We start from the raw sequence: 57,671 nt of genomic DNA, 5'->3' as shown, positions 1-57,671 counted from the left end.
ATAAACGCCATTGTAATGCAATTTTTGTCCCTTGCGTAAAAGTTCTCTGGGAATTGGTCGAAATGACATTGTCGGAAGTAATTCAGCACTTTATACTGCGTTCAAATGGAAGCAAGTGTAAGCAATTGATGCTTTAGGGAAGCTGGTGAAAGTCCGGCACTGCCCCCGCAACGGTAACAATGTAAAGCATATTTTTTAAGTTGAGATCGACTTACACCACTGCAGTGATGTGGGAAGGTGAATATGTCCATAAATGATTTATGGCGCTGAAGTCCGGAGACCTGCTTGTTTCATCTATCTACCCGATCATTCACGTGGGGTGAATGTATGGAGCATGTTATGTCTAAGTCTTTTCAACCTACCCGTCTGGTGGGGGCTATCGCTATTGCGATGGGGTGTTCACCTGTTATTTTTGCTGAAGATACAACTACCACAACTCAGCTTGATCCAATTGTAGTGACTGCTTCAAAAAGCGCAGAAAAAGCCAGTGAAGTTCCGGCGCGTATTTCTGTGATTGATGAAAAAACCATTGAGCAGAATCCCGCATTCAATTTATCTGATCTCATCCAAAAAGATGCTTCTGTTTATATCAAACAAAATGGCGGTCTTGGACAAGGTACAAACCTCTCTATTCGAGGCACTAACCCAAATCATGTTTTATTACTTAAAGATGGTGCTCGCTTAAATACACCAAATACACTATCTCCTATCTATCCTGAGTTCTTGGATACAACTGATGTTGAGCGCATTGAAGTTCTAAAAGGTCCATCATCTGTACAATACGGTAGTGATGCTATCGGTGGTGTAATTCAAATGATTACGGCTACCCCTCAAAAGAACTCTGCATTTATTACAGGTATTTATGGTGAAAATAAAACCTATAAAGCAATTGTAGGGGCAGATTTAGTCAGTGATGAAGGGTTCTATGCTCAAATTCGCGGACAACGTTTGGAAAGCGATGGTACTCGTATATTTGATAGTCAACCAGAGAATATGAAAGCAGCTTATGACCAAAAAGGTTATAGTGCAAAATTAGGTTACAACAATAAAAATGACTTAAATGCCAGCGTTGAAATCAGCCAAAATAAGGGTAATAACAACTACTCAGAAAATAGTGGTGTGAATAATGCTGCAAGAAGAGAGTTTGATAATCAATTAATCACAACAAAAGTTGAATATAAAGCGACATCTGATGTCACTATTAATGCACGTTATTCTAATTTCAAAGATAACGAAGAGTACCGTGAATCCTCACCTTACCACGCAGATACTAAACGTAATGAAGGGGATCTAAATATCAAATGGCAATTTACACCAACACAAAACATCTTAGCTGGTACAAGTATTGATAAAACTGAATATAAAGATGCTTCCATATTAAATGGAAAACAAGATATTGATTCCGCTGGTTATTATCTTCAACACCAATATAAAACTGATAAGATTAGTACACAGTTAGGCGTTCGCTTAGAGGACAATGAAAAGTTCGGAACACATACTGTTGGTCAAGGTGCTATCCGTTACTTCCTACTTCCGACAACTAGTATTTATGCCAATATTGGAACAGCCTTTAGAGCACCATCCTTATCAGAACTCTATTATTTTTATGAAAATCCAGCATGGAATTACTATTCATACGGTAATCAAAATTTAAAACCAGAAGAAAGTTTCTCTTATGAAATTGGTGCAGATCATCAATTTAATAGTCATTTATCTGGTTCGATTTCGGCTTATCAAACTAAAGTTAAAAACTTAATCACAACCAATACTGTATTTAATCCTGTAACGTTTGCTACCGTTGCTAATTATGAAAATATAAATAAAGCAGAATTTACAGGTGGTGAATTCGGTTTAAAATGGAAACAGCAAGATCTGTTCTTATCGACTGAATATGCCTATGTAAAAACAGAGAATAAAGAATCTGGTTTAGAAATTGCGTATCGTCCTAAACAAACCCTTACTTTAACTACTGGTTTAGAAAATACCGTTTACGGTATTAGCGCTTCGCTTATTGCCCGTTCTAGTTCTAATGCTCAGAATAGTGCTAATCCGCAAAAAGTCCCTGGCTATGCTACTGTCGATCTAAATGCTTACTGGAATATCAATCCAAACGTAAAATTATTTACCAATATTCAAAATGTAGGCGATGTAGATTACAAAACGGTTTACAACTTTGGAAATTGGTATGTAGATGGAGGTCGCCAAGCTTCTGTTGGCGTAACTTTCCGTTATTAATTTTCACTCTAGATTATAAAAATATTTTCTTAACTCCAGTTTCGGGGTAATGTTTTGACCGACATTATCCCCTTTTTTATGTTCAGGATATCCATCATGGGACACCGTTTAAGTAAAATCTATACACGCACAGGCGACTCAGGTACAACAGGTTTAGGCGATGGCTCTCGTGTTGCCAAAGATGATTTACGAATTGCGGCGCTTGGTGATGTCGATGAACTCAATGCCATTATTGGTGTACTACGCGCACAAATCACAGCCAGCCAAGTGACTAATAAAGCAGATTGGGACAAGAGTCTAAGCCTAATTCAACATTGGCTTTTCGATTTAGGTGGCGAAGTTTGTATTCCAAACTACAATTTACTTCAGCCCGTTTGTATTGAGTTTCTGGAAAAAGAAATTGACCGTATGAATGAAGATTTGCCTATGCTGAAAGAGTTTATTCTGCCATCTGGCTCTTTATCTTGCAGTTACGCTCATCAAGCGCGTGCTGTTTGTCGTCGTGCAGAACGATCTCTGCTGTCGGTACAAACTCGTGATCAAAATATTCAAGCCACAGCGCTCCAACTTTTAAACCGTCTATCTGACTGGTTATTTGTCGCATCTCGTGCTTTACAACGTGCCGAAGGTGGACAAGAAGTCCTTTGGCAAAAAAATATTAATGAGATTATTTAAAAATAGACTAATTTAAGTATGGTCTCTGCTTTTTAAGAGACCATAACCAACAATAACTGAATAGAAGAAAATTATGCGCATTATTGGTCATCGTGGTGCACGCCGAGAAGCTCCTGAAAATACATTAGGTGGTTTTCAGCACATAAAAAACTTAGGTATTCGTGGTGTCGAATTTGATATTCGTCAGCTTCAAGACCAAGAGCTGATCGTTATTCATGACGATAATTTTTTACGTACAGCTGGAGTCGATCAAATTGTTGAGCAATCGACTTTAGCTCAAGCTTTAACATTTGATAATCGTCAAAACTGGCCCAATTGGCCAAATCCAGAGCCAACACCAACTCTTACAGGTGTTTTAAAATTGCTTGATAACTTCGAGCATATTGAAGTTGAAGTTAAAGCAGTAAGAGATATGGCATTTGCAGAAAAGTTAGTTCAAAAGCTTGAAACTGAATTACAGGGTTATGAAAAAGTCGTGACTATCACAAGTTTCGATCTTCAAATTTTAACTGCTTTACGTGACATCGATTCACAATTTAAACGCGGCTTGTTAGTTGAAATTCCAGTGGGAGCCGCAGCAATTGAACTCGCTCATCAATATGGTTGCGGTCATATTGGTTGGCATGACCAACTTGCTACAGATGAAATGATTCAACTGTCTCATCAAGCAGGTTTAAACATTAGTGTATGGACAGTAAATGATGTAGAAAGAGTGAAAAGGCTCCGTGATTTAGATATTCAAGGTTTAATTACGGATATTCCTACAACAATGCTCGAAGCTCTTTAAATAGAAAAAAGGTGGTATTAACCACCTTTTATTTTTTCTCTGCCTGAATTAGACGTTGTCCGTTCTGATCAAGTAAATACAAAGTATTACCTACCAACTGGAAGCGTTGAATACGTTGTAAAGAGTCAACTAGTTCTGCTTCTTGAGCCAAAGCGCCATCACAACTCGAATGACCGGCATTAACTTCCATATCTAGTTTCTTTTGATTGAAGTCGAAAGTATATCGGCCAAAAATACGGTTACATCCCGTATGACCAGACACAGTTTTGACTGCTGAGTTCAATGAAAGAGTCGGCCATTGGTTAAAGAATTTTGCCTTATGCCCGTTGATCTGAGTAATTTGCCAGTCAATGTCTTGAACACCTTCTGGGCTCACTTTCTTCTTGACTACTTGGGTTTGTACATGGTGTGTGGGTTTTACATGGCCTTTTTGAATATTTTGTTGCGGCGTGCTTTGACATGCTGCCAATACAAGGCTGATTGTGATGAAAAGACATTTCAATGGCAATTTCTTTGCAATATCAATGCTATCCATTTTTCTCAATCGCTGTATTTTCATTACACAACTTCTCCTATCTGAAATGTTGCCAAGCATGGTTTAATTCTGTTACGGTTCTTTCAGTACATCTGTACAATAATATTAGTGATTCTCACTAAGCACATGCTAATATAATGTTCAAAATAGCAATAAATCTTGATGATTGGTTTTGCTATGTCGTTTTGTCTTTTTACCTTGTTTAACAAGGTTTCTAGGAGCGCTGCCGGATATGACTTCCGCCCCACTCAAGGCCCCAATTAACTGGACCGCTAGCATTACCTTAATTGGTTTACCAATTCTTGCTGCAATCATAATCCCGATTTATGCGTATTATTATGATTTTAGTGTAAGCGCATGGGTAAGCTTATTTTTTCTTTTAGCTTTAAGTAGCATGGGGATTACTGCTGGTTACCATCGTCTTTGGGCACACCGTGCTTATGAAGCGTCATTACCACTTAAAATTCTTTTAATGATTGCAGGCACATTTGCTGTACAAAACAGTATTCTGTTTTGGGCATCTGGTCACCGTACTCACCATCGTCATGTTGACCATGTGGATGAAGATCCATACTCAATTGAACGTGGTTTTTGGTATGCCCATATGGGTTGGATGATCCGCGATCATTCTCCATCTAAACCTGACTTTAAAAATGCACCTGATTTGCTCAATGACAAACTAGTGATGTTCCAACATAAATACTACGGTCTAATGGTTGTAGCAGTTCATGTCGGTATTTTAGGTTTAGTTGGCTGGGCAACTGGCGACTTATGGGGAGTTGTACTTCTCGGTGGTTTATTGCGTTTAATCATTAGCCATCAAGTAACATTCTTCATTAACTCACTTTGCCATATGTTTGGTAAACGCCCTTATACCGATGAAAACTCAGCACGCGATAACTTCTGGTTAGCGATTGCAACATGGGGCGAGGGTTATCATAACTATCACCATATTTTCCAATACGATTATCGTAATGGTGTGAAGTGGTGGCAATATGACCCAACTAAATGGTTAATCTGGACATGTTCTAAAGTTGGTTTAGCAAAGAACTTACGCCGTATTCCAAGCTTTAATATTAAAAAAGCAGAATTGGCAATGAAGTTTAAATATGCTGAACAAGACCTTGCTATTTATGGCCATGATGTAAATGCTGACATGAGCCAAATGAAGCAACGCATTGCTCAAGAATATGAAGCATTTACCCACACTTTAAATGACTGGGCGAAACTCAAAGAACAAGAGTTACAAGCGAAGAAAGCAGCTATGGCTGAAAAGATTCATAAAATGGATCATAAGTTAAAGGTTGATTTCCAATTGCTTGAACATCGTTTGAGTCATCACCGTGAGTGTTTAGAAACTTTAATGCGCAACATTAAAAAGAACACTAACATCGTACCAGACTAATACGACTCTAGTTCGAAATAGCGCCTGTAAAAGCCATGCTTTGCAGGCGCTATTTTTTTGGCTGGTTTTTAACTATGGTATAGTGAAGTTCGCCTCAAATATTTAGTCCAGTCTATGCACTTTAATCCGCTTTATTCATCACTCAATCCTAAGCTTTTTCATATACAGCAGCCCACTCCTCTTCGTGGTGCGAAAGCTGGACACTTCAATTTAGCTTTAGCCGAAGAACTACAATGGACGGATGAAGAAAAAGAGGCATGGGTAGAAATTTGCAGTGGTCAACGGACTTTCTCAGAGTTTCCACCTTTAGCAATGGTTTATGCAGGCCATCAATTTGGGCAATGGGCAGGTCAGCTAGGCGACGGACGTGGTTTACTCATTGGACAAATTCTGAATAAAAATGGCCAAACCATCGATTTACATTTAAAGGGTGCTGGCCCTACCCCCTATTCACGTATGGGAGATGGTCGAGCAGTTTTACGCTCTGTTATTCGTGAATATTTAGCAGGTCATGCCTTAAATGCTCTAGGGGTCGCTTCAAGTCACGCAGTAGGTTTTACAAGCTCTGCTCAAGGTGTACAGCGTGAAAAACTAGAACCGGGCGCAATGCTGCTCAGAACATCTGAATGTCATATTCGTTTAGGACACTTTGAATGGATCAATCAATATGCACCAGAGTTATTAGCTGAGTTCACTCAAAAATGTATTGAATGGCACTATCCAGAATGCCAACAAGAGGAACAACCTATTTTAGCTTTTGCTAAAGCTGTGATTAGAAATACAGCCATCATGATTGCCAAATGGCAATTGGTCGGTTTTGCTCACGGCGTAATGAATACCGATAACTTAAATATTACAGGTTCTACACTCGATTTTGGTCCATATGGTTTTATGGAACGTTTCCGCCCGAACTGGATTAATAACCATTCCGATTATCAAGGTCGTTACACCTACCAAAACCAGCCAAGTATTGCACACTGGAATTTATGGACTTGGTTAAATAATCTAGTTCCACTTGCTGAACCTGAACAAAAAGAGCAATTCAAAGAAGAGTTAGCTGCTTGCTTAGAAGAATTTGAACCGACTTTTATTGAGCATTACACCACTGGTTTATGCAAAAAAATGGGACTTCCTCATTTCCATAAAGATAGCCTTGATTGTTGTTTTGCTTTTTTAAGAATCTTACAAACCGAGCAGCTAGATTACACTCAAAGTTTTATTCGACTGCAAAATAAAGAGTATAAGGCTCTACGTGATGACTGCCTCGATATTCGACAGTTCGACGAGTTCCTTAGCCAATATGAAAATATTCGTGAACATCAAGATACAGATGAACTTGATGCAAATATGCAAGAAGCAAATCCAGTTTATATTTTACGTAATCATATGGCGCAACGTGCTATTGAAGCAGCGGAGCGAGATGATTTTAGTGAGGTAGACCGTTTGTTTAAGCTACTCAATCATCCTTATACAAGACAGCCAGATTTGGAAAAACCAGAAGATTTAGGCCCTTTACCAAGTGATGTGCCTGATGTAGCGGTAAGTTGTTCGTCTTAATATTAAAAAACTAAAACTCTCTTAAGTCACTTAAGAGAGTTTCTTAAACATCAAAGAATAATATATGAAAATTAGACCTATCATTATTTGTACACTTCTATTCATTCCACTTGGAATTGCTTTTTATAAGTATGAAAAATATTTACCTACTTTTGTCTCTTCTCATAAAGAACTCACAAGTAATGAGATATCTAACCTTATAAAGACAAAACCTATAACCTCAATTGAAGTGTTTAAAAATCAACGCATCCTTCTACTTAAAAGTGATCAGGAAGTAATTCGTCGTTACCGTATTCGTTTAGGCTTCAACCCTGAAGGGCATAAAAATTTTGAAAATGACGGTAAAACACCTGAAGGTGTTTATTCTATAGACTGGCGCAATCCCAAAAGTGTTTTCTATAAATCATTGCATATTTCCTATCCAAATACACAAGATGTTGCCTATGCTAAACAGCATAATCAGCCGGCAGGCGGGAATATCATGATCCATGGATCTGCCCCAAAGTCCTTTTTATGGATACCTTTTAGTTCAAGTTATATGCCACACAAAGATTGGACTTTAGGATGTATCGCAGTTAGAAATGTAGATATAGATGAAATTTGGCAATTAGTCCCTAATCATACCAAGATTATAATTTATCCATAATCTTTGAAAACTATCCACATTTTCTGTGGATAACATTGTGGTTATCCACAGAATAACTTTTCTGAACAGTTTACTCTTCTGGATACTCGAAGCGGTAACCAACGCCATAAACAGCTTGAATCCATTCATGACGGTTACCAGTTTCAGCTGCTTCACTAATTTTTCGGCGCAAGTTTTTGATATGGCTATCAATAACTCGGTCAGCAACATCAAAGCTGTCTGGATTGATATGGTCTAATAATTGCGCACGTGAATAAACTTGTCCGACATGTTCTAAAAATAGCTCAAGTAGGCGAAATTCTGTCGGCGTTAAACTTAACGACTTTTGTTGATACCAAATTCTTTGCTGAGCTTTATCAATACGGAAGGAGTCATTTTGCTCTGGCTCGGCCTTACGCTCTAAACGACGTAAAACGGCCTGTACACGTGCAACTAACTCTTTTGGACTAAATGGCTTACAAACGTAATCATCAGCACCCATATTGAGACCTAAAACTCGATCAATTTCTTCAGTACGTGCAGTCACCATAATAATCGGTAAGTCTGACTGTTCACGGACCTTACGACAAATTGTTAAACCATCCATTCTTGGAACCATTAAGTCCAGAATCATTAAATTAGGTTTACGTTGTTGAAAGCTTGTATAAGCATCTTGACCATCATGAAACATGCTTACTTCGAAACCAGCAGCTTCAAGATAATCACGTACCAGATGCGCTAACTCAACTTCATCCTCAACCAACATTACATGCTTCATCGGCCATTTTTCCTTTTATTTAACTCTGCTTTTTAAAGGTAAGTACACAACGTAAACCACCCAACGGAGAGTGTTCAAAACTTAGTGTACCACCAAGCGCTTGCGCAATTTTACAAGATAAAGCCAAGCCTAATCCTGTTCCACCTGTACTACGCGTACGCGAATCATCTACTCGATAAAAACGCTCACCTAAACGTAATAGTTGCTCATCACTTAAACCAAACGGGCTATCATCAACATACAAAGTCCACTCTTGAGTAGTTTGACTTGTATGAATATGAATTTTGCCACCTGTTTCTGTGTAACGAATACTATTACTAATTAAATTAACAATAATTTGTTTAAAGCGATCACGATCTAACAGTAAAGATACCCCTTCACCTTCAACCTTAATTTCCAGATTTGCTTGCTCAAGTTTAGGTCTAAAGTTTTCAACTTCTTGTAATACAACATCCCACGGATTCACTGAACCTAAGTAACATTTAAGTTGCTGAGCATCAGCCTGTGCTAGATCTGCTAGGTCTTGAGTAAGTTTCTTTAAGCTTGAAACTTGTCTCATCATGGCATCGAGATGTTCAGGAGTTGCCTTTCGAATACCATCTTGCATTGCTTCGATTTGCGCTTGCAATACGGCCAACGGTGTTTTCAACTCGTGAGATGTATCTGCGACCCATTGACGGCGTGATTCTTCATGTTGATGTAAAATCTCGGCTAAATGGTTCAATTGAGTTGATAAATCACCAAGTTCATCATTTCGTTTAATCACTACTTGATGTTGGTAATTACCTTTGGTTAACTCCTTTGTTGCATTTAATAAACGTTGAATTGGCTTTTTAAAATAAGTTGCCATTAAAAGTGCTGCAACTAAGCTCGATAGTAAAGTTAAAGCATAAATTAAAAGTAAATAACGCTTTTGATTACTAAAGAAATTAATACTTAAAGCATCTTCTTTATCTAGAACTGGTTTTAGTCCTAAGTACCCTACCACCTGATCATTCACCATAATAGGACGGTAAGACATTTGATCTGACGATGGAGGTTCACCAACTACAAATTGATGTTTGGCATCATATAAAGATAAACGAGAACTTAAGCCTAGACGGTCAGGTAAGGCAATAAAGCGCTTTTTGCCATTTTGTGTCTCAATATCTTTAAGACTTCCTTTTTTTGAATTACCTTTTTTATCATCACGCGGACGGAATTGGTTTGCGCTTAATGGAAATTTTAAGCCTTCAAATGGTTGATATTCTGAAGGTAAATTCTTTTCAAGTGTACGTAGCTCTTCATCACTAAAAATAGAATTTTTATTTGCTGTCGCTCCATCTGGAGAAACATTAATGAGCGTGTGTTCATCGAACGAATGCTGCTGAATCGCAATATCATATTGACGTCTTAACCACCACTGCGAGAGACGGTCATAATCGTCTGGCGCTGCCGTTCCTTCAATTTGTAAGATTTGCGCCTGAATTGCATTTCCCCAATCATGATAAACGCTATACACATTTCCAAGATTGGTCATGAGCCGATCTAGCTTTTGCATTTCAACATCGGCCACATATTTGGCAAAGTTCTTTTGCATCGTCCAGTGCAGAACACTCAAACTTGCGGTTGCAATTAACAATGTAGTCAGCAAGACTGTTAAAAATAGCCGCAATGCAATTGGAACACGTAGTACGTTCAAAAGTACTCTCTCATTTTTACCCTATATTTTTCATTGTAACTAACAACCAAAAGAAAAACTCTCCATTGTTTCTTCATCTTTATTATCTAATCTTTAAGGTATGTGGAAACAAACATTAAAAGGGCTTTAGATATGAAAATGACTGCTAAAATTGCATTATTCAGTGCAGCAATTGTAACTATGGGTAGTTTGGCTGCGTGTCAATCAATGAATCAACCTCCTAAACCAGAACATGACATGATGCAAGATGGTCCACGAGATGGTCATCACCGTATGAAGCACCGTGAATTTACTCCTGAACAAAAAGCAGCGTGGGAGCAGCACCGCGCAGAGCGTCAAGCTCGTTTTGAACAAATTCAAAAAGCATGTGAAGGCAAAGCAAATGGTCAAGCTGTAAATGTTCAAGTTGGAGATAGAACACTTGAAGGTACGTGTAACTTACGTTTTGAACCAAAGCGCCCTCAACCACCAGTTAATGCTCCAGCCCCTGCACCAGTTCAAGCAAAATAACGCATAATCGAACAAAGCAAAAGGCGCCTCTAGGCGCCTTTTTTTATGTACATAACTACTTACGATTTTGACTATTTGTATCATCTAAACTTCACTAAAAGTATTTACACTCAAAGCACTTACATAGTTCAAGTATTTTTTTCTTGACTTTGCAGTCACAAAGTAAAGGCCCCGAGGTGCTTGTACAGTTATGCAAGTTGTTGCACGATGTAATGGTTCAAGGTGCCTCTTATGGCACATTATCGTAGATTAGGATTATAACTCTGGTTTCACCAGTATTGAGGAACCCGATATGCCACAATACAAAGCGCCCTTACGTGATATGCAATTCGTTTTGCATGAATTATTAAATGCAGAAGAGCACTATGCAAAATTACCTGATTTCCAAGGTAACGTAAGCCGTGAATTGGTTGATCAATATTTAGAAGCTGCGGCAGACTTCTGTGAAAATGAACTTTCTCCTTTAAACCAAGTTGGCGACCGTGAAGGTTGTACTTGGAATGATGGTGTTGTTACTACACCAACAGGCTTTAAAGAAGCTTATCAAAAATACATCGAACTTGGCTTCCCGTCTTTATCAGCAGAAGAACAATACGGCGGTCAAGGCCTACCTAACTCTTTAGGTATCGCAATTTCAGAAATGGTTGGTAGCTCTAACTGGGCATGGGGTATGTACCCTGGCTTATCTCACGGAGCAGTACGTACATTAGAACATCATGGTTCTGATGAACAAAAAAATACTTACTTGCCTAACCTTGTTTCTGGTATTTGGACAGGTACGATGTGCTTAACTGAATCTCATGCAGGTTCAGACTTAGGCATTATCCGTACTAAAGCAGAACCAAATGCAGATGGTAGCTATGCAATTTCTGGCGAGAAAATCTTTATCTCTGCTGGTGAACATGACATGGCTGACAACATCATCCATATTGTTCTTGCTCGACTTCCAGGTGCACCAAAAGGTACTAAAGGTATTTCTTTATTCATCGTTCCTAAATTCCATGTAAATGCAGATGGAACTGTGGGCGAGCGTAACGCTGTGCGTTGTGGTTCTATCGAACACAAAATGGGTATCCATGGTAACGCGACTTGTGTGATTAACTTTGACCAAGCTAAAGGTTACTTGATTGGACCTGAAAACCGTGGGCTGAACTGTATGTTCACTTTCATGAACACAGCACGTATTGGTACTGCAGTTCAAGGTTTAGCAGCGTCTGAGTCATCTTTCCAAGGTGCTTTAACTTACGCGAAAGATCGTTTAGCAATGCGTTCACTTTCTGGTCCTAAAGCTCCAGAAAAAGAAGCAGATCCAATTATTGTTCACCCTGCTGTTCGTAACATGCTTTTAACTCAAAAAGCATTTGCTGAAGGCGGTCGTGCACTTGTTTACTTACTCGCTCAATATGCAGATATCGTTGAAAAAGGCGAAACTGAAGAAGAGCGTAAGTTTGCTGACAACATCTTGTCTTTATTAACTCCAATTGCAAAAGCTTTCTTAACTGAAACAGGTTCTGAGTCTGCTAAGCATGGTGTTCAAGTCTTCGGTGGTCATGGCTTTATTTCTGAGCATGGCATGGAGCAAATTGTACGTGATACACGTATTGCTTGCTTGTATGAAGGTACAACTGAAATTCAAGCACTAGACTTGTTAGGCCGTAAAGTTTTACAAACTCAAGGTGCAATGCTTCGTGATTTCACCAAGATTGTTCATAAGTTTGTAGAAGCAAATAAAGACAATGCTGCCATGAAAGAATTTGTTGAGCCACTTGCTGCGCTTAACAAAGAATGGGGCGATCTCACTATGCAAATCGGTATGCGTGCAATGCAAAATCCGGATGAAGTGGGTGCTGCTGCTGTAGATTACCTATACTTCGCTGGTTACGTGACTTTAGGTTATCTATGGGCTCGTATGGCGCTTGTAGCACAAGAGAAATTGGCAGAAGGTACAACTGACGTTGATTTCTACAACGCGAAAGTTACCACTGCTCGCTTCTACTTCAAGAAAATCTTGCCACGCGTACGTTCTCATGTAGACGTGATTGCTGGTGGTCTAGACCCATTGATGTCATTAGATGCTGAACATTTCGCTTTCTAACCATAGTTAGTTGCGATATGCAATGTTAAAAACTAAAAAAGGACTGCTCAGTTTTGACGGTCCTTTTTTTATAAAATCAGTGATAAATTTAGACTTTAAATTCAATATCCATTTCGTTTTACAGGATATCTAGCACAGGTCGATGTGCATAAAAAAGGTGAACGATTATGCCAATTTACAATGCTCCTTTAGCTGATATGAAATTCATCTTAAATGATGTATTTAAAGCAGAACAATTTTGGCAGTCTAATGAGAAACTCGCTCATGTAGATGCTGCAACTGCTGAAGCAATTTTAGAAGAAATGGCTAAATTTGCTCAGAACGTGACTCATCCATTAAACCGTACTGGTGATGAAGAAGGCGCTCGCTACGAAAACGGCGAAGTCTTTACTCCTGCTGGCTTTAAAGATGCATTTCGTCAATATGCAGAAGGTGGTTGGATTGGCTTAGGCGCAGATGAAGAATGGGGCGGTCAAGGCATGCCAAAAATGCTGACCGTTCTTGCCGATGAAATGTTATTTGCGACAAACCCATCTTTCATGCTCTACCCGCTTCTTTCAGTGGGTGCAGGTATGGCTTTAAGCAGCTATGCATCTCAAGAACAAAAAGAAACTTATTTACCTAAGATTTATTCAGGCGAATGGTCAGGTACCATGTGCTTGACTGAACCACATGCAGGTACTGACTTAGGTATTATTAAAACTAAAGCAGAACGTAACGAAGACGGGACTTATAACATTACCGGTACTAAAATCTTCATTACAGGCGGTGACAACGATTTAGCAGAAAATATCATTCACTTGGTACTTGCTAAAACTCCTGATGCTCCTGCGGGTTCACGTGGTATCTCACTATTTATTGTACCGAAATACCTAGTAAATGAAGATGGCTCGTTAGGCGACCGTAACCATGTTGGCCCAGGTTCTATTGAACATAAAATGGGGATCAAAGCATCTGCTACTTGTGTAATGAACTTTGATGGCGCAAAAGGTTACCTCGTTGGTAAAGAAAACGAAGGGCTTGCTGCAATGTTCGTGATGATGAACTACGAACGTTTATCAATGGGTATTCAAGGCTTAGGCGCTTCTGAGTTTGCTTATCAAAATGCTGCTCAATATGCGACTGACCGTTTACAAGGTCGTAGTGCTGCAGGCGTTCAATCACCAAATAAACCTGCTGACAGCATTTTAGTACATGGTGATGTACGTCGTATGCTACTTAACGTACGTGCCAACAACGAAGCTTCTCGTGCATTTGCTGTTTATGTAGGTCAACAACTCGATATCACTAAGTTCTCAACTGATGCAGAAGCGGTGAAAAAAGCCAATAATCGCGTTGCGCTTTTAACACCAATTGCAAAAGCTTACCTCACAGATACAGCATTTCAAGCAACTTTAGATGCTCAGATGGTATTTGGTGGTCACGGTTATATTCGTGAATGGGGTATGGAACAATGTATTCGTGATCTTCGTATTGCTCAAATCTACGAAGGTACCAACGGCGTTCAATCTCAAGATTTAATTGGTCGTAAAACTATTAAATGTGGCGGCGCATTCATTGCTGAATACATCACTGAGATTCGTGACTTTGCAAATGATCTAGACACAGATTTGAATTTCATTAAAGATGCAACATTAGATGCTGCAACTGAAATTGAAGCGATTACTCAGTTTATTATTGAGCAAGCTGCTGAAAACGTAGACTTCCCAAATGCTGCTGCTGTTGATTATTTACATGCAGTGGGCTTACTCAGCTTCGCTTATATGTTTGCAAAAATTTCTGCTGCAGCTAAAGATAAGTCTGGTGATTTCTACCAAAACAAACTTGCTTTAGCTCAATACTTTGTTGAACGTATCTTGCCAGATATTGATGCACGTATTGCTAAAATTAAAGCGGGTGCTGACTTAATTATGGGCTTTAGTGAAGACTACTTTACCAACCAAGCATAATTAAATTTTTCATAAAAAACGCCTGATTACTCAGGCGTTTTTTATTTTGTATTTACTATTTCTATTGGCATAAAATTTGTTTATTTTCTAGGCATACTCATATCAAAAAAGATTTTACTATGCCTGATCCTAAAAAGTTTGAAAGAACACTCGACCGATTTGGACACTATGCTGTTGAAGCTTTTCATTATTTGGCTTTATTCATTATCGGCTGTATGGTGGCATGGTCAGCGGCACATACCGTTTTTGAAATTTTAACTATTAAAAAATATGCATCAATTGATGATATTTTACTATTATTTATCTACCTAGAACTTGGCGCAATGGTTGGGATTTACTTTAAAACCAATCACATGCCTGTACGCTTTCTTATTTATGTTGCAATTACAGCCTTAACCCGACTACTCATTTCCGACATTCAACATGATCATAAAGCGGATATCGATCAAGTCATTATTACTGGTTCAATTTTAATTTTAGCGATTTCCATTTTAGTCGTTCGTTTTGCTTCATGGAATTATCCATCGGTCATGAAAGAAAAGCATTCAAAGACCCCAGTCTCACTCAAAACTCCTCAGCCACAAGATGATGAGTTAGCATAAAAAAAGGCCTCTATATTGAGGCCTTTTTAATATTCTATATTTTACACTTAACGCACACGATAAACTTGGTGATGTGAATCAACTAATAAATATTGATTCGGCGTTTTCACCCAGTGATACCCACGTGGTGGCTCATATAAACGATGTGCGTGCCAGTCTGAAACAAAGTAACGGTGATCACGGTATTCTACAGGAATACGCTCCCCTCGCTTGACTACGACATATTCACCACCACGGTTTGCTTTGACCCAACCCGGTCCTCTATGTTCATCGCGATGGTCGTAACGCTGATCATAATGTCGATTATCGTTGCCGTGATAATTATCCCAGCGATTATTTGAATCCGCCATCGCAGTAGCAGATATACCCAACATTAAAGTTGAAAGTACAAGAACGATTGGCTTTTTCATGGTGCATCCCTTTTGTCTTGATATAGAGCTAGATTAAAAGAGAGTCAAGGAGAAACCATGAATAAAACAGGCTTGATTGATATTGTTTGTAATGACTATAAAGAAAATATGAAGAATCTGTATCTATGCTACCATTAGCATTTTCCAAGCTAGGTCAATTGCTGTGTCTGAAATCAGTTTTGAACGTCTTCATCAATTTTTCTGCAAAGTTCCAAGTGTACAAGAAGCCCGTATTATGGCTCATGGAGCAGATGGCGAACACGCTTGGTGGTTTAAGTTCAGTATTGATGTAGAACACCCACTTGCATGGCAAACCGTACAAGAACTCGGCCATGTTTTAAATTATCTCTCGACGAATGAACGTCTACCAACATTATTCTTTCCTGTTTCACCACCACCTTATATGAATGGTGAAGCCAAAGATTTTTTATCGTGGATTATTCAGTGTAATCACCCTGAGTTTAATCCTGACGTGGTTTGTGATTGGCTTGAGGCACGTTTACCAAATCCGGTTGATGATGAGTCACAGTGGAAAATTAAGACTGATTTGAGTGAAATAGAAAAGTTAGATGATAAGGCTTTGGATCAATTGATTCCGCCAGCGCCTTAAATCGGACTTATGGCACAGCCTTTACTTACAGTGATGTTCAAATATCTTTTGTATAGGCTAATGCCTCACTTTTGAAAGGTCAAAAGTGACAAAAACCTTTGTTTCACTGATGTTGTTTCCCTGCAACACAGTGGAACGGCAACATCCATGTCGCCAATCATCTTGCCAATTTTGTACAAAATCACGGCAACGAATAAATTCCAAGTTTAGAACCAAACTAAGCAAGACTCCGTGGTGAACATATCACCTCAACATTTATATAAAAAAATAGAATTAGAAAGTCGATAACCCTGACCATTCCATAAAACGATAAATCCAATACTTCACTTTAGACTCGTCGGCATACTTCGCGTAATCCACACTCATTTGTTTCCCTTGCAAGTTTGACCATGAAGTATTGAAGTAACCCTGAGCATCTTTAAAGACTTGATCTTGAACTTTGCCTATAACCAGCATATCCGTTTCAAGGTTGTAATTTTTTAAATTACGAGCAGTGAAATTGGCAGATCCTACGATCAACTCAGCGTGTTGGGCATTATATTTCAAGATCATTTTGCTATGGTTCTGCTCACCGTGCGTATCACACCAACGGATTGGAATACCTACAGCATGTAGTTCTGAAGCAACCTGACGGTTTGGAATACCATTCTTTTGTCTTCCAAATGCATCTTTATTTGGATCAAGTAAAACACGAACAATCACACCTCGTGCTTGTGCATTTTTTAGAGCTTGAATAATCTTACGTTCAGACAAATAAAACATACTTAAATCAATATGCTCTTTCGGTTTAGCCGAGTTAATTAATTTCAGCACAGATTCATAGATTGCACCTTCCGTTAACACTTGAACTTGAGGTTTGGTTATATCTTTTTCAAAGTCACCTAAAATCAGTGAGGGTGAACTACTTCCAGACATTTGTGCAACAGCAGCCTCTGTCTGGAGAACATCAGAAGCCGTGGCTCCTGTTACAACCAACCCCACATTAGAGTGTCTAGAACTACCATCGTGTGGATTTGCTGACGTAACCAATGATTTCCAGCCAGCATCGGTATCAACAACTAATGTTTTACGGTGATTGGCTTTAAAATTAAATAAGTTGAGATAACTTCGTAGCGTAATTTTTTCATTACCAAATGGGTTAGGTAACCAGCCCTTTTCAGGGTTATTTCTAACACTCTGACAACAGATATACCAAAACCCTGACCAAAGTGGATTAGATGCACGTAAAGGGATCAGATTCGTTTCGATAACATCAACCCCAGCTTGACGTAACTGACGATAATGCTCAGGGCTTAAACCACCATAAACTGAGTTAATGGGGTCAGTAATTAGTACAATTTGAATTTGACGGTTTTGTCTTTTCTTACTCACTAATGCATCGGTTAACTCTTGCATCAATGGTCTTTGCTTTATTTTTGAATCCCCCACCTCTGAATTGAATAAGAACATATCGACCACAATAGTGGTCTTTGCCTCATCAATCATTTTCAAGATTTCATCAAAAATATGCTGATCAAGCTTCTGCTGACCATTGGCATCCAGATAGGTTTTATCTGCTAAAAATTTGACATCGGCATGTCTAAGCTTGCCACTAAAGTTAATGCCCTGTGGTAATGGTTTTACTGTGTGGTAAATTGCCGATGCAACATATGCAATAGCAACAACGCAAAGTAATACCGCCATATAACGACGCCCTGACCAATTTATTTTTTGATGAATTCGCTGAAAAATACGCATAAAAAAGACCTAACTTGATCATTTCAAATTAGGTCTTTTAGCTTGATTTTTCAAGTTTAGTTTCGTGTTAGCCTTAGAAACTAAAGTTTACACCTACAGTAAAATTACGTCCGACTTGTGGAACATTTGCGAGGAAAGACTCATGCTGATAAATTTTACTATCTAACAAGTTATTGGCATTCAAGAACACTCGGTAATCACCAATGTTGCTATATTTACCATTATATCCAACGCCCAAGTTCAGCATGTTATAGCTCTGCCCTTTGGTTTCATAATTCGCAATATCATCTTGTTTAAATACATGATAATACTCGGCAGAACCATCCCAACCATCACCAAAATCGGCTTTGACTTTAGTACCTAAACGTCCACCAGGAATACGCGGTGCATTTTCATTATCAATTTTGCCACGGACATAGTCACCAAATAACCCTAAATTATATACAGGCGAAATTTGATAGCTTAGGTCAGCATCGACACCATAAAACTTTGCTGCATCTTGACTATATTCAATGAGGCGGAATCCTTGGAATTCATCTAAGGTATTGGCATAAATAAAATTATCAAAACGGTTGTGGAAAACGCTTACATTGTATTTCAAAAGGTCATTATCAAAGTGTAAACCCAACTCGACATTATTTGAGCGTTCTTTCTTCAGGTCATCATTACCCAACTCATAGGTATTGGTCGCCATATGTACACCGTCTGAATACAACTCTTGGGCAAATGGTAAACGCTCTTGATGTGACGTAGTGAAGGACAATTTGTATTGCGGAATAAATTCCCAGTTTGCAGTACCAGCAACCGAATATCCAGTACCCGTGTAATTCTTTTGATCTGACTCAATGTCGATAGTTTGGTGGTCAACACGTGAAGAAACTGCAAGATTGACGTTATTGATTTGTTTTTGTTGCAAACCAAATACACTATAACGTTGGGTTTTACTTGGGCCCATAATCGACTCATCACCAACAATATTTAGTTTTTGTTGGGTATATTGCGCGCCAATCTGTCCTGTCCAACCTGCCCAAGCATTATTTTCTAACGTAACTCGGCTGTCTACACCTTTGCTTTTAAAAGTTGTTCCTACCTCACTACCATGCATTTCTTCATGCTGATAATCTGTATAGCTTGCTTGCGCTGCAACTTTAGCAAAACCTGCAAATGGATCTTTTAACTCACCTTTTAAGTCATAACGCTTTTCTTTGAGATTAATCCATGAAGCATCATGTTCGTGGTCATGCCCATGATCGGTTGGATCATCTGAACCGCACACAAGATGCAAGCCATCACGCTCACATGAACCAAAAAGCTCATTCTCAGCAGGAATGCCATATTGATCATGACGTTGGCTAAATGAAGCGCCAATAAAGCCGCGGTCTCCAATCCAAGACAGTCCAGCATTATAATTTTTAGAATCGGCAAAAGTACTATCTTGACGACGCTCGTCTGTTTGCAAATCTTTAGGCAAGATATAGTCATTCGCATCGCGCTTTAAACCACCAACACGTAGCGCAACATGGTCACCTAAACCGACTGTTGTTTGTCCCGAATAAAGCAACTCGTCACTACCCGAGTTATAGCGAACACCGGCTTTACCTTGGTAACCCTTATCTGGCATAGCTGTTGGAATTTTTTCATCAACAACATTTACCAATCCCCCAACTGAACCTGCACCATATAATAATGCTTCAGTGCCATTTAATATCTGGATGTCTTGAGCAGAGTTTGGATCAACAGTAACAGCATGGTCTGGCGATACAGATGAAACATCCATTACATCGCCACCATTTTGTACAATTTTGACGCGTGTACCATCTTGACCACGTATGACTGGACGGCTCACCCCACCTGTATATTGAGCCGCATAAACTCCGGCCTGACCATTTAAGGCATTACCAATACTTGTTGCCCCTTCCGCCAAAGACGTGTTGTTAACTGGTTCTGCCTTAACCTTAATTGTTGCCAATTCGGCAGGTTGCTCTTCCTTGGTATTTATCTCATCCGCTGCCATCACTTGCTGAATAGAAAATGATAATAATGAGAGAACAAAAAGCTGTGTTTTGAGCTGCATAATGAATGACCCGTATTTTTTTGTTATATTATAACATTCCAAACGTTTTGCAATAAAAAACATTAGTCGAAGTTATGTTTCGTTAGACTCGTTGTTTTTGATGATGTGAGAAGCGTCCGTTTCCAATGCCTTTTACAATCTCTCATGCTGTTATTGCACCACCAATTGCCAAATTAAGCAGAAATACTCTACCTATTGCCGCCTTAGCGATTGGCAGTATGACACCTGATCTTTATCGCTTATTTACAGTTCAGTCCAGCATGCTAACGCACCAATGGAAAGGTCTAATTTATCCCAACCTTGCATTAGGTCTTGTCTTTTGTGCAGTTTGGTATGTTCTATATAGGCCTGCGGTTTACCGTTTTTTTGGCATTCAACATGATTTGAAATTAGACTCTATTAAACGTTTTATATACTTTTTTATTGGAGTTGTATTCGCGCTCATTATCGGTATTGCCACTCATCTCATTTGGGATGGTCTTACCCACTCTGACTTTAGAACGTTTATCTTTCAAGATTTTTTATCCCAAACGGTTCACTTCTTTGGCCGCCCGTATCCTTTGCATCGCCTTCTTCAGCTCGGTTCTTCTGCACTGGCACTACCTTTTTTAGGTTGGATGAGTATTCATTACTATCAAAAACATAAACAGCACTGGAAAATAAGTCATAAAATTAAAATTTTTGCATGGTCATTGTTTATTTTATCCACCCTTTTGGGCTTATTTTCTTTTTGGGATTATGCCCGTTACATTCCTCATGAGGTCTGGCATACCGACACCTATTATTTTACAGGTCGATCTATTAATGAGTTCATGCAAGGCTGGTTAAGTACTTTCAGTTTAGGATGCTTATTATTCTTGTTTTTAGATCAGCAACAAAGAATGGGCTAATGGGTAAACTTGCTGCCAAATTGCTCATTTTTAGCTAAATTATAGCTGTTTTTTGATCTAGTTCTTGTCGCATGCCATTCAACAGGGCATAATCGAAAACTTACTTTTTTGACGGTGCGCGGTTTACGCATCCGTCTTTTCAGCCAATATAGTTTGGATAATCTTCATCATGATGCGAACTCATTACTGCGGCTCTTTAACTGAAGCCCAAATCGACCAAACCGTTACATTATGCGGTTGGGTACATCGTCGCCGTGACCATGGCGGTGTTATTTTCCTTGATATGCGTGACCGTGATGGTCTCGTTCAAGTGGTTATTGACCCAGATACTCCAGAAGCATTTGCAACTGCAGATAAAGCACGTTCTGAATATGTATTAAAAATTACAGGTCGTGTTCGTCGCCGTTATGAAGGTACTGAAAACCCAAATATGGTGAGTGGTCAAATCGAAGTGTTAGGCAAAGAAATCGAAGTTCTTGCTGCTTCTGAAACTCCGCCATTCCCGTTAAATGATGACACGATTAACGTGTCTGAAGAACACCGTTTAAAATATCGTTTCTTAGACATCCGTCGTCCAGAAATGCTAGATCGTTTACGTTTCCGTTCTAAAGTAACAAACTTGATCCGTAACTATTTAGACGATCACGGTTTCTTAGACGTTGAAACTCCAATTTTAACTCGTGCAACTCCTGAAGGTGCACGTGACTATTTAGTACCAAGTCGTGTACAAAATGGTAGCTTCTACGCACTTCCACAATCACCGCAATTGTTTAAACAATTATTGATGGTGGGTGGTATCGATCGTTACTACCAAATCGCGAAATGTTTCCGTGATGAAGACTTACGTGCTGACCGTCAGCCAGAATTCACTCAAATCGACATTGAAACATCGTTCTTAAATGACGATGAAATCATGGATTTGATGGAAGGCATGACTGTTAAACTATTTAACGACTTGCTTGGCGTAAAATTTGAAAAATTCCGCCGTATGCCATATAGCGAAGCTATGCGTGACTATGCATCTGACAAACCAGATTTGCGTATTCCGTTGAAACTCGTTGACGTTGCAGACTTAATGCAAGAAGTTGAGTTCAAAGTATTTGCTGGCCCTGCAAAAGATCCTAAAGGCCGTATTGTTGCCTTACGTGTTCCAGGTGCAGCATCATTGCCACGTAGTGCAATTGATGAATACACCAAATTCGTTGGCATCTATGGTGCAAAAGGTTTGGCTTACATCAAAGTTAATGAGCTCGCGAAAGGAATTGAAGGTCTTCAATCTCCAATCGTGAAATTCATTGAACCAATCGTACTTGAATTGTTGGAACGTGTTGGTGCGCAAGATGGCGATATCGTATTCTTCGGTGCTGATAAAGCTAAAGTTGTAAATGATGCAATGGGCGCACTTCGTGTCAAGATTGGTCACGACTTGAATCTTGCAACTTGTGAGTGGGCTCCACTTTGGGTTGTTGACTTCCCAATGTTTGAAGAAACTGACGATGGCAAATGGACTTCTGTTCACCATCCATTCACTCTACCAAAATCAAGCGTAGAAGAAGTGAAGAACAATCCAGGTGAAGCACTTTCTGTTGCTTATGACATGGTATTGAACGGTACTGAAGTTGGTGGTGGTTCTCTACGTATTTATACATTAGAAATGCAAAAAGCGATTTTTGAAGCGCTTGGTATTTCTGATGAAGAAGCGGAAGAGAAATTCAGCTTCTTGCTTAACGCACTTCGTTACGGTGCTCCTCCTCACGGTGGTCTGGCATTTGGTCTTGACCGTTTAGTAATGTTAATGACTGGCGCGACGTCTATTCGTGACGTTATTGCATTCCCTAAAACGAAAACTGCTGAATGTCCACTTACTCAAGCACCTGCTCCAGTTGAAGCTAACCAGCTTCGTGACTTGGGCATTCGTTTACGTGAAAAGCCAAAAGCTGAAGAATCTAAATAATTTTTAGATTTTTTAAATAAAAACCCTGCTTAAGCAGGGTTTTTTATTAAGTAGTTTCAATGGGATATTTCTTTTTCAAAACTTGAGACTGTATTAAATTTTTGTTCAAAAATTTTAATAATTTCTAATTTTAATTTTTCAAAATCAACCACATGCTCATCATCATTTAGACAAATTTGTGGAAATTGTTCATTCTTAATCACATAATTAATTTCAGAGAGATTTTGCAATCTTAAATTAAAGTTTTGTCCGCGCTCAAAGATATTTACAGGACAAAAACGATTAGAACATAACTGCCAAAGCCTAAACAAATATTGGTTAACATCTAAAGGTTGTCTAAAGCGATGACTTGATACTTCTCTCAAATAGTTTTCTTCTTTTTCCCAAACCTCTTCAAAAACCGACTTCAAAAATGGCTGAGGTAAATGAGTACTATAAAAGCTTGAGAATTTTCGGTTATATAAACTTAAAAAATTATCCCAATTGTTGCTTATGGAATATCGATGATTAAAAAGAGCGTAAGGATTTTTTCGAAATAGTTTTCTCTTATCAAAATATTTATTAATAATTGCAACATCAGTCAAAGCAACAGCGCCTAAAAAATTTTCCTCCCCTACTACCATCAACGGCTGTAGTCGAATACCATCACAAGGTAGTCCACTCTGAAAGAAAAATTCTGGCTCTAAAGGTCTATTAATAAAAGTATCATCATTAAAGTAGACAAATTGCTCTGCAAGCCCTTCTATTTTATGGATATTAATTTCTATAGCATGAGAGTTAAATGTAGGTAAACAGTTTGATTCTATAATTTGATTATGGGTAACTAAATTTAACTTGGGATGACTTTTGACTAAGAATTCAGGGAAATGACCACATGTCACAAGATGAATTTTTCTGACCCACGGACAAAATTTTTCAACAGATCTAAACCAAAAATGAAGATTGTTCCAATCGCGATAACGGCACTCATCACTGAGTTCTGTAGCCTGTTTATTTACTTCTTTTAATTTATAATATGCGTAATCTTGCTGCCATCTAGTATCAGTTGAGTCTACCCAAATCATTACGAAATCAATAGGCTGCATTATTCTCCCCAAGCCAAAATAAACAAGGTAATGAAAGTATTAGTAAACAAAAGGGATTTTGCTATTTATTAATGTTAATAAAAATTCATAATTCATCCATATTTTAATTTTTTCTAAACAATCCCATCGATTCAGATTCTATTGAGATGCTAGTAGGCAAGTGGCATAATAACTGCTCTTTTCTCCCCGTGGTATTTGATTATGGCAATGCGTCCTGAAGTTCGTCGACATGCTTTAGTCGTGATTGTATTCTCTCTTGCGCAGTGGTTTTTTATGCGCTATATCCTTTCTCATGAATTATTCAATTTAACAACGAACCAACGTATCCTTTATTTCTGCGTAAGTAGCCTAGTAGGTGCATTACTTATTTTTGTTGCACTCATTTATATGGTGCTTAAAGGAAATGCGGATAAACAGTAATTTCTATTTATTTAATGGATCTCTAATTTTAATATAATGAACATGAATCATAATTTACTGAAACAAACTGAGTTCCATTCATTTCATTGGGATAACTTTAGCCCTGAAATTTTACAGGCTCATAAAAGTGTTATGTCCCATTTAGGCCTAAATGTTCAATATACTCAAAAGAATATTCCGCATGGCCAATGGCTTGATGAAGTTATGGCAACAGCTCAGGCTGAAGTTATTGCAATTATTGAACCAGATCTTATCCCATTGAACATCGATATTGTTTTGAGTGCAATTGAGTATGTTATTAAAAATGATACGTTTTTAGGGTGTGCTCAAGTCTCGAATCATATAGGCAATGCAACACATATTTTTGCATCTCCTGCTTTTTTCTTTATTACTAAAACATGTTATGAAAAACTTGGGCGTCCCTCTTTTATGCCTAATAAACATGGAGATGTTGCAGAAGCTCTTGCATTTGCTGCTGAAGAAAAAAGAATTCCCTATCATACATTGTTTCCAACACGCTATGAAAAAGCACCAAGTGAAGGTTGTTGGGCACTAGCAAGTTATGGTTATTATGGCATAGGTACAGTATTTGCTGATCAGGTTTACCATTTATTCCAAAGCCGCACTGCTGAAAATATAGAACTTTTCGTTAAACGTTGTGATGAGCTCATTAATAATACACTTGATATTTCAGCGTTTAATAACTGTATGAGTCTAGAAAAGCCATCTTATATTTACGAACCAAAGAAAAAGCGTAAATGGTATTCAAGATTATTCTAAAATTTTGATGTTTTTAAATGCATAATTGTATAAATCTAATTTAAGAAACGTTGTAGCAAAGATTGTAGTGTAAATCTGCAACGTTTTTCTTCATAAAGTTCCATCAAAATATTCTCTGCAACCTCAGATTTAAAAAATCGGACCTGATGCGCATACATTGAATAGGTATCGTTCTGATTACAATTCGTATCCTGCAATCCTAACCAATATTCATAATAATAGCGATCGCTGGTTTCTATCGGTTCAGATAAGGTCGCGATATAGGATTTACGTGCCCACCAAAAATTAAACCAAATCCATCCCTTTAAATTTCTATATTTTTGCTGTTCATCACCAAATCCAGATCCTTCACCGGGTAAAATTCCAATTTTATTTATATGATGATGCTCATCAAAAATAGCCAAATAATCTTTCCAAAATTTGAGAGTATAGTACGTCAAAATTTCTTCAGTTTTATTTCTCCTCTTTTTTGCATAACTCATTCCTTTGGTATGCATGTAAATCATGTACTTATATGAATTTTCCTGCCGAGATAATTCCCAAATAAAATGCAGCGCATAATATTCATATTTATTTTCAGTATAAATAATAATATTTTTAAAATCGAATTGTCTAAGATAGCTCTCTACTTGAGGAACAGACTCTGGATTTGAAACAATTAAATAAATATCTGAAAGGTCCAAAATTCCTAATTTTTTTATATCTAAAATTTGTCTATACAGAATTTTTTTCCAGTTTACTGATGAATTAATATATATACCGTAAACTAAAGCAATAATTTTCTCTGAGCTTTCTTGTTTTTTTAACATCGTGGATGTTTTCCTTTTACAAAGGTCTGAATAACAAGTTTTAAATCTCGGAATTCAAAATGGCTTAACTTACGATACATCAATCGTATAAACTTTAATTTAGCCATCAAGACACTACCACTATAATATTTTACTTTAAGAGTATTCTCATAAATAAACTCTTTTTTTCTCCAATCAGTTAATTCTTCTTCGGTTAGGGACAAACCATGTTTTAAATATGTTCTACATGAAAACTTAAACTTTTCACCTTGTTTTAATAAATTATTTAATCGAATGAAAAAAGTTGAATCAACGCCATAAAAAGCAAAGTGTGGATCAAAAACAGAACCGAATTTTTCGATAAAAATATTTTTTATGTTTTTTGATAAAATCAAACCTGAACCAACTGAAAAAATAGATTCAACATTTTTAAGCTCATCACTATTTGTCAATAATTTATTATTTACCATAGGAAAATGTTGAATATGTTCTACTCTTGCATATATTTTAGGAAATTCGATATCAATATCATTTAGTGTTTCAAATAGATGCTTTTCATATTCTGCATTTATTATTGTATCATCATCGAACAACACATAATAATCAGCGTCATTTCCTTCTATAAGATCATTATAAATCCAACTTAAAGGTTTGTTTTGTAAATGATTTTCTAAAGTAACTTTTAAATGTTTATCTCTTAAATTTTCAAAGAAATCATCTAAAATTATGTTTTTTGGTCCATTATTTACAATAACTAAATGATCTAAAGAATGAGTAAAGGAAAGCAAACTCTGTAAAGTTGAAGATTCTCTTAACATTTTATTATACAACACAACAACCATTACAACTTTTGGCATAACGCCCCCCAATAAACTACTGAGTAAAAAATATAAAATTAAGCTTTAATTCAATAAAAAATCTTCGCAGATTCATTTTATTACTTATTTGGATAAAGCTGGCTAAACAATTTAGCTAGATTACGTCGAATGCCTGTTCCATACTTACTTCTCTTTAAACTAGTTACATCGACTCGTTCAGCTTCAATGGCACTTAACTCTTGATTTTCTTCACCCTTTTGAATGATTGGATGATCAACAATATATGTCATTAAAAGATGAACATGACTATCAAAATCAAAGAGGTAACTCCAATCGTCAGCCCGACGTAAAGGCTGATGATAAGCTAAAAGTACTTTCGCCATATCACGATCAACAATATAAGCCATCGCATAATTTACACGATGAAAATAGTCAGGAATAACCTCAAGAATCCTTTTCCCCAGAAAATTCTCCTCTTTAAAATTTCCTCGTACTTTCCGTGACTCTTTCATTTGTATCCCACCCAAGCTTAATAATGTTTTGCGTGGTAAATCAGCACTTTCTATTTGTTTTTCTAATACTTCATAAGTAAGATCACTTGGGAAAATAGCATCATCTTCTAAAATTAGAGCATACTGGTCATCAGTATCCAAAAAGAGTTGAAGTGCTTGTAGATGGGATAAAGTACAGCCTAGTTCACCTGGAGTTAAGGGAATTTCACGGCCCTTCACAGCTTTTTCAAAATATTCTTTTGCTGAAAGGTTGCCTCCTTTAATACCTACTCTCGTTATAGGTAAATTTCCTTGCTCAAAAAAATTTTGACTGAAGAATTTACTTAATCGAGGTGACTTTTCCTCTTCAATACTCACAACATAAATCTTCATTAAGCAACTTCCCCCTTTTAAACAGCAAATATGATATCTAATGTAAAATAGAGTTAATATATCTTTTTTATTTCTTGTATAGTCATGATTCGTTCAATCCAAAAAAAATGGTACAAATACCAACAAGCAAAAAAAGCAAAATCTTATGATTCTCATTGGTATATGCGTTTTGGCTGGTTAGAACAACCCTTTACAGCACTTGAACAATTAAATTCTCTATTTGAGATTCACTCTCCTAAAAAGTTTACATTTGCAGATAGCTTTTATGCTTATGAAAATGGCCGTCATTTCATTTTTTTTGAAGAAGTTAACGATGAACATCCTGTAGGCTTTCTTTCTGTTTTAGAAGTCTTTAAAGACGGTACATACACATCGCCTGAAGCTATTTTAAAGCTCGACTATCACCTATCCTATCCTTGTGTATTTAAAATAGATAACACTTGGTACATGGTGCCAGAAACTTTTAGCAACAAAACCATCGAACTGTGGAAATGTACTGATTTTCCGCTGAAATGGGAAAAGCATTCGAACCTTATTGAAAATATTGAAGCAGTCGATAGCACACCTTTTTATCATGAAGGCTTATGGTATCTTTTTACCTCAACACGTCGCGATTGTAAGAAATTTGGTGACCGTTTAGATCTATTCTTTACTGAAGATATCTTAAATCCAAACTGGCAAGAACACCCAATGAACCCAGTATGTAAAGGAAAAATTCAATATAGGATGGCTGGAAAACCTTTTTTCTATCGGAATAAACTGGTTCGTCCAAGTCAAGACTCTTTAAAGCGTTATGGTGGACATATTGAGCTTAAAGAAATCATAAAATTAAGTCCGAAAGAATATGAGGAAAGACTGTACGAAACAATATATCCTGAATGGAACAAAGAAGATGATGGATGTCACACTATTGATGTACATTCCAATTTTGTTGTTGTGGATGCAATCCGTTTGACCCAAAAAGATAATTAGCGTTGTTGTCGCAACGCTAATTTATAAATATCTAGTGTTTTATTAACCATTGCATTTAAAGATAATTCAGCTTCTGCTTTATCAAACGCAGGCTTAAACTCATAATGAATATGCTCAAAGTTTTCACTAGCAATTTCAATTAACTTTTTAAGTTCCAATGCAGTATTATCTTTTGCAATATATTTTTCTGGAATAAATTCTCTTACCATCCCCACATCAGTGGCAATTACAGGTTTATGTACCAATAATGCTTCCGCAACAATTAATGGACCTCCTTCTCTCAAGGAAGATACCACCACTAAATCACTTGCTGCCAAATACGGATAAATGTCTTGCTGATAACCCACTAATTTAATTTTATCCTGCAAATGCAGATCTTGAATTAACTGACTTAAACGTTCATGCTCGGGCCCCTCACCTAATATTTCTAGGTGTATCTCCAAACCTTGCCATGCTTCTATAAGTCGATCAAAGCCTTTTACTGGATCTAATCGGCCAATTGCGATAGCTTTTTTTAGAGTTGTTCTAGGTATATCAGCACTCAATCTTTTTTCCTGAGCAACACCATTATAAACAACATGAACTGATCGATATTCACTAACTTTATCTGCAACAGCCTGACTTACAGTAATGACCTCATTAAAATGATGATAACTACGCATGTTATTTTTCATACCATGAATGGTTGCCACACTTGGTACTTTTAAAAAGGGCAGAAGAAAACTCAACATTTTTGATGCTTTTCCACCTTGAGCATGAATAATATCAGGTGCAATTTTTTTAATTTCTTTAAAAAGTGAATAAAGAAGACTGATATTCATTCTTCCTTTAGAAAAATCAAAATAATGACAATGAAGATGTTCTAATTGAGGTATTGCATTTCGATAGTTTAAGTCCAAAAGTAAATGGACTTCTTGCTTTTGTGATAATTCTGCGCAGAGTTGAAAAGTATGCTTTTCTAATCCACCGATTTTTCCACCATCTGTTGCCATAATCTGAACAATCTTCATCGCTTACCTACTTATTTTTTATCTTTATTCATAGTCTGTTCAAACAGTTTGGCTTCTTTTAGAAAAGCATAAAACGCGTTAATCATACTATTTACGAAACCACGCCAACCATTTAAGAAACTACGGCGAATAAAATAAGACTTCAGAAAAGTCACTGGCATTACCAGAACTAATTTAGCAACACTTGGAGACTTACCCTTTTGGTATTTCTCTAATGCTTTGAGGTTGGAATATTGGTTATTTTTTTCGACTTTAACGAAAATGCTCGACTCGCCATAATGGTAAATATCATGTTGAGCACGCTGAGATTCACCATCTACGATCACGTTTTCATGAACTTTATTAGCAAGGTCATAATGCCCTTTAGATTTACGGAAAAACCGCACCTTTGCATGTTTCTTAGTATGTTTGCTGTTGGGAACACCTAAAAACACATCATTAATCGGTGTGATTAATGCATCAAGTTTATCTTGCTGAATGGTCTCAACAATTTCTTGTTTTAACTCATTAGATAAGACTTCGTCGCCATCTAGATTAAGTACCCAATCATTTCGGCATTTTGCTAAAGCCAAACTTTTTTGTCCAGCATAACCTTGCCAGTCTTGATGAGAAATTTGCGTATTTTCAAAGCTCTCTGCAATTTCATAAGTATTATCAGTACTCCCAGAGTCTAAAATAATAACTTCATCGAAATCACTGACACTTTGCAAAGTTCGTTCTAACCAAGCACCACAGTCCAAAGTAACAATATAGACACTACATGGAATTTTATTCATAACTTATAACGTCCTTTAGCAAGGGCGATACGCATCTGTAAAGCATTCATGGCACCATGCGTGCTGACACGTGGAATATTAAATTGATTAACTACTTCGTAAGCTTCGATTTTTTTACGAGTCGATACAGCATTTTTAAAGCCAATCTCTTGAGCCATTTTTTGGTGCTTTTCGTTAAATCGACCAAATGGATAAGCAAAGCTCGGGCACTTCCCAACTAATGCTTCAACATCTTGTTTAGACTGAAGCATTTCGTCAAAAGCGGTTTGATCGTCAAGCTTAAGTAAGTTCACATGATGTTGGGTATGCGCACCAAATTCAATCAAACCAGAATTCGCCATTTCATGGATTTGCTCATGAGTTAGCTTTTCGATTCCTTCAATTTGCGTCGCCAAATAAATGGTTGCCTTTGCATTATATTTTTTAAGTAATGGATAGGCATAAAGATAATTATCCATAAAACCATCATCAAAACTTAAAGCAACGACATTCTTTTGATTACGGTATTGTTCAAGCTCAGAGACAAAACAGAAGATAGCCCCTTTACGTGTCAACAACTGTAAGAGTTGTTCAAACTTTTCAGGAGGCATGTTCATACCAGAGGCTACATCTTTAGGCGTAACCTGATGCAACATCACAATGCGTGGTAGTTTGTTCGAACGAAACGGAAGCCAGAAAGTGTAATTACCCAGCACATATAACAGTGCAGCAAGTGCTAGTAGGCCTACCGCAACGTACAAAAACCACATCATGCATAAACCTCATGTGACCATTCATAATCTTCTGAAAGGGGCTGCTTAAATGTCACTTCAACCATATACTGGGTAATGCGTTTAGCATTGAAAGACCTACGTGTTTTCTCCCAGCCCTCTTTCGCTATTTTTTCAGCCTGATCTGGGTTTTGATCAAAGAATTGGATCTTCTTAGCCAAATCAAATTGATCATCAAAGTAAACCACTTCCTGCTCAGTATAGAGTTTCTCAAAACCAGGAATTCTTGGACTAAAGGTGAGTAAACCATTACCAGTCAGCTGTACAATACGGTCAGAACTATACAAGGTTACGTCATTACGGCGTGAGTAATTAAGTCCCATTTTTGTTTCAGACAAAACCTTATAATAAGCTTTCCCGTAAACGCCAGGTTGCTCAAAACAACCATAATATTGATAGTTTACATGACCTTGTTGTAGAGCATCTGCCAAATCTTTTAAGAACTTTTCACGCTCAGGTTCTTTATAAACCACACCACAGAAGATAAATGTCTTATCAATCTTAGCGTTTGAAAACTGTTGCAGAATTTCTACATTACGATGACCAACATTAGGTAAATAAGCTACGCTTAAATGTGGCTGCTTTAACTTCTGTAGATACTCACCACCAGTTGTACAGAAAATAGCATCTAAATACGGAGAGAATGCTTTGACAAAACCAAGTTTGCTCTCTAAATAAAGCGGATCAACATACCAAAATGCAATTTTAGTATTTGGATAAGCTTCTTTGATTTGTCTTAGGACATCTGGACTCATCAAATCACTATGACCTATAAGTACCAAATCAGGCTCAATGTTATTTACGACTTTTAATACTTCTTTATTGGCCCAATTAGCACCCAATTTTTTTGTTTTAAAAATCGTCCCCATTCGTGCCATATCACGAAAGCTAAAATCATAAACAAAATGGCCATTTTCAATTAATCCGGCAGAAATTTTACGATCTGTGCAGTAAAAATGTGCGCCTTGTTTATTAAAGCCAAAATTTGCGATATGCAATATTTTCATTCTAAACTCTATAATTCCATCAATTCTGGAGATGAACTAAAATATTATATCATGCCTGAATTTATGTAGACCCTGTTAGCGAAATATAGGATGATATCGCGCTTTTACACTTGGAACAGCTTAGCGTGATTTTTCGATTCAAAACAGGAAAGTTATGGTTCTTTATTTATTGCTTTATGCTGCTTGTTCCATCATTCATTATTTCCAGTGATGGTTTTTTCAAAGCCTTATATCCGCTTATTTTTTTCGTTTTTTTAATTTATCACTACCGCCGTTTTTTCTGGCTTAGCTTACCTATTTACCTTCTAACTCCTTTTGCACTTTATTACGAAATTACCTATAACGCCCCAACTGAAATTTCAGTATGGCTCACAATTTTGGGAAGCTCCACAACTGAAGGTAGAGTCTATTTATCGACACTAGATATTCCTTTAGCAATTGGTTTGATTATTGCCTATATCATTCCTTTGGCTTTCTTTTATCATTTTATTCCAAATCAAAGACTAAACACTCCAATATGGGTACGTATTTTAGCTTTATGTCTTATTTTTTCGCCAATTCAACGCTACCTTAAAGCACCTGATCATCAGCAAGGTTTCCTAAATGTATATCGTCATTTTAAACAATCTTATCCTTTAAATTTAGTGCTCGGTTTACCAGCAGCGAGCCTTGAAGTAAATCGTGTAAAAGACTTCATAGCCACACAAAACGAAATTGAGTGCACACAAGTTAAAGAAACTCGACCTACCATTACAGTATTGGTTATTGGGGAAAGTGCTCGACGCGATCGTTTAAGTTTATTTGGCTATACCAAAAATAATACAACACCATATCTAGCAAAATATAAGAAAGATTTATGGTTATTTAATAATACGATTTCAGGTTCTTATATGACCAGTAAGTCTGTACCAACCTTACTAACAGGAAAGCTCAACGGAACTGATAATTTAAGTCCTTCTATTGTAAATGCGTTCAATGCAGCAGGCTACAAAACTTATTGGTTTAGCGCACAAGCTCAATATGGAGAATATGATTCTCTTGTCTCAGCCTATGCATCTTCTGCTCAAGAAACCCAATTTTTGACGCAACATTCATATTCAGCATCACTTGAAACGCATTACGATGAAGAGCTACTCAAATCATTTGACCGAGCTTTAGCAGAGAAAAAACATCATAAATTCATTGTTTTACACCTTTACGGCTCACATGCAGATTTTACAAAACGCTATCCACCGCAATTTAATAAATTTAAAGATACCTATGACAATACAGTACTTTATACAGATTACTTGCTCAACGAAGTCATTCAAAAATTAAAAGCAACTAATCTAGATGCCAACTTAATTTATACATCTGACCATGGATTAAACCTTGGAGAATGTAAAGAAAATAGCTCACTGCATTTAGACATGAAAAATAATTTTGATGTCCCTTTAATTATGTGGAGTTCAAACTCTTGGAAGCAACATCATCCAGAAATGGCGAGTACTCTTTCTAAAGAACAAAGCAATCCTATAAGTTCAATTAATATATTACCTACAGTTTTAGATATGCGAGGGATTCACTGTAAAAATATTTCTCAAGACAGATCATTATTTAATGCAAAGTTCAAAACATATCCAAGAGAAATTTTAGCAACATCAGAAACGGTCAACTATGATAAAGGTCATGACGATAGCCAATGTCATTTAGTGAGCTGATGCACGACCCGATCCGCTTCCTGTAGGAGCTGTCCTTCAGGAAGCAAGTTTATGTCAGATACATTCGCTATAAACTTTTTCTCTAGCAGCACATCAACCGAATTGGTAATACGGTCTTGTTTAATTCTATCCATTGCAATCACACCGACTCGGCAACCTGCTGTAAGTGCCTCATAAATCATAGAAACACTATCTTCTGTCACCCACACCGCTTCTGCTTTTTGCATTTCCTCAAAAATCCAACCTTGAGGGGTTTGCTCAACTGGACATATCTGTAAATACTTGGCGAAGCTTTGCTGTCTTAAAATGTCGATAAATTCCGCAGGGGTACGACGTGAGGTCGTTAAAATAATTTCAGAATCTGGATTATGCTCAACTATTTGTTGAACACTCAATAATACTTTTTCTTGGTTCCATTGATGTCGTTTAGATGAACCACCCAATGCAATTAAAATTCTGGCTTTTTGATGGCGGTTTTCATTACGAATTGGATTTAATGCACCACGAGTAACAATAACGCGGCTATTTGCTGGAATACCATCGTGCTCGGGAATTACGGCATCGTCAAACCAAGCAATAGGTAAATTCGGCTTCATTAAAATAACGGTCTTGGCCTTTTTAAAAATTTTGCCTAGCAACCAGACACGAAAGTGAGTATGGCTTCCGACTCCAAATATAAAATCGGGTGCTTGTTCAAATAAAGTATTTTTTGAAGAGAAAAGCGCTTTGATTAGAGAAAAAATAGGCAAGTCATTAATAGAGACTTCTTCAAAAGTTGCATTTGCCTGTTGTCTCTGCATCGCCTGAAATAAACCCAAAGCCTGTGAACGATGCCCTGCTTTACCATCAGAGACATAGACAATATGCATAAAAGCTCCCTAACCCAAAAATAAAAAGGCGAAACCAATGTTCGCCTTTTTATGTTAACGGATTAACTTATTTTACGTAAGTTAACCAGTGTTCATATTTCGGATTTCTACCCTGAACTGCATCAAAGTAAGTTTTTTGGATTTCAGTGGTAATTGGGCCACGGCTACCCGAACCGATTGGACGGTCATCATATTCACGAATTGGCGTTACTTCAGCAGCAGTACCTGTGAAGAATGCTTCGTCTGCGATATAGAATTCGTCACGTGTAATACGGCGCTCAACAACTTGGTAACCAAGATCTCTAGCGATTGTCATCACAGTTTGACGTGTAATACCGTCAAGTGCACCGCCAGCGATATCTGGAGTGTGTAAAACGCCATCTTTAATCAAGAATACGTTTTCACCTGAACCTTGACATACATAACCTTGTGGGTCCATGAGCATTGCTTCATCGTAACCAGAGTGTGCAACTTCTTGGTGAGCAAGAATTGACAACGTGTAGTTACCAGATGCTTTTGCTTTACACATAGTCACGTTTGGATGATGGTGAGTAAATGATGAAGTTTTAACGCGAATACCTTTAGCCATCGCTTCATCACCAAGGTATGCACCCCACGCCCATGCAGCAACAGCGGCATGAATGGTATTATTTGTTGCTGCAATACCTAATTTCTCTGAACCGATCCAGATTAATGGGCGTAAATAGCAAGAAGCTAATTTATTTTCACGAACAACATCAATTTGTGCTTGTTCAAGCGTTGCTTGATCATACGGCACTTTCATTTGATAAATTTTTGCTGAATTTAACAAACGTTTTGTGTGGTCTTGAAGACGGAAAATGGCAGTACCTTTAGGCGTTTCATAAGCACGAACACCCTCAAATACGCCCATACTGTAGTGTAGTGTATGGGTTAAAACGTGAATCTTTGCATCACGCCAATCAATTAAATTTCCATCTTGCCAAATAAAACCATCACGATCAGCCAAATTCATGGAACACTCCAAATTGTTATAAAATCATTCACTATCCAACTCAACCGAGGCGGTTGGGTCTATTAATCTTTGCCATAAATTGCAAACGACCGCACGGGTACTACGCCAGTCCGCTGCGCTGACTTGCATGGATTGATTTGCAAGGGCTAAGCGGTGGCTTTCGGCACGTTCACTAAGATAGGCTCGAATTAATGCTGTGGCATCTTCACTGGATAAGCAGTCTGCTTTAGCAGCATCTTCTAATATTCTTACATTATCAGAATAATGGGCGAGATCGGGTTTCGTCCCGCTCCATGCAAGTACAGCATACTGTGCCATAAATTCGATATCTACGATACCACCTGCGTCCTGTTTTAAATGAAAAATACCATGTTTTTTTTGTTCAGAAGACGAACCTAGATGGTCCTTCATTTTCTGACGCATTTTCAACACTTCCTCACGAACATAAGCCTCATCTCTAGATTGAGTCAATATCTCGCGGCGAAATATTTCAAATTTTTGGCAAAGCGTTTCATCACCAGCGATAGAGCGTGCTCGAACGAGTGCTTGGTGCTCCCAAAGCCATGCACTTTTCAACTGATAATGTTCATAGGCTTTCAGACTGGTCACTAATAAACCAGCCTCACCAGAAGGTCTTAAGCGTGTATCAATTTCATAGACACGACCATCAAGCGTTTGAGTGGTCATGAGGGACATGAACTTTTGAGCAACACGCATAGCAAACTCAAAGCCACTAATTGACTTCGTTCCATCGGTGTCAGCTTGTTCATCTAGATAATGGATAAAGACAAGGTCTAAGTCAGAACCATAGCCCAGTTCAATGCCACCCACTTTACCATAACCAATGACAGCAAAGGCTTTGTAGTCGAGTGAGCAGCGCTTTCCTTCAACATCCTTTGGGTAACCATGGCGCTTCGCCACAGTTTGATAAGCTAAATGTAGGGTTGCATTAACACTCACTTCAGCAATATCGGTTAGTGCATCAGATACCTTCATAAGAGGGCTTTCAGCTAATACATCACTTGCAGCAACTGTGAGCACGTTGCTCTTTTTAAATAGGCGAAGTACTCGCATTTGGTCTTCGACTTGATCAATTTCAATACGAAGTAACTGCTGGCGTAATGAGTCTTCCAAGTCCTTACGTTTTGGCAACTCAAAATCCATCGATAAAAACTCATCCAGCAGCACTGGATATTGCGTTAGTTCTTCACAAATCCACGGGCTTACCGTCGCCATTTTCACTAAGCGTTGCAATGCCCCTTTACTTTCAATCAGCATTACCAAATACACGGTTCGACGCATCACCGATTCAATGAGCGGCATTAAACGTAACAGTGCAGTTTGCGGTTGATCTGACTGCAAGATCGCTTCAATCAAGTGAGGCCAGAACGTTTTTAAACGCTGCACCGCATTTGAAGGAAGTTTTTTAAGTGCATGTCCATGCCAAAATTCATGAATCAAATTTTTCGCATTATCATCTAGCACTTCATCTAGCTGTTGTTCTAACTGACCAAAATTTTCAGTTGCAGCATTAGAACTTGTATCCTCAATCAGTTGTTTAAATTGAACTTTAACTTTTTGACGTTTCTCGTCAAGAACATTAATAAATTCATTCCAGCTAACAAAACCTAAGGTATCTATAATGCGTTGTCTTAACTCCACTTCTTCTGGCAATAGCTGAGTTTGCTGGTCATTGAGCGCTTGAATCGCGTGTTCAACACGTCGTAAAAACAAGTAAGCATCTTTAAGCTCGAATACCGCCTGCTTTTCTAACAAGCCTGCTTCGCCAATGTGCTCTAGACTGACTAAGCACTGACGATCTTGTAACTCGCGTTTAGAACCGCCGTAAATAAGCTGGAAGACCTGAACAATGAACTCAATTTCGCGAATCCCCCCCGCCCCGAGCTTAATATCATCTTCAATATGTCGGCGCAGGACTTCACGCTCAATCATGGCTTTCATATCACGCATAGCGGCAAAAGCGGTGTAATCGACATAACGGCGGAATACAAAAGGACGTGTCATCTCTAACAAGTCTTGTCCTTCTTTGCCACCAGTCACAACACGGGCTTTAATCCACGCATAGCGTTCCCACTCACGACCATGCTGACTTAAATACTTTTCTAAAGCGGCATGACTAATCGCTAATGCCGAGCCATCGCCCCAAGGACGTAAGCGCATATCAACTCGAAACACAAAACCATCGGCAGTAATATGCTCAAGCAAATAAATAAGTTTTTGTCCCCATAAAATACAGAACTGCTGTACATCTATGCATTTTCGGCCATTGGTTTCACCTTGTTCATCAAAGGCAAAAATCAGGTCAATATCACTCGATAAGTTAAGCTCTTGCGCCCCAAGCTTCCCCATAGCAACCACAATTAAATCTTGAACTTTGCCAGAGTAGCCCACAGGTTCACCATGTTTCGCCACAAGTGCAACACGTGCAAAGTCTTTTGCTGCACAAATACTGGCATCAGCAAAGTCAGAAAGTTCACGAGTGAGTGTCACAACATCGGTAAGCTGATTGGCATCCTGCCAAATCCAACGAAACATTAAACGACTACGTAAAATGCGTAATCCACGCATCCAAGATATTTCGTCGGCAATTCCATTTAATGTAGTTTGGACAAATTGATAAATCTGTTCGGTCGAGAGCGGTACAGCAAATTGATCTATTTGATAATCTTGTTCTAAAACAGCTTGATGCAAACCTAAAACTTGTTCAGCGTACTGACTAGCACGCAATGTTTTTTGTAACTGCTCCGCATTCATATAAAAAGCTCTTTTCCTCGTACTCTCTTTTTAGTTATAGCAGTTCGAGTAGTGGTAGGAAAAGGGATTAGACTAATTTTGCTTCTGGTGAGGAATGATGTTCGGTCAGTGCGTCATGACTTTCTTGAGCTGAAGGTAGTAAAACCTTAAATGTTGTTCCTACGCCCTCTTTGGAACCAACATTAATTTGCCCTTGGTTAATTTCAATAAAACGCTTACAAAGGCTTAAACCTAGACCAGCGCCTTTCTCGCCTGCCGTACCTTTAAAGCTGGCTGTAATACGTGGATGGAACAAATTTTTGATTTGTTGCTCTGTCATACCCAAACCGGTGTCTCGAACTGTTATTTCTATATTTTTATCAGCTTGTCTAGCTTCTATAAAAACTTTGCCTGAGCCATCAATATCGGTAAATTTCAACGCGTTTGATACCAAGTTTTGAATCACAGAAGTCATCATATTAATATCAGCATAGATTTTTAAATCTTCTGGAACATCATTTACCAGTTCAATATTTTTCTTTATCGCTAAGGTACGCAGTACATCACAAACAATATTACTCACTTGTCTCAGCTTAAAGTTAATTGGGTGATATACAAAACGTCCACCCTCTGCCATGGCCCATGTCAGTAAACTTTCAAGCAAGTTATAGGTCGATTGCGAGGTTTCATATAAATAATCTGCAATATTTTGAATACTAGATTCATCTAAAGTCTCGCGCTCTTTGGCAAGTACCTCGGAAAACCCAAGTAACCCATGAAATGGCGCACGTAAGTCATGCGAAATAATCGAGAAAAATTTTGTTTTACTTGAATTAATTGCCACCTGTTGTTCATAAAGTTCGTTTAACTCTTCATAGTTAAACTTCAATTCAACCTGTTGCATAAACGTAGAGCAATAATCGAGCAGCAATTGAATATCATCATCTTCAAAGGTAGCTGCATCATCATCAAAAAAGACAGCAAAGCCCATCGAAGTCTTATCGGGATGTAAAAGATGTACAGCCAATGCCCTACTGCACTCGATGTTTAGTTCTTTTAAATAGTTGGTCAAGTTTTGATAGGAAGGATGTAGATGATTAATGATCTGTTGTTTAGCAAAGCACTGTTTCAAATGCTTCGAAGGCTTAAACGAAATTGCAGTTATACCTTCAGGGCAACGGTGCCAAAAGTAAGGTTCCTGATTAAAAGTTAATAAGGCTTTTTGACACTTCAACAGACGAAGACTAAATCGGAAAAATTGCTCGATATAGTTCTGCTCGGCATTTAATCCAAGTAATAGTGATATTCTACAAGCACTTAACTGCTCGATCTGATGTAGTTCTAAACGCTGGAATGTCATTTGCCCGCCTCACAGATTTTGTCGTTGTTGGTCGGAACCGCTTTCAAGAAATGTACTTATAATCATTATGATCTAATACAAACTTTAACACAGTACATAAAAAGAGCAACGTTCTTTTCAAAATAGAAATGTGAAGTTTCAATTAAAGGTTTTCAGATACATAAAGTGGGTATGCTTGAGAAAAATACAACAAATGTTTGAAGCTAGAGAGTTGTAAGATGTTAGAAATGCGAGTTCAAAATCATACTAAAAAAGAGAAAACTCATTTTTAAATTTTTTAATAATTACAACTTAAACAACTCTAAATTCAACCTAAAGACTTTAGCCGCTCTTCCCTTACGGAATGTGAAGAATGTGGAAATGATATTCCCGTTGAGCGTCAGCGCTATGGTTCTGTAACTCTTTGTGTTGAGTGTAAAAATACACAAGAAAAAACTTTCGCATCGTTATCGTTAATTATTTTAGTTCAACATGTCAAAACAGTTTTCACATTTTAAGTCACAGGTTTTCAAGAAATTAGCATGATTAAATTTAGCAGATAAAACAAAACCCCAAAAATTCGTGGTCCTTGAGGTTTCTGTATTCAACCCTTACCCAACAAGGATTAAATCATGCCTGAAATTATATCATCAATTGTAAAAAGTATAGAGAGTGCTATGGAAAAATATGGTTTTTGGAGAGTAGCTTTTCTTATTTTAATTATATTCTTCATCTGGAAATTGCCCGACCTTGTACAAGCATTTCGATGGTGGTGAGCTATGTGGTTATATCCAATATTAATAGGTACTATTTTTGGTTTGATCTTAAGCAGTTTAATTATTTTGCACTATTTATATTTAATATAGCCTTATTAAAAAGGCTATATTAAATAATGAAAACTATTAGAAGATTATTGAATCATTTCTATCGTTATTGGCTTTTGATTAATTGTCGCCTTCGATAGATCTATATTATCACCATATTTCAATGTTCTTTGAATCATTAAATTATCAGACTTAGGTGGAACTTCAGATGGTATTCCTTCTAAACTCGCTACAGGCTTACCATTTTCAATTGATAAAATCATCGTGTTTTCTTGAATACCATTAATTTGACTAAGTGAATTAATTTCTTGGCCTAATTTTTCTATATCCTTATCTTTGAGTTGATTATTTTCCAGATAGATTAGCATTTGATTAGATACCTGAATCCCATTAAAACTAGGTTTCCCTCCAACCCTTACAGCAATTGGATAAATATCACTAATCAAGGTACACAATTGCTTTTTACCTAAATCAAACATGCTTATTTTTTTACAGATCTCTTCAATCTCTTTTTTAAACCTTTGATCGCAGATTGCTCTTCTATCTTCTTTTTCATTATCCTTTTTACAAATTTCTTTTCCGTAATTTTCTCCTCCTTTTAAGCACTTAGAATAACAATTATCATGATTGGCACATGCTTGTCTGATATCAATTCCAAGTATTTGGTCAGGTACAAATTTTTCATTTGCTCCTGATCCGCAGCCATTATTAAAGTCTTTATAAGTAGCACCTACTTCTTCAGCATAAGCTGGTGCTGTCATAAATACCGCTAGCAGAGTACAAAACCAAAGTCGCTTCATAGAACATCCCCTTTAGTAGAAGCCACCAACAATTTTTTTTAGATTAATTTTATTTTCTAAATATATTTATCTTTACCTAGTAATAATAATCTTGTGTTCTCCAATTAAAAAATGGAGTTGTTCTATTACAAGTTAGACATGTCATAGATTGTGTCATATTTAATTCCCAATCTCCGGCAAGAGTTTGCTGTTTAAACTTTAAAGTATCATCGAAAGTTTGAAACGTGTCCTTAGTACCACATGCAGTACACTCAACATGAGTTAATCCATCTTTAATAATCATTACAATTTTATGCTTCATAATTAGTTCTCCAAAACCTTCACAAAATCATCTTCAGTCAAAATACGGATATTTGCACCATCCTTCTGCCACTTCAAAGCCTGTTCAAATTTACGCCCATAGCTCATATGTGCCCAATGAGGATTCCCTTTATTACAAATCACTAAATAATCAACTTTCTTAGTGAGACTATCTGTAAAAATACCTCCTTTGGCTTCAATAACTTCCTCCCATTCAGCCTTTGTATATTGTTCAGATGCACCAGTCAGACAAATTGTTTTCCCTATAATTTCAATATTTCCATGATAAAAATCAGGATTTTTATTATCTTCAGAGCCGGATACTCTAACTTGAGGTAAACCAAAATTATTAAGCTGGATATATTTGGCCAATGTTAAACGGAGTACTTCTTTTGTATCGCCACTTACTCGATTTAAAATGCGTACAGGATTCAAAACAAGAATTATTTCCTCATAAATAGGATCATCTTTCAGATAGTCATGACGATCCAACCACGCACTTAAAGCCAAAACTTCGTCATCTGTGTAATCATTATCACAAGCCAAACCTGCTAACACACCATGTAATCTTTGGACATCACAAGTATGTTCTTTAAAGTACTTTGAGTTTTTAAATAAATCTAAATGTGCTTGAACTTCTTGGTGATTCGTTAATAAGAACTGCGGGTCTTCAGCTGCTTTAAGCAAAACCTGATAAAGCGGTTCAAAATAAGGTACTGTTACAGCTTCTGGATATTGTTCTACCCATTTAATTAATGCCTCAATTTCCTGTAAACGCACACGACCATCTAAAAATAAACCCTCAAAAAAACCTAAAAACAAATTCCCTAATTTACTTTGTTTCGCATTGAAATTTATACGATTTAAGTCAACTTCCATGATGTCACCAATCTCATTTTATTATTAAAATAAAGTTGGTTACATAGTATCCAAGATACTAATAACAATCTATATTTTTCTTAATTCTTAAGAACTTATCTCTATATCTTTAGTCTAATTACTTCCCGACTTTTTAAGTACTTCCATAGCTGCTTTAACCATTTCAGTAGTATTTTTCATTTGATCTTGCAGAATATTACTTGTTTCATCATTGCTTTTATTATCGACGTCACGTCCAAAATATTTCATAGCTAGTTCCTTTCTAAGATCAGCCACTAATGGATCTTCATTCGATAAATTCGCTACATAGCTTGGAAATGCTTCTAACTCTAATTTAGTCTGCTTACATTGATCTGCCATTTTTTGATATTTTACAGACTGTTTTAAGAAGTAAGTAATTAGTGTAATGGATGTTAAAACTAAACTTCCTTTAAAAAAATAATAATCATAACCACTTAGGCCAAAGTAACCTTTAGTCACCAAAGAGAACCATATGATAGTTAATGATAAGATAATTATAAAAATAAAAAGAGACCTATTAACATCTGATTTATTCTGATTTTCTTTAGCAGCTAGATCATAATAGTCATGTATTTTTAAATTTTTTGTTTGTTCAAAAACAACTTTAACTTCCTCAATTGTCTTTACAAGTTCAAGCTCTCTGTTTTTCAATTCTACTACTGTTTGGTCTGTAGCTGCTTTATATGCTAAAAATTCCTCCCTCTGTATATCTCGGCTGAGTAAAATTTGAAGCATATTAACTTTATAGATAACTTCTCTTAAAAAATTTAGATAATCAGCCCAGTTTTCAATTCCCTTTAATACTCTTAAATTTTCTACAATTAATCTAAAAGATTCCTTTGTAATTAAATCACTCTCGCTTTCTAATTTTTTTAATGACAGTTCAAGTATAAAAAAGATATTTTCTATATCTTCAAATACCTCCGTAAACTCCTTCACTCTACTTGTTGGAATTGAAAATTCATCTTTTTTATTAATTAACTTTGTTTTAAGTGTATTAAATCCTTTTATAATTTTACTTAATTTTTCCTCAGGCTTATCCGAAAAATCATTATTTTTTTCAACATTTTCTTCTAAATTTATAGATTCTATCTCCCTCACTACGTACCCCAAATTATTATAAAGTCTTGACGCATAATAGTATCTAAGCTTTTCTAAACTTTCTACAATAAAAATTTACCCAACAAAAAACCCCTAAGCCTTTAGCTTAGGGGTTTCCGTAGAATCTTACGATTCTGAATATGGTCCCGAGGGTCGGACTCGAACCGACACGTCATCTCTGACAGCGGATTTTGAGTCCGCCGCGTCTACCAATTTCACCACCTCGGGAGAGGAAGTATGTTTGTGTTGCGTATATTAGCGCGTTTGTAAAACTTGTCAAACCCTAAGTGAATATTATCGTTCACTTTTAGATCATTTAAACATTTTTCATGATTTAGGCTATAAGCACAGTCATAAAAAAGCGAAAAAGTTTATACTAGGCCCAATTTTTGCGGTGTTTTTTTCTAAATATGCAACTGTCTGACTTTTCCTTTGAATTACCTGATGAACTTATTGCCCGTTACCCTCTTGAATCACGTAGTGCTTCACGGTTATTGCACCTAGATTCAAAGGGTCAATATCACGATCACATGTTCACAGACATTATCGATCTGTTTGAAGAAGGTGATTTATTGGTGCTGAATGACACCAAAGTCATGAAAGCTCGACTTAAAGGAAAACGCTCGACAGGCGGTGCGATTGAGATTTTGGTTGAGCGCATGCTGAACCACACCACAGCGTATTGTCATATTAAATCGAGTAACTCACCTAAAGCGGGTGCCGAGCTTTATGTCGGTGCAGGTAATATCCCTGTGATTGTACGTGGCCGTCACGAAAACTTATTTGTGGTTGAGTTTTCACAGCCAATTTTGCCTGTACTTGAGCAATATGGTCAGCTACCTATTCCGCCTTACTTTAACCGTGAAGCAGAAGAAATTGACACTGAACGCTATCAAACGGTTTTCCATAACCCTGAGAAAATTGCCAGTGTGGCTGCGCCAACTGCGAGCCTGCACTTTGACGAAGAGTTACTAGCAAAGTTAGAGCAAAAAAATGTTCAAAAATCTTTTGTGACTTTACACGTGGGTGCTGGCACATTTATGCCTGTACGCACTGATGACATTACCAATCATGTTATGCACAGTGAATGGTGCGATGTTCCCCAAGAAACCATTGATTTGATTTTGGCGACTAAAGCGCGCGGCAATAAAGTAATTGCTGTAGGTACAACCGCAACACGAGCTTTAGAAAGTGCAGCCCAAGCACACGGCGGAAAAATCGCAGCGTGGAATGGTGATACGCAAATCTTTATTTATCCGGGTTATGAATTCTGTATCGTAGATCGTTTAATTACTAACTTCCATTTACCTGAGTCTACCCTGCTCATGCTAGTTTCAGCATTGTCGAATCGAGACAACATTTTGGCTGCCTATGAACATGCAGTTAAAAGCCGCTATCGTTTCTTTAGCTATGGCGATGCAATGCTGATTGATAAGCTAGAAGTTTAAAATTTATAAATGGGTTAAACCTACTAAGTTAATTTTAAGGTTTAACCCAGCCTCTATAATTAAAATAAAAATACTCCTGATATTTCTATTTATCTCTTTCAATTTAAAAGATAATCTAGAATTAGCACTTTATGATAATCAACTCATTAATTTCATGCCAATTGATACCGTACAACAAGCACTCCATATAAGACGTAAAAAAAACACACAGGTCTTTCGTAATATTGCTCGACTTTGGGATGCGGGGCAAAAGTCACAAACAGATCAAGAGCTCTTAAACGCGTTACATCCATGGCGTGAAGATCATAACCTTCGTTTTGTAAATGTACTGCCCTATTTGTTAGGTATTTGCAGTATTACGACGCTATTATTTGGATACTTTTTTCATCCTCATATTCAATATATTTTAAGTCTCTTATGGGCATTTTTAACTGGTTTTCTGGCCTATTTGCTCTATGAACCGCAAAAACCTCTAAGCGAAGTCATTCACTATTTAGAGCAGCGTATGACTGCTTTACGTTATGGCTTACAGTTTCAACACTTACCAGCTTATCTTCCAATTCAAGCCCAACCCATTTTAGTCTTGAGCAAACTAAAACAATATTTCCCATTGTTTAATCGAGGCAATGAAGCGAATGAAATTACTGAGTTTGCTTCAGTGACATGGAATGATGGCATTACAGATCATCAAGTCCTGCTATTTAAATATCACTATGTAAATAATTTACCTATTCTTCAAGATCAAAACAGCGATAAAAAAATAGTAAAAGAGATTCATAAAGATTTGTGGGGCGCTTTTATTTTTCAAATACCAGCCTTAGGTATTGCCGTAAGTAATCAACGTTCTCGCTTTTTTGCACCCTACTTAAGCGAATGGCAAAGTACTGACATTCTGATTAACCAAGAGCTCAATATTTTCGGTACTGACCAACACCAGTTAGCTAAAGAAATTAGCCCAAGTCTAACTTTAAAACTTCATGATTTTTTTCAACATTTTAAAGGTGATTTAATTTATCATCATGAAGAGCAAATATTATGTTATCTCGGTGAGCAAGATCTTTTTCAAACCACCAGCAAACGTAGTGAAATTCATGATATTCCAGCATTACGTGGACATTTACGTACCATGACCATGCCGCAATATGAAAAATTTCAGCAATTCATGCTTAATTTAATTAAATAAATCTCTCGTAGTGCCGAACTAGCAACTTATTAAAAAATAAGAAGTTAAAAGGTCCAATGAGGGAATAAAAATAAGAGGAGTGAAAATGAAAGGCTTATTCATTTTCTTGGGGATTTTCGTCGTACTGATTGCGTGGGGCATCCACATTCGTAACAACATAGTCCGTTATTTTAACGCGACCAAGCGCGCTTGGGCTGAGGTTGCAAATTTCGAACGCCAAAAAGTAAAAACACTTGAAGCACTAGAAAGCACACTCAATCAATATACTCAGTTTGAAAAATCGACTTTAGAAAAAGTGACTGCTTTACGTCAGCAAATTCTCAGTTTAAATGTCGATCATACTGATATTGCTCAATTACAGCAGATTGAAAAAATGAGCAAAGAGCTGATCCGTAGCTTAAATGTCGTGGTTGAAAATTATCCTGAATTAAAAGCAGATACGCTCTATAGCAAAATGATGGATGATATTCAGGAACAAAACGAAAATGTTGGCGCTGCTATCAGCATTTTTAACCGCAACGTCGAAGTATTTAACAACCAGATTGAAGTGTTCCCAAATAATCTGATTAATACAGTGACGTTATCTAAAAAAGCAATTCGTCCTTTCCGCGATAATTTGGCTACAGACAATTTTGACTACAAACCTAACTTTTAGTCTAAATAAAAAAATGGTCATTCAATCGGAAAATTGACCTATTTTATAGCCAGCTACATTTAGTAGTAGAACTACTTGGCAGAATCAAGGAAAATAGCCCTCTTATTTTTAGGGCTATTTGTGTTTTTAAATTGGTCTTCCTGTTTGAAAACTCATAATGTTACAGCCCCTATTTAGCAGCGAACTGTTTTTTCGCCCTTGCACTGCCCTACGGTATTGCTTGCTATTGTTCAGGATTTTTAGATGAAGTTTGAAAAATTAGGTCAGTCGGGTCGTGCCCGTCGTGGTCGTTTAACTTTAGAACATGGTGTTGTTGAAACACCTGTTTTTATGCCAGTGGGGACTTACGGTACAGTCAAAGGCATGTTGCCGCGTGATATCGAAGATATTCAGGCACAAATTATTTTAGGTAATACCTTTCATTTATATTTGCGTCCGGGCCTTGAAGTAATCAAGCAACACGGCGGATTGCACGACTTTATTAAATGGAATAAGCCAATTTTGACTGACTCTGGCGGCTTCCAAGTATTTAGCCTTGGCGCTATGCGTAAAATTAAGGAAGAAGGTGTTACTTTCCGCTCTCCGATTGATGGTTCAAAAGTGTTTTTATCGCCTGAAATTTCAATGGAAATTCAGCATGTATTGAACTCTGACATCGTCATGATTTTTGATGAATGTACACCATACCCTGCAACACACGAAGAAGCACAAAAATCATTACAGCTTTCTTTGCGCTGGGCAAAACGTTGTAAAACGCATCACCATGATGAGCTTAAGAATAAAAATGCCTTATTCGGCATTATTCAAGGCGGCATGTATGAAGACTTACGTGATGAGTCTTTAAATGGCTTACTTGAAGTTGGCTTCGATGGTTATGCAATTGGTGGTTTATCTGTAGGTGAACCAAAAGAAGAGATGATCAAAGTTTTAGATTATCTTCCAAACAAAATGCCACAAGACAAACCACGTTACTTAATGGGCGTAGGTAAACCTGAAGATATCGTTGAAGCGGTACGCCGTGGTGTCGATATGTTTGACTGCGTAATGCCGACTCGTAATGCACGTAATGGCCATTATTTTGTCACTGATGGTCTGGTACGTATTCGTAATAGTAAATATCGTCATGACCAAGGGCCTCTTGACCCACACTGCGATTGCTACACATGTAAGAACTTTACCCGTGCTTATCTGTTCCATCTTGAAAAATGTGGAGAGATGTTAGCGTCTATGCTTGGTACCATTCATAACTTACGTTATTACCAACGTTTAACTGAAGGTATGCGTGATGCATTAGATAATGGCACTTTTGATGAATTTGTTCAGGACTTTTATGCCCGCCGCGGATTAGAAGTTCCACCTTGCCCTGTCGATGAATAAGCGAGATTTGCGCTCAACCGCAAGACAAGGTAAATTGCAAAACGAATTAGGATTATGTCAGGTATCTGACTCATATTTTTTAACTTTAGGAAATTAAAATGAGCTTGTTCATTTCTACTGCACATGCAGCTCCAGCAGCAGCCCAAAGCCCGGGTCTTTTGCCAAACATTTTGATGATTGTTGTATTCGTTGCAATCTTCTATTTCTTAATCTGGCGCCCTCAAGCAAAACGCGCAAAAGAGCACCGTTCTTTAATCGAAAGCTTAGGTGTAGGTAGCGAAGTTGTTTTTGCTGGTGGTTTAATGGGCAAAGTAACCAAACTTGAAGGTGACTATGCGGTTGTTGAACTTAACCGTGGTGTAGAAGTAAAAATTCAGCGTGCCAGCGTAATTTCTGTATTACCTGAAGGCACTCTAAATAACCTTTAATCATAAAACAGTCGTGCTTTAGCACGGCTTTTTCATTTAAGAAGAAAGCGAATGCGTTACCCTGCATGGAAATATTTACTGATTCTGGTTGTTCTGGTAGTCAGTACATTATACGCACTGCCTAGTCTATATCCGGATGAGCCCGCAGTTCAAATTTCCGGTGCCAAAGCTGGTACCCAAATTGATCAAAGTGTGGTGCAAAAAGCAGAGCAAATTTTAAAAACAGCAAATATTGCGAGCCACGATAATACTTTTACAAATAATGCTGCTCTCTTGCGTGTCAGCTCTTCTGAAGCGCAGTTAAAAGCAAAAGAAGTATTACGCCGTGACTTAGGTGATCAATATGTTGTTGCCCTAAACCTTGCACCAACTACACCAGAATGGTTGCAAAAAATTGGGGCTAAACCAATGAAACTTGGTTTGGACTTACGTGGTGGTGTCCACTTCTTGCTAGAAGTAGATATGGACAAAGCCATTTCCCAACGTATGGAAACCTCTGCAACTGATTTGCGTCGTCAGTTCCGTGAAAACAAAATTAAATTTAACAACCTTGCGTTAAATAATAATGTGATCACTGTTCAATTTGCTGACAATGCTGATCGTGATGCAGCAATGGATTTTTTACGCCGTAATGGTAATGAATATACCCAACAGGCATTAGCGAGCACGACGGGTTCTACCTTAAAACTCACTTATACCGATGTACGCCGTCAAGAAATTCAGGCATATGCAGTCAATCAGAACTTAACAACATTACGTAACCGTATTAACGAACTTGGTGTTGCAGAAGCATTAGTACAAAGTCAGGGTAGCAACCGTATTGTCGTTGAATTACCGGGTGTTCAAGATACAGCAGAAGCTAAACGTGTTTTAGGTCGTACTGCTAACCTCGAATTCCGTTTGGTATCTGACTTAAATGATCAATATATTGACCCGTATACAGGTAAATATAACGGCCAACCGTTACCTCCGGGTACAGAAGTTTTTGCTTATCAATCTTTAGATAGCGGTCGTCAACTTTTGTTGCAACGTAACCGTATCTTGACTGGTGAACGTGTTCAAAATGCAAGTTCTGGCTTTAGCCAAGACTCTGGTGGTGCCGAAGTAAATATTACGCTCGACAGTGCTGGTGGTAAGCTCATGTCAGATGCAACCCGTAATGCTGTTGGTAAACGCATGGCGGTATTGTTCATCGAAAACAAGCAAAAGATTACTTACGTTACAGATCCAAAAACTGGTGCTCAAACAGAAGTTCGTACGCCATATACCGAATCTGTCGTCATTAATGCTGCAACAGTTCAAGCTGTTTTAGGTTCAACTTTCCGTATTACTGGTTTAAGTTCTCCTCAAGAAGCATCTGAACTTGCATTAATGTTACGTGCTGGTGCTTTAGCTGCTCCAATGTACTTCGTTGAAGAACGTGTTGTTGGTCCAAGCCTTGGTCAAGAAAACATTGATAAAGGTGTTCTCTCAACTCAAATCGGTTTCTTGCTTGTTGCAATCTGGATGATCGTATTCTTCCGCGTATTCGGTTTAATTGCGAACTTTGCGCTTGTTGTTAACTTGGCAATGATTTTAACCGTGATGTCTTGGATAGGGGCTTCCCTGACCTTACCAGGTATTGCGGGTATCGTTATTACCATTGGTATGGCGGTCGATGCCAACGTACTGATATGTGAGCGTATTCGAGAGGAAATGCTCTGGGGTGCCTCACCCAAACAGGCCATTGTGGCAGGTTATGATCGAGCCTATAACACCATCTTTGACTCGAACTTAACCACGTTCCTCGTTGCATTCATTCTGTTTGCAATTGGTACAGGCCCAATTAAAGGTTTCGCCGTAACATTAATGATTGGTATTGTGTGTTCGATGTTTACTGCAATTACAGTAACACGTGCAATCGTACAGCTCATTTATGGTAAACGCCGTAATTTGAAAAAGTTGAGCATTTAAGGAGATCTATGATGACTAAAGTGACTCAACAGCCTTCAAAACAATATGGTCGTCCGGATGATGCAAAAATCATCCCGTTCATGAAGATTGCTAAACCAGCAGCAATCTTCTCGATCCTTATTACTTTAGCGAGTATTTTCTTTATTGCGACTAAAGGTCTTAACTTAGGTTTGGACTTTACAGGTGGTGTTTCTGCCGAGCTTAACTATGCACAACCAGCAAATCAGTCTGAAGTTATTCAGGCTCTCGATAAAGCTGGTTTTAAAGATGCGGTAGTACAAACGCTGGGTAGTAATAAAGACTTACTCGTGCGTATGCCAGTACAAGAAGTTAAGGTTGAAGATCTTAATAACGCGATTACCAAAGCTGTGCAATTACCAAATAATGCTGCCGAAGTTCATAAAGTGGACTCTGTCGGCGGTCAGGTTGGTAATGAGCTTTATGTACGTTCGGCTGGAGCGGTTGCTCTTGCGCTTATATTAATGTTGATCTACGTGACCATTCGCTTTGAGTTTAAACTCGCGATGGGTGCCGTGATGTCTTTATTCCATGACATCATCATCATTATTGGTGCATTTGCATTATTCCAATGGCCATTTGACCTTACCGTATTAGCTGCGGTACTCGCGGTGATTGGCTTCTCTCTTAACGATAACATCGTTGTTTCAGACCGTATCCGTGAAAACTTCCGTAAGATTCGCGGCGCGACTCCACGTGAAATCGTGGATATTGCTTTAACTGAGACTTTACGTCGTACAGTTCATACCTCAATGACCTTATTGCTTGTTGTACTTGCAATGATGTTCTTGGGCGGTGATGGCTTACACTGGTTCTCTGTTGCAATGTTTGTGGGTGTCTTTGTGGGTACTTACTCTTCGATTTATATCGGTACAGCATTTGCGTTGTGGCGTGGTCTTAACCGTCAAGACTTCATCGTTCAGGTTAAACCTGAATTTGAAGATGAAATTCCTTGATTGTCTAAATAAGACTATAAAAAAACCGCGATTTATTCGCGGTTTTTTATTAAGCTCAAAATTTATTTACGGCGTAATGCATCTGAAATAGCTTCAACCAATTGTTGAGAAATTTCTTGCTTAGATGCTTTCTCTAACTCTCGCTTTTTCATATGGTAACTGTCAGCAAAGAAAACAGTCATCGCATTTTCATCCGAAGCAAAACCAATATCAGCACGAGAAACATCGTTACACGCAATCATGTCTAGTTTTTTAGCAACCAGTTTACCTGCTGCATATTCTTCAACATTCTGCGTTTCGGCAGCAAAGCCCACCATAAATGGACGTTTTTCCTGAGCTGCAATGGTTGCCACAATATCCGGATTCTTTACAAGGGAAACATTCAGTTCATCCCCTGCTTTCTTAATCTTGTGCTCAGCCACTTCAGCAACGCGATAATCGGCTACTGCTGCTGTCGCAATGAAAATGTCGCAACCAGTCTCAAGTGAATTCATGCTGACATCCAACATTTGTCGTGCAGATGCAACGTTGATACGTTGAACACCATTTGGTGTATCTAAACTTACAGGTCCGGCAACTAAAGTGACTTTTGCCCCTGCCGCATAACATGCAGCCGCTAAAGCAAAGCCCATTTTTCCAGTACTATGGTTTGAGATATAACGAACCGGATCAATCGCCTCACGTGTTGGCCCAGCAGTAATCACAACTCGCTTACCAGCCAACAAACCAAATTTTTCAGCAATGGCGCGTTGGGCTTGATGGAAATAACCAGCCACTTGACGGGCTATTTCTTCAGGTTCTGGCATACGGCCTAAACCGACATCACCACAAGCCTGTTCACCTGAATCCGGCATAATCACATGCACGCCATCTTCAACTAGCGTTTGCAAATTACGTTGTGTTGCTTTTGCAGCCCACATTTGCTGGTTCATCGCTGGAGCAACCCACACAGGTGCTTTAGTCGCTAAAAATAGAGTACTGAGTAAGTCATCTGCTAAACCATTAGCAAACTTAGCCAGAGTGTCACAGCTTGCAGGCGCAACCAGTAATAAATCAGCCCAACGAGCCAACTCAATATGGCCCATTCCAGCTTCAGCCTCAGGGTCTAAGAGTTCGGTATGTACAGGATTTCCCGAAAGAGCCTGAAACGTTAGAGGTGTAATAAATGCTTGAGCCCCGTGTGTCATAACAACCCGAACGTCGAAACCATAATCTTTAAGACGACGAACCAAAATGGCACTCTTATAGGCAGCAATTCCACCTGTAACGGCTAAAACAATGTTTTTATGAGGAATAACACTTAAATCAAAGCTCACGAACAGGATACCTTACTGTTGCAGTGGCGCTCACAATAGCATTAAATACGCGCAGACCCAAGATTGATTGGGCAAACAAAATAAAATTTTAAGCAGAATATTGCTGGGGAATATGAATACTTCTATTAAAAATTGGCCAGAACAAGAACGGCCAAGAGAACGGTTATTACAGCAAGGCCCTCAAAGCCTCTCTGACTCTGAATTACTTGCGATCTTTCTTCGCTCAGGTTCACGCCAACATTCAGCAGTTGAACTCGCACGCTTACTGATTCAACAATTTGGAAGCCTAAATGCCGTTTTTGATGCATCTTTAAATGAATTGACTCAATTTAATGGTATTGGAGCCACCAAGTATTCGCAATTACTGGCCGTAAAAGAACTTGGACGGCGTTATCTCGATCATCACTTTCAGAAAAATAATCTTAGTCTTCATTCTTCTGATTTAGTTTTAGATTATTTGCGCTATGAATTAAAAGGTGAAAAACAAGAAGTCTTCGCAGTACTTTGCTTAGATGCTGAATTAAGAAAACTGCATTTTAAAAAATTATTTTTTGGATCAATTCAGCACTGTGCAGTCTCAGTGAATCAAACCTTACGTTATGCCTTACAACAACATGCTTGCCAACTGGTAATAGCACATAACCATCCTTTTGGTTCCGCTCAGCCATCTCCTGAAGATATTAAACTTACACAGCAACTTCAACAGGCTTGTCAGTTGGTTGAAATACCTTTACTGGACCATTTTATTATCTCACCAGAAGGTAGCTTTTCATTTGCTGAACAACAACTGCTCAACCCAATCCCAATAGCCGTTCAATGATATTGACAAAGCTTCACTAAGCTTAGAATATCAAAAACAAAAATAGCGACGTTTAAAATAAAATGATTGTTCGTGAACAGCCTGGTATTTTTAAAGTTTTATTCTCTTGGCGAGGGACGATATTACCAAAAATTCTACCCTCTTTAGGGGTACTCATGTTGATCTCGTCAATCATTGGTGGAGTTGAATATATCAATCTCTACCGTTTTCCAGAAATTCCTTTAGTTAGTTTTACCCTAATTGGCGTTGTCATTTCTATTTTTTTAGGTTTTAAAAATACTGCATGTTATGACCGCTGGTGGGAAGCACGCAAACTATGGGGTGTCTTGATCGCGACTTCACGTCATTTTGATCGTGACTGCCGTATTTTAACTCAGGCTCGCCGCGAACGTGTCATTCACCATGTTATTGTTTTTGCAAATGTATTACGTGACCGTTTACGCCGCCAAACAGCCAATCCAACTGAGTTAATTCAAACTAGCGGCATGAGTCAACAAGCATTAACCCAGTTATATCAACAAAATAACGCGCCACAATATACGCTTAGCCTTATTCAGTGGGAATTATTACAAGCGCTTAAAGAAGGTGAAATCTCAGATATTATTTATGCTCAAATGAATAAAAATGTTGCAGATTTAAGTGTGGTACAGACTGGCTGTGACCGTATTGCAAATACGCCTATACCTTTTGCCTATTCAGTTTTGCTCAACCGCACTGTTTACTTTTTCTGCTTTATGTTGCCATTTAGTTTAGGTTCTTTACTTGGATTAGCAACACCTTTATTAGTCGGAATTTTGGCATATACATTTTTAGGTCTAGATGCCCTAAGCTCTGAAATTGAAGAGCCTTTTGGTACTCAAAGTAATGATTTACCTTTAGATGCAATGGTACGTAATATCGAAATTGAACTCTTAGGAACGCTGGGGAAACCAACGCCTCCCCCAATTCAAGCTCAAGATAACAACTTGCTCTAGAGCTGTATTAGAGAAAACGCTCCCAAATACCCTGCTGGTCACTTTTTGGTTTAGGGGTATTACCTAATTTAATCCATGGCATATTTTCACCATGAAAATCACTGCCAATTGAAACAGCCAAATGATGCTGATCAATCATACGATCAATCATTTGGCGAGTAGATAACGGATCTACAGGAGGCGGCAACTCCACAGCGTCTCCACCACAACTGGCAAATAACTCAATCAGATATCGCGTATTAGTTGCCGACAAATCATAACGCGTTGGATGAGCTAAAACTGCCAAACCCTTACTGTTATGAATGACCTCTATTGTTTCTTTTAAGCCCAATCCTTCAAACTTTACAAAGGCGCGCTTACCTTCTTTTAAAAAACGATCAAAAGCTTGTTGAGGACGACTCACCACATTCTTTTCCACCAAGGCTTTGGCAATGTGGGTTCTGGTAATACGGTCTGGCTGATTTTCAACTTTATTAAGCACATCTTGGTAAATATCAAAGCCAATACATTTTTTTAATAGTTCGCAAATAACTTCAGCCCTTTGTGCTCTAATTCTTTTTTGTTGTTCTAATGCTTCCAAAATTGGTGCTTCATCCTGCATGTTCAAAGCCACAATATGTACACCATAGCTTTTTTTTGTGCTTGGTCTAGACCATTGGCTTGAAATCTCTACACCAGAAATAATTTGTAAATCATGAGCTTGTGCAGCATTTCTCGCACGCTGCAAGCCGTCCATTGTGTCGTGATCCGTGAGTGCTAAAGTATTCAACTTCACATCCACAGCAGCTTGCACCAACAATTCCGGAGACAAAGTTCCATCAGAAATATTGCTATGTGTATGTAAATCTATGCCTTGCATCTTTTATACTATGCCATTCACCAAACCTGATCAGATACTCTAACATGAAAGCACTTCTGGACTTTGTTCCATTAATTATTTTCTTCTATTTATATAAAACTGTTGATCCTGCAAATGCTCATCACCCGTTGCTTAAACTGATCGGTTCCGCTGGCGGTGTAAATAACAATAATATTCTTGTCGCAACGACAGGCCTAATTATTTCAATGCTTGTGGTATATGGCGCCTTATTTATTTTCCAAAAATTCCGTCTAGATAAACAACAATGGTTTGTATTGTTTATGACCGTTATTTTTGGTGGTATTACGCTCATGTTAAGCGATGATTTTTATATTCGTTTAAAAGCTGCAATTTTGAACTTGGTATTTGCTGGTGCTTTCTTGGTTTCACCTTGGTTTGGTAAAGAACGTAAGCCGCTTATTAAACGATTATTTGACCCGATTTTAGACCTAAGCGAAAAAGCTTGGAAAAACTTAAATTTTGCTTGGGCTGCAATGTTTGTGGTCATGTCTGGTTTACATATTTTCTTCGCGTTTTTATTTCACGGCGGAAAATATTGGGGCGAATTTACCGCATTTGGTGACATGATCGTCATGTTTTCATTTATCATTATTCAGTTCATTATTTTACGTAAACATTTTAAGTCACCAGAAGCTTAATGTTATTTCGGTTTGATTATAGAGATACGATGACATGCCTTTTTTTGTTCTAAGCTGTACCGATAACGAAGGAACTCTAGAGAAACGTTTAGCAGTTCGCCCTCAACACATCGAACGTTTACAAAAGCTTGATGATGAAGGCCGTCTTGTTGCCGCTGGAGCTATGCCTAAAGATCCGAATGACCCTCAGGCTGGTTTTTATGGTAGTACCATGATCGTAGAGTTTGATAGCCGTGAAGCTTTAGATGAATGGTTAAAAGAAGAACCATTCCTGAAAGAAGGTATCTATAGCCATATTGATGTCAAACCGTTTAATAAAGCATTTCCAAAAGGGTAAACGCATGCAGCTTGCAACCAAAAGCTTTCTTGGCTTGTGTTTGATATGTTCAACTGCTGGCGCAGTTGAACCTGCTGCGACACCAGCAACACCAACAACTGCACCTTCAACTCAGGCTGCCAAACCAGCACCTACTGCTGCAACTATAGCTAAACCCGTGGCTACCACGACGGCAGCCACAGCACAGCCGCTTACAGCAGAACAAATCGCAAAGAATAAGCAGCAGCAAGATGCAAAAATCAAAGCTTTAGTTCAAGATCAAGCATCTCGCCTTAAACAGCTAGAACATGCAAACCTTGAAGCACTTGCACAAAACCAAGAGCTACAGCTAAAAAACGATAACTTGTCTGTTCAGGTGCAAGTTTTACAGAGCGAACGTAGCGCACAAATGTTTTTATATGGTGCGGTAACTCTAGCGGGTGGCGTACTCCTTGGTTTCTTTATCGCTAGTTATATTCATACAAAACGTCGTCGTCAGTGGTAAACCTGAGCGACTTATTAAACCGAATGAACAAATCAAATCATATACAAACTGCTGAGCTGGATTGGGTATCTATTGATGGTATTGAGGTGCCCATTTCCAAACAATTTGGTGATGTCTATTTTTCTAAAGATAATGGTCTACTTGAAACAAGACATGTATTTTTAAATGGCAATGACCTATCAGAACGATTAGCCAATTTACAAG

At 37.9% G+C, this 57,671-nt stretch carries 54 protein-coding genes, 1 tRNA gene and 1 riboswitch (1 of these 56 running past the window's edge); of the genes, 31 read left to right on the top strand and 24 right to left on the bottom strand.

Features of this window, described 5'->3' with window-relative positions:
* Positions 1–96 precede the first annotated feature (96 nt).
* Positions 97–303, top strand: a riboswitch (cobalamin riboswitch).
* A 24-nt stretch (positions 304–327) separates the two neighbouring features.
* The 3 genes from I8T81_RS03120 (at position 328) to I8T81_RS03110 (ending at position 3,697) form a co-directional block, all read left to right on the top strand.
* Complete coding sequence (locus I8T81_RS03120; RefSeq protein ID WP_191001122.1) at positions 328–2,235, top strand: TonB-dependent receptor plug domain-containing protein; 1,908 nt, start codon at positions 328–330, stop codon at positions 2,233–2,235.
* Positions 2,236–2,331: 96 nt separating this feature from the next.
* Positions 2,332–2,910 carry a cob(I)yrinic acid a,c-diamide adenosyltransferase gene (locus tag I8T81_RS03115; protein WP_042075961.1) on the top strand — a complete coding sequence of 193 codons (579 nt, stop codon included), beginning with the start codon at positions 2,332–2,334 and terminating at the stop codon, positions 2,908–2,910.
* Positions 2,911–2,983: 73 nt separating this feature from the next.
* Positions 2,984–3,697: a glycerophosphodiester phosphodiesterase gene (locus I8T81_RS03110; RefSeq protein WP_198072096.1), complete on the top strand. Its 714-nt coding sequence runs from the start codon at positions 2,984–2,986 to the stop codon at positions 3,695–3,697.
* 28 nt (positions 3,698–3,725) lie between these two features.
* Here the strand turns inward: I8T81_RS03110 and I8T81_RS03105 are convergent, their stop codons facing one another.
* Positions 3,726–4,256, bottom strand: coding sequence for an META domain-containing protein (locus tag I8T81_RS03105; RefSeq protein WP_198072095.1), 531 nt, complete (start codon positions 4,254–4,256; stop codon positions 3,726–3,728).
* A 208-nt stretch (positions 4,257–4,464) separates the two neighbouring features.
* Here I8T81_RS03105 and I8T81_RS03100 point away from each other — a divergent pair, with 208 nt between their 5' ends.
* The 3 genes from I8T81_RS03100 to I8T81_RS03090 all read left to right on the top strand — a co-directional run bounded on the left by I8T81_RS03100 (position 4,465) and on the right by I8T81_RS03090 (position 7,840).
* Positions 4,465–5,637 (top strand): acyl-CoA desaturase, encoded by a 1,173-nt coding sequence (locus I8T81_RS03100; RefSeq protein ID WP_198072094.1) that lies wholly within the window; start codon positions 4,465–4,467, stop codon positions 5,635–5,637.
* A gap of 114 nt (positions 5,638–5,751) precedes the next feature.
* Positions 5,752–7,194 (top strand): protein adenylyltransferase SelO, encoded by a 1,443-nt coding sequence (locus I8T81_RS03095; protein ID WP_198072093.1) that lies wholly within the window; start codon positions 5,752–5,754, stop codon positions 7,192–7,194.
* Positions 7,195–7,258: 64 nt separating this feature from the next.
* On the top strand, positions 7,259–7,840 hold the full coding sequence (locus tag I8T81_RS03090) for a L,D-transpeptidase family protein (RefSeq protein ID WP_191001119.1): 582 nt from the start codon (positions 7,259–7,261) through the stop codon (positions 7,838–7,840).
* A gap of 70 nt (positions 7,841–7,910) precedes the next feature.
* Here I8T81_RS03090 and I8T81_RS03085 read toward each other — a convergent pair whose 3' ends face one another.
* Positions 7,911–8,597, bottom strand: coding sequence for a response regulator (locus I8T81_RS03085; protein ID WP_019457495.1), 687 nt, complete (start codon positions 8,595–8,597; stop codon positions 7,911–7,913).
* A gap of 19 nt (positions 8,598–8,616) precedes the next feature.
* Entirely contained in the window at positions 8,617–10,278 is a 1,662-nt protein-coding gene (gene baeS / locus I8T81_RS03080; RefSeq protein ID WP_068936740.1) for a sensor histidine kinase efflux regulator BaeS, read from the bottom strand.
* A gap of 132 nt (positions 10,279–10,410) precedes the next feature.
* Between baeS and I8T81_RS03075 the strand changes: the two genes are divergently transcribed.
* The 4 genes from I8T81_RS03075 to I8T81_RS03060 all read left to right on the top strand — a co-directional run bounded on the left by I8T81_RS03075 (position 10,411) and on the right by I8T81_RS03060 (position 15,434).
* Positions 10,411–10,788: a hypothetical protein gene (locus I8T81_RS03075; RefSeq protein WP_198072092.1), complete on the top strand. Its 378-nt coding sequence runs from the start codon at positions 10,411–10,413 to the stop codon at positions 10,786–10,788.
* A 292-nt stretch (positions 10,789–11,080) separates the two neighbouring features.
* Positions 11,081–12,883 (top strand): acyl-CoA dehydrogenase C-terminal domain-containing protein, encoded by a 1,803-nt coding sequence (locus I8T81_RS03070; RefSeq protein ID WP_198072091.1) that lies wholly within the window; start codon positions 11,081–11,083, stop codon positions 12,881–12,883.
* 167 nt (positions 12,884–13,050) lie between these two features.
* Positions 13,051–14,832 (top strand): acyl-CoA dehydrogenase C-terminal domain-containing protein, encoded by a 1,782-nt coding sequence (locus I8T81_RS03065; RefSeq protein WP_004705686.1) that lies wholly within the window; start codon positions 13,051–13,053, stop codon positions 14,830–14,832.
* A 119-nt stretch (positions 14,833–14,951) separates the two neighbouring features.
* Complete coding sequence (locus I8T81_RS03060; protein WP_004705685.1) at positions 14,952–15,434, top strand: phosphate-starvation-inducible protein PsiE; 483 nt, start codon at positions 14,952–14,954, stop codon at positions 15,432–15,434.
* A 47-nt stretch (positions 15,435–15,481) separates the two neighbouring features.
* Here I8T81_RS03060 and I8T81_RS03055 read toward each other — a convergent pair whose 3' ends face one another.
* A complete protein-coding gene (locus I8T81_RS03055) occupies positions 15,482–15,844 on the bottom strand; it encodes an RcnB family protein (protein WP_198072090.1) in 363 nt (120 codons plus the stop codon).
* A gap of 163 nt (positions 15,845–16,007) precedes the next feature.
* On the opposite strand from I8T81_RS03055, the gene I8T81_RS03050 reads away from it, so the two are divergent.
* Entirely contained in the window at positions 16,008–16,454 is a 447-nt protein-coding gene (locus tag I8T81_RS03050; RefSeq protein ID WP_004705683.1) for a hypothetical protein, read from the top strand.
* Positions 16,455–16,727: 273 nt separating this feature from the next.
* Here the strand turns inward: I8T81_RS03050 and I8T81_RS03045 are convergent, their stop codons facing one another.
* Together I8T81_RS03045 and znuD are read right to left on the bottom strand one after the other, a co-directional pair.
* Positions 16,728–18,191: a phospholipase D family protein gene (locus tag I8T81_RS03045; protein ID WP_198072089.1), complete on the bottom strand. Its 1,464-nt coding sequence runs from the start codon at positions 18,189–18,191 to the stop codon at positions 16,728–16,730.
* Positions 18,192–18,264: 73 nt separating this feature from the next.
* A complete protein-coding gene (gene znuD, locus I8T81_RS03040; RefSeq protein WP_198072088.1) occupies positions 18,265–20,265 on the bottom strand; it encodes a zinc piracy TonB-dependent receptor ZnuD in 2,001 nt (666 codons plus the stop codon).
* 125 nt (positions 20,266–20,390) lie between these two features.
* On the opposite strand from znuD, the gene I8T81_RS03035 reads away from it, so the two are divergent.
* Positions 20,391–21,155: a DUF4184 family protein gene (locus tag I8T81_RS03035; protein ID WP_198072087.1), complete on the top strand. Its 765-nt coding sequence runs from the start codon at positions 20,391–20,393 to the stop codon at positions 21,153–21,155.
* Positions 21,156–21,324: 169 nt separating this feature from the next.
* Positions 21,325–23,109 carry an aspartate--tRNA ligase gene (gene aspS, locus I8T81_RS03030; protein WP_198072086.1) on the top strand — a complete coding sequence of 595 codons (1,785 nt, stop codon included), beginning with the start codon at positions 21,325–21,327 and terminating at the stop codon, positions 23,107–23,109.
* A 56-nt stretch (positions 23,110–23,165) separates the two neighbouring features.
* On the opposite strand, the gene I8T81_RS03025 is transcribed toward aspS, so the two are convergent.
* Positions 23,166–24,194: a stealth conserved region 3 domain-containing protein gene (locus I8T81_RS03025; RefSeq protein WP_198072085.1), complete on the bottom strand. Its 1,029-nt coding sequence runs from the start codon at positions 24,192–24,194 to the stop codon at positions 23,166–23,168.
* Between the two features lie 201 nt (positions 24,195–24,395).
* On the opposite strand from I8T81_RS03025, the gene I8T81_RS03020 reads away from it, so the two are divergent.
* Together I8T81_RS03020 and I8T81_RS03015 are read left to right on the top strand one after the other, a co-directional pair.
* The gene (locus I8T81_RS03020) at positions 24,396–24,614 is read left to right on the top strand and encodes a hypothetical protein (RefSeq protein ID WP_077168757.1); all 219 of its coding nucleotides are present in this window, start codon (positions 24,396–24,398) and stop codon (positions 24,612–24,614) included.
* A 42-nt stretch (positions 24,615–24,656) separates the two neighbouring features.
* A complete protein-coding gene (locus tag I8T81_RS03015; protein ID WP_191012152.1) occupies positions 24,657–25,394 on the top strand; it encodes a hypothetical protein in 738 nt (245 codons plus the stop codon).
* A gap of 35 nt (positions 25,395–25,429) precedes the next feature.
* Here the strand turns inward: I8T81_RS03015 and I8T81_RS03010 are convergent, their stop codons facing one another.
* The 3 genes from I8T81_RS03010 to I8T81_RS03000 all read right to left on the bottom strand — a co-directional run bounded on the left by I8T81_RS03010 (position 25,430) and on the right by I8T81_RS03000 (position 27,884).
* Positions 25,430–26,203, bottom strand: a complete 774-nt coding sequence (locus I8T81_RS03010; RefSeq protein ID WP_198072084.1) for a hypothetical protein — start codon at positions 26,201–26,203, stop codon at positions 25,430–25,432.
* A complete protein-coding gene (locus I8T81_RS03005) occupies positions 26,197–27,039 on the bottom strand; it encodes a glycosyltransferase family 2 protein (protein WP_227602149.1) in 843 nt (280 codons plus the stop codon). The genes I8T81_RS03010 and I8T81_RS03005 overlap by 7 nt, the downstream gene beginning before the upstream one ends.
* An 80-nt stretch (positions 27,040–27,119) precedes the next feature.
* Positions 27,120–27,884: a glycosyltransferase family 25 protein gene (locus I8T81_RS03000; protein ID WP_198072083.1), complete on the bottom strand. Its 765-nt coding sequence runs from the start codon at positions 27,882–27,884 to the stop codon at positions 27,120–27,122.
* Positions 27,885–27,968: 84 nt separating this feature from the next.
* Between I8T81_RS03000 and I8T81_RS02995 the strand changes: the two genes are divergently transcribed.
* Positions 27,969–28,856: a glucosamine inositolphosphorylceramide transferase family protein gene (locus I8T81_RS02995; RefSeq protein ID WP_198072082.1), complete on the top strand. Its 888-nt coding sequence runs from the start codon at positions 27,969–27,971 to the stop codon at positions 28,854–28,856.
* Here the strand turns inward: I8T81_RS02995 and I8T81_RS02990 are convergent.
* The 4 genes from I8T81_RS02990 to I8T81_RS02975 are packed head-to-tail and all read right to left on the bottom strand — an operon-like array spanning position 28,853 to position 32,419.
* Positions 28,853–29,866 (bottom strand): glycosyltransferase, encoded by a 1,014-nt coding sequence (locus I8T81_RS02990; RefSeq protein ID WP_198072081.1) that lies wholly within the window; start codon positions 29,864–29,866, stop codon positions 28,853–28,855. The two genes, I8T81_RS02995 and I8T81_RS02990, sit on opposite strands and share 4 nt — an antisense overlap.
* Before the next feature lie 11 nt (positions 29,867–29,877).
* Positions 29,878–30,642, bottom strand: coding sequence for a glycosyltransferase family 2 protein (locus I8T81_RS02985; protein WP_191001112.1), 765 nt, complete (start codon positions 30,640–30,642; stop codon positions 29,878–29,880).
* Entirely contained in the window at positions 30,639–31,394 is a 756-nt protein-coding gene (locus tag I8T81_RS02980) for a polysaccharide deacetylase family protein (RefSeq protein WP_191001111.1), read from the bottom strand. The genes I8T81_RS02985 and I8T81_RS02980 overlap by 4 nt, the downstream gene beginning before the upstream one ends.
* The gene (locus tag I8T81_RS02975; protein ID WP_191001110.1) at positions 31,391–32,419 is read right to left on the bottom strand and encodes a glycosyltransferase family protein; all 1,029 of its coding nucleotides are present in this window, start codon (positions 32,417–32,419) and stop codon (positions 31,391–31,393) included. The genes I8T81_RS02980 and I8T81_RS02975 overlap by 4 nt, the downstream gene beginning before the upstream one ends.
* A gap of 125 nt (positions 32,420–32,544) precedes the next feature.
* Here I8T81_RS02975 and I8T81_RS02970 point away from each other — a divergent pair, with 125 nt between their 5' ends.
* Positions 32,545–34,119, top strand: a complete 1,575-nt coding sequence (locus I8T81_RS02970) for a phosphoethanolamine transferase (RefSeq protein ID WP_227501325.1) — start codon at positions 32,545–32,547, stop codon at positions 34,117–34,119.
* Here the strand turns inward: I8T81_RS02970 and I8T81_RS02965 are convergent.
* The 4 genes from I8T81_RS02965 to I8T81_RS02950 all read right to left on the bottom strand — a co-directional run bounded on the left by I8T81_RS02965 (position 34,104) and on the right by I8T81_RS02950 (position 40,096).
* A complete protein-coding gene (locus tag I8T81_RS02965; RefSeq protein WP_198072080.1) occupies positions 34,104–34,988 on the bottom strand; it encodes a mitochondrial fission ELM1 family protein in 885 nt (294 codons plus the stop codon). The genes I8T81_RS02970 and I8T81_RS02965 overlap by 16 nt on opposite strands.
* Positions 34,989–35,055: 67 nt before the next feature.
* Positions 35,056–35,982 (bottom strand): branched-chain amino acid transaminase, encoded by a 927-nt coding sequence (locus I8T81_RS02960; RefSeq protein WP_198072079.1) that lies wholly within the window; start codon positions 35,980–35,982, stop codon positions 35,056–35,058.
* A 24-nt stretch (positions 35,983–36,006) separates the two neighbouring features.
* Positions 36,007–38,757 carry a bifunctional [glutamate--ammonia ligase]-adenylyl-L-tyrosine phosphorylase/[glutamate--ammonia-ligase] adenylyltransferase gene (gene glnE, locus I8T81_RS02955; protein WP_198072078.1) on the bottom strand — a complete coding sequence of 917 codons (2,751 nt, stop codon included), beginning with the start codon at positions 38,755–38,757 and terminating at the stop codon, positions 36,007–36,009.
* A gap of 67 nt (positions 38,758–38,824) precedes the next feature.
* Positions 38,825–40,096, bottom strand: a complete 1,272-nt coding sequence (locus I8T81_RS02950; protein WP_191012160.1) for a sensor histidine kinase — start codon at positions 40,094–40,096, stop codon at positions 38,825–38,827.
* A 305-nt stretch (positions 40,097–40,401) separates the two neighbouring features.
* Between I8T81_RS02950 and I8T81_RS02945 the strand changes: the two genes are divergently transcribed.
* On the top strand, positions 40,402–40,593 hold the full coding sequence (locus tag I8T81_RS02945; RefSeq protein ID WP_198072738.1) for a TraR/DksA C4-type zinc finger protein: 192 nt from the start codon (positions 40,402–40,404) through the stop codon (positions 40,591–40,593).
* Positions 40,594–40,985: 392 nt separating this feature from the next.
* Here I8T81_RS02945 and I8T81_RS02940 read toward each other — a convergent pair whose 3' ends face one another.
* The 4 genes from I8T81_RS02940 to I8T81_RS02925 all read right to left on the bottom strand — a co-directional run bounded on the left by I8T81_RS02940 (position 40,986) and on the right by I8T81_RS02925 (position 44,228).
* Positions 40,986–41,699, bottom strand: coding sequence for a hypothetical protein (locus I8T81_RS02940; RefSeq protein ID WP_198072077.1), 714 nt, complete (start codon positions 41,697–41,699; stop codon positions 40,986–40,988).
* A 303-nt stretch (positions 41,700–42,002) separates the two neighbouring features.
* Positions 42,003–42,878 carry a BRCT domain-containing protein gene (locus tag I8T81_RS02935; protein ID WP_198072076.1) on the bottom strand — a complete coding sequence of 292 codons (876 nt, stop codon included), beginning with the start codon at positions 42,876–42,878 and terminating at the stop codon, positions 42,003–42,005.
* Positions 42,879–42,992: 114 nt separating this feature from the next.
* Positions 42,993–44,000 carry a hypothetical protein gene (locus I8T81_RS02930; protein ID WP_198072075.1) on the bottom strand — a complete coding sequence of 336 codons (1,008 nt, stop codon included), beginning with the start codon at positions 43,998–44,000 and terminating at the stop codon, positions 42,993–42,995.
* A 141-nt stretch (positions 44,001–44,141) separates the two neighbouring features.
* Positions 44,142–44,228 (bottom strand) — tRNA-Leu (locus tag I8T81_RS02925).
* A gap of 182 nt (positions 44,229–44,410) precedes the next feature.
* Here I8T81_RS02925 and queA point away from each other — a divergent pair.
* From queA to secF, 7 genes are all read left to right on the top strand, one after another.
* Entirely contained in the window at positions 44,411–45,448 is a 1,038-nt protein-coding gene (gene queA / locus I8T81_RS02920) for a tRNA preQ1(34) S-adenosylmethionine ribosyltransferase-isomerase QueA (RefSeq protein ID WP_198072074.1), read from the top strand.
* 154 nt (positions 45,449–45,602) lie between these two features.
* The gene (locus I8T81_RS02915; protein ID WP_198072073.1) at positions 45,603–46,631 is read left to right on the top strand and encodes a hypothetical protein; all 1,029 of its coding nucleotides are present in this window, start codon (positions 45,603–45,605) and stop codon (positions 46,629–46,631) included.
* Between the two features lie 85 nt (positions 46,632–46,716).
* Positions 46,717–47,286 (top strand): LemA family protein, encoded by a 570-nt coding sequence (locus I8T81_RS02910; RefSeq protein WP_004705661.1) that lies wholly within the window; start codon positions 46,717–46,719, stop codon positions 47,284–47,286.
* A 243-nt stretch (positions 47,287–47,529) separates the two neighbouring features.
* Positions 47,530–48,663, top strand: a complete 1,134-nt coding sequence (gene tgt / locus I8T81_RS02905) for a tRNA guanosine(34) transglycosylase Tgt (protein ID WP_002157357.1) — start codon at positions 47,530–47,532, stop codon at positions 48,661–48,663.
* 98 nt (positions 48,664–48,761) lie between these two features.
* Complete coding sequence (yajC, locus tag I8T81_RS02900) at positions 48,762–49,091, top strand: preprotein translocase subunit YajC (RefSeq protein ID WP_000051669.1); 330 nt, start codon at positions 48,762–48,764, stop codon at positions 49,089–49,091.
* Positions 49,092–49,142: 51 nt separating this feature from the next.
* Positions 49,143–51,044 carry a protein translocase subunit SecD gene (gene secD, locus I8T81_RS02895; protein WP_039253059.1) on the top strand — a complete coding sequence of 634 codons (1,902 nt, stop codon included), beginning with the start codon at positions 49,143–49,145 and terminating at the stop codon, positions 51,042–51,044.
* Between the two features lie 8 nt (positions 51,045–51,052).
* On the top strand, positions 51,053–52,018 hold the full coding sequence (secF, locus tag I8T81_RS02890; protein ID WP_151740957.1) for a protein translocase subunit SecF: 966 nt from the start codon (positions 51,053–51,055) through the stop codon (positions 52,016–52,018).
* 62 nt (positions 52,019–52,080) lie between these two features.
* On the opposite strand, the gene coaBC is transcribed toward secF, so the two are convergent.
* A complete protein-coding gene (gene coaBC, locus I8T81_RS02885) occupies positions 52,081–53,334 on the bottom strand; it encodes a bifunctional phosphopantothenoylcysteine decarboxylase/phosphopantothenate--cysteine ligase CoaBC (protein ID WP_198072072.1) in 1,254 nt (417 codons plus the stop codon).
* Between the two features lie 100 nt (positions 53,335–53,434).
* Here coaBC and radC point away from each other — a divergent pair, with 100 nt between their 5' ends.
* Positions 53,435–54,154, top strand: coding sequence for a RadC family protein (gene radC / locus I8T81_RS02880; protein WP_081407944.1), 720 nt, complete (start codon positions 53,435–53,437; stop codon positions 54,152–54,154).
* Positions 54,155–54,216: 62 nt separating this feature from the next.
* The gene (locus I8T81_RS02875; RefSeq protein WP_019457460.1) at positions 54,217–55,128 is read left to right on the top strand and encodes a bestrophin family protein; all 912 of its coding nucleotides are present in this window, start codon (positions 54,217–54,219) and stop codon (positions 55,126–55,128) included.
* 7 nt (positions 55,129–55,135) lie between these two features.
* On the opposite strand, the gene I8T81_RS02870 is transcribed toward I8T81_RS02875, so the two are convergent.
* Entirely contained in the window at positions 55,136–55,987 is an 852-nt protein-coding gene (locus tag I8T81_RS02870; protein ID WP_198072071.1) for a PHP domain-containing protein, read from the bottom strand.
* Between the two features lie 44 nt (positions 55,988–56,031).
* On the opposite strand from I8T81_RS02870, the gene I8T81_RS02865 reads away from it, so the two are divergent.
* The 4 genes in view from I8T81_RS02865 to mnmC are tightly spaced (at most 34 nt apart) and all read left to right on the top strand, a layout consistent with a single transcriptional unit that may run on beyond the window.
* Complete coding sequence (locus tag I8T81_RS02865; RefSeq protein ID WP_004705653.1) at positions 56,032–56,646, top strand: septation protein IspZ; 615 nt, start codon at positions 56,032–56,034, stop codon at positions 56,644–56,646.
* A 34-nt stretch (positions 56,647–56,680) separates the two neighbouring features.
* The gene (locus I8T81_RS02860) at positions 56,681–56,983 is read left to right on the top strand and encodes a YciI family protein (RefSeq protein WP_002051453.1); all 303 of its coding nucleotides are present in this window, start codon (positions 56,681–56,683) and stop codon (positions 56,981–56,983) included.
* 4 nt (positions 56,984–56,987) lie between these two features.
* Positions 56,988–57,467, top strand: coding sequence for a hypothetical protein (locus I8T81_RS02855; protein ID WP_198072070.1), 480 nt, complete (start codon positions 56,988–56,990; stop codon positions 57,465–57,467).
* A 23-nt stretch (positions 57,468–57,490) separates the two neighbouring features.
* Positions 57,491–57,671, top strand: the beginning of a protein-coding gene (gene mnmC / locus I8T81_RS02850) for an FAD-dependent 5-carboxymethylaminomethyl-2-thiouridine(34) oxidoreductase MnmC (protein ID WP_198072069.1). Its footprint extends 1,691 nt past the window's final position; 181 of the gene's 1,872 nt are visible here — the first part of the coding sequence; it begins with the start codon at positions 57,491–57,493; its stop codon lies beyond the right edge, outside the window.

The sequence above is a fragment of the Acinetobacter seifertii genome (assembly GCF_016064815.1).
GTDB classification, from domain to species: Bacteria; Pseudomonadota; Gammaproteobacteria; order Pseudomonadales; family Moraxellaceae; genus Acinetobacter; species Acinetobacter seifertii.
This window is presented reverse-complemented; position numbering and strand designations above follow the sequence as displayed.

What these genes read in the sequence shown, in the direction of transcription:
- I8T81_RS03070 (WP_198072091.1), top strand. Translation starts at nt 11,081, where the DNA reads ATGCCACAATACAAAGCGCCCTTACGTGATATGCAATTCGTTTTGCAT.
- I8T81_RS03000 (WP_198072083.1), bottom strand. Translation starts at nt 27,884, where the DNA reads ATGAAGATTTATGTTGTGAGTATTGAAGAGGAAAAGTCACCTCGATTA.
- secD (WP_039253059.1), top strand. Translation starts at nt 49,143, where the DNA reads ATGCGTTACCCTGCATGGAAATATTTACTGATTCTGGTTGTTCTGGTA.
- I8T81_RS02990 (WP_198072081.1), bottom strand. Translation starts at nt 29,866, where the DNA reads ATGAAGATTGTTCAGATTATGGCAACAGATGGTGGAAAAATCGGTGGA.
- I8T81_RS02980 (WP_191001111.1), bottom strand. Translation starts at nt 31,394, where the DNA reads ATGATGTGGTTTTTGTACGTTGCGGTAGGCCTACTAGCACTTGCTGCA.
- I8T81_RS02965 (WP_198072080.1), bottom strand. Translation starts at nt 34,988, where the DNA reads ATGCATATTGTCTATGTCTCTGATGGTAAAGCAGGGCATCGTTCACAG.
- I8T81_RS03075 (WP_198072092.1), top strand. Translation starts at nt 10,411, where the DNA reads ATGAAAATGACTGCTAAAATTGCATTATTCAGTGCAGCAATTGTAACT.
- I8T81_RS03020 (WP_077168757.1), top strand. Translation starts at nt 24,396, where the DNA reads ATGGCAATGCGTCCTGAAGTTCGTCGACATGCTTTAGTCGTGATTGTA.
- I8T81_RS02950 (WP_191012160.1), bottom strand. Translation starts at nt 40,096, where the DNA reads ATGACATTCCAGCGTTTAGAACTACATCAGATCGAGCAGTTAAGTGCT.
- I8T81_RS03105 (WP_198072095.1), bottom strand. Translation starts at nt 4,256, where the DNA reads ATGAAAATACAGCGATTGAGAAAAATGGATAGCATTGATATTGCAAAG.
- I8T81_RS02915 (WP_198072073.1), top strand. Translation starts at nt 45,603, where the DNA reads ATGCCAATTGATACCGTACAACAAGCACTCCATATAAGACGTAAAAAA.
- I8T81_RS03055 (WP_198072090.1), bottom strand. Translation starts at nt 15,844, where the DNA reads ATGAAAAAGCCAATCGTTCTTGTACTTTCAACTTTAATGTTGGGTATA.
- I8T81_RS03060 (WP_004705685.1), top strand. Translation starts at nt 14,952, where the DNA reads ATGCCTGATCCTAAAAAGTTTGAAAGAACACTCGACCGATTTGGACAC.
- I8T81_RS03045 (WP_198072089.1), bottom strand. Translation starts at nt 18,191, where the DNA reads ATGCGTATTTTTCAGCGAATTCATCAAAAAATAAATTGGTCAGGGCGT.
- tgt (WP_002157357.1), top strand. Translation starts at nt 47,530, where the DNA reads ATGAAGTTTGAAAAATTAGGTCAGTCGGGTCGTGCCCGTCGTGGTCGT.
- aspS (WP_198072086.1), top strand. Translation starts at nt 21,325, where the DNA reads ATGATGCGAACTCATTACTGCGGCTCTTTAACTGAAGCCCAAATCGAC.
- I8T81_RS02855 (WP_198072070.1), top strand. Translation starts at nt 56,988, where the DNA reads ATGCAGCTTGCAACCAAAAGCTTTCTTGGCTTGTGTTTGATATGTTCA.
- I8T81_RS02865 (WP_004705653.1), top strand. Translation starts at nt 56,032, where the DNA reads ATGAAAGCACTTCTGGACTTTGTTCCATTAATTATTTTCTTCTATTTA.
- I8T81_RS03095 (WP_198072093.1), top strand. Translation starts at nt 5,752, where the DNA reads ATGCACTTTAATCCGCTTTATTCATCACTCAATCCTAAGCTTTTTCAT.
- I8T81_RS03085 (WP_019457495.1), bottom strand. Translation starts at nt 8,597, where the DNA reads ATGAAGCATGTAATGTTGGTTGAGGATGAAGTTGAGTTAGCGCATCTG.
- I8T81_RS03110 (WP_198072096.1), top strand. Translation starts at nt 2,984, where the DNA reads ATGCGCATTATTGGTCATCGTGGTGCACGCCGAGAAGCTCCTGAAAAT.
- I8T81_RS02995 (WP_198072082.1), top strand. Translation starts at nt 27,969, where the DNA reads ATGATTCGTTCAATCCAAAAAAAATGGTACAAATACCAACAAGCAAAA.
- secF (WP_151740957.1), top strand. Translation starts at nt 51,053, where the DNA reads ATGATGACTAAAGTGACTCAACAGCCTTCAAAACAATATGGTCGTCCG.
- znuD (WP_198072088.1), bottom strand. Translation starts at nt 20,265, where the DNA reads ATGCAGCTCAAAACACAGCTTTTTGTTCTCTCATTATTATCATTTTCT.
- I8T81_RS02910 (WP_004705661.1), top strand. Translation starts at nt 46,717, where the DNA reads ATGAAAGGCTTATTCATTTTCTTGGGGATTTTCGTCGTACTGATTGCG.
- queA (WP_198072074.1), top strand. Translation starts at nt 44,411, where the DNA reads ATGCAACTGTCTGACTTTTCCTTTGAATTACCTGATGAACTTATTGCC.
- I8T81_RS02960 (WP_198072079.1), bottom strand. Translation starts at nt 35,982, where the DNA reads ATGAATTTGGCTGATCGTGATGGTTTTATTTGGCAAGATGGAAATTTA.
- I8T81_RS02985 (WP_191001112.1), bottom strand. Translation starts at nt 30,642, where the DNA reads ATGAATAAAATTCCATGTAGTGTCTATATTGTTACTTTGGACTGTGGT.
- yajC (WP_000051669.1), top strand. Translation starts at nt 48,762, where the DNA reads ATGAGCTTGTTCATTTCTACTGCACATGCAGCTCCAGCAGCAGCCCAA.
- I8T81_RS02935 (WP_198072076.1), bottom strand. Translation starts at nt 42,878, where the DNA reads ATGGAAGTTGACTTAAATCGTATAAATTTCAATGCGAAACAAAGTAAA.
- I8T81_RS03010 (WP_198072084.1), bottom strand. Translation starts at nt 26,203, where the DNA reads ATGTTAAAAAAACAAGAAAGCTCAGAGAAAATTATTGCTTTAGTTTAC.
- I8T81_RS03115 (WP_042075961.1), top strand. Translation starts at nt 2,332, where the DNA reads ATGGGACACCGTTTAAGTAAAATCTATACACGCACAGGCGACTCAGGT.
- I8T81_RS02975 (WP_191001110.1), bottom strand. Translation starts at nt 32,419, where the DNA reads ATGAAAATATTGCATATCGCAAATTTTGGCTTTAATAAACAAGGCGCA.
- I8T81_RS03025 (WP_198072085.1), bottom strand. Translation starts at nt 24,194, where the DNA reads ATGCAGCCTATTGATTTCGTAATGATTTGGGTAGACTCAACTGATACT.
- I8T81_RS02870 (WP_198072071.1), bottom strand. Translation starts at nt 55,987, where the DNA reads ATGCAAGGCATAGATTTACATACACATAGCAATATTTCTGATGGAACT.
- I8T81_RS03005 (WP_227602149.1), bottom strand. Translation starts at nt 27,039, where the DNA reads ATGCCAAAAGTTGTAATGGTTGTTGTGTTGTATAATAAAATGTTAAGA.
- I8T81_RS03120 (WP_191001122.1), top strand. Translation starts at nt 328, where the DNA reads ATGGAGCATGTTATGTCTAAGTCTTTTCAACCTACCCGTCTGGTGGGG.
- I8T81_RS02940 (WP_198072077.1), bottom strand. Translation starts at nt 41,699, where the DNA reads ATGAAGCGACTTTGGTTTTGTACTCTGCTAGCGGTATTTATGACAGCA.
- I8T81_RS03015 (WP_191012152.1), top strand. Translation starts at nt 24,657, where the DNA reads ATGAATCATAATTTACTGAAACAAACTGAGTTCCATTCATTTCATTGG.
- I8T81_RS03100 (WP_198072094.1), top strand. Translation starts at nt 4,465, where the DNA reads ATGACTTCCGCCCCACTCAAGGCCCCAATTAACTGGACCGCTAGCATT.
- I8T81_RS03065 (WP_004705686.1), top strand. Translation starts at nt 13,051, where the DNA reads ATGCCAATTTACAATGCTCCTTTAGCTGATATGAAATTCATCTTAAAT.
- glnE (WP_198072078.1), bottom strand. Translation starts at nt 38,757, where the DNA reads ATGAATGCGGAGCAGTTACAAAAAACATTGCGTGCTAGTCAGTACGCT.
- I8T81_RS02860 (WP_002051453.1), top strand. Translation starts at nt 56,681, where the DNA reads ATGCCTTTTTTTGTTCTAAGCTGTACCGATAACGAAGGAACTCTAGAG.
- I8T81_RS02875 (WP_019457460.1), top strand. Translation starts at nt 54,217, where the DNA reads ATGATTGTTCGTGAACAGCCTGGTATTTTTAAAGTTTTATTCTCTTGG.
- I8T81_RS03090 (WP_191001119.1), top strand. Translation starts at nt 7,259, where the DNA reads ATGAAAATTAGACCTATCATTATTTGTACACTTCTATTCATTCCACTT.
- I8T81_RS03035 (WP_198072087.1), top strand. Translation starts at nt 20,391, where the DNA reads ATGCCTTTTACAATCTCTCATGCTGTTATTGCACCACCAATTGCCAAA.